General features: G+C 65.6%; 52 protein-coding genes (2 of these 52 running past the window's edge). 18 read left to right on the top strand and 34 right to left on the bottom strand.

Annotation, left to right across the window (positions count from 1 at the left end; genetic code table 11):
- From AC3B6A_RS15775 to AC3B6A_RS15760, 4 genes are all read left to right on the top strand, one after another.
- Positions 1-246: the 3' portion of an SMI1/KNR4 family protein gene (locus AC3B6A_RS15775; RefSeq protein ID WP_488398146.1), read on the top strand. The gene continues 825 nt to the left of window position 1, outside the view; the window shows 246 of its 1071 coding nt (coding positions 826-1071); its start codon lies off the left edge, out of view; the stop codon is at positions 244-246.
- Positions 247-248: 2 nt separating this feature from the next.
- Complete coding sequence (locus tag AC3B6A_RS15770) at positions 249-1439, top strand: DUF4303 domain-containing protein (protein ID WP_488398145.1); 1191 nt, start codon at positions 249-251, stop codon at positions 1437-1439.
- Positions 1440-1497: 58 nt separating this feature from the next.
- Positions 1498-1989, top strand: a complete 492-nt coding sequence (locus tag AC3B6A_RS15765; RefSeq protein ID WP_488398144.1) for a YfbM family protein — start codon at positions 1498-1500, stop codon at positions 1987-1989.
- Positions 1990-2068: 79 nt separating this feature from the next.
- Positions 2069-2800, top strand: a complete 732-nt coding sequence (locus tag AC3B6A_RS15760) for a dienelactone hydrolase family protein (RefSeq protein ID WP_488398143.1) — start codon at positions 2069-2071, stop codon at positions 2798-2800.
- A gap of 165 nt (positions 2801-2965) precedes the next feature.
- Here AC3B6A_RS15760 and AC3B6A_RS15755 read toward each other — a convergent pair whose 3' ends face one another.
- The gene (locus AC3B6A_RS15755) at positions 2966-4225 is read right to left on the bottom strand and encodes a sugar MFS transporter (RefSeq protein ID WP_488398142.1); all 1260 of its coding nucleotides are present in this window, start codon (positions 4223-4225) and stop codon (positions 2966-2968) included.
- A 32-nt stretch (positions 4226-4257) separates the two neighbouring features.
- Positions 4258-5124: a pirin family protein gene (locus tag AC3B6A_RS15750; RefSeq protein WP_488398141.1), complete on the bottom strand. Its 867-nt coding sequence runs from the start codon at positions 5122-5124 to the stop codon at positions 4258-4260.
- A gap of 447 nt (positions 5125-5571) precedes the next feature.
- Here AC3B6A_RS15750 and AC3B6A_RS15745 point away from each other — a divergent pair, with 447 nt between their 5' ends.
- Positions 5572-7521 (top strand): DUF1302 domain-containing protein, encoded by a 1950-nt coding sequence (locus AC3B6A_RS15745; protein ID WP_488403614.1) that lies wholly within the window; start codon positions 5572-5574, stop codon positions 7519-7521.
- Positions 7522-7534: 13 nt separating this feature from the next.
- On the top strand, positions 7535-8905 hold the full coding sequence (locus AC3B6A_RS15740; protein ID WP_488398140.1) for a DUF1329 domain-containing protein: 1371 nt from the start codon (positions 7535-7537) through the stop codon (positions 8903-8905).
- 226 nt (positions 8906-9131) lie between these two features.
- On the opposite strand, the gene queD is transcribed toward AC3B6A_RS15740, so the two are convergent.
- Entirely contained in the window at positions 9132-9488 is a 357-nt protein-coding gene (gene queD, locus AC3B6A_RS15735) for a 6-carboxytetrahydropterin synthase QueD (protein ID WP_275611404.1), read from the bottom strand.
- 107 nt (positions 9489-9595) lie between these two features.
- On the bottom strand, positions 9596-11158 hold the full coding sequence (norR, locus tag AC3B6A_RS15730) for a nitric oxide reductase transcriptional regulator NorR (RefSeq protein ID WP_488398139.1): 1563 nt from the start codon (positions 11156-11158) through the stop codon (positions 9596-9598).
- Between the two features lie 167 nt (positions 11159-11325).
- On the opposite strand from norR, the gene hmpA reads away from it, so the two are divergent.
- From hmpA to AC3B6A_RS15715, 3 genes are read left to right on the top strand one after another with little or no spacing between them, the layout of a single operon-like run.
- A complete protein-coding gene (hmpA, locus tag AC3B6A_RS15725) occupies positions 11326-12507 on the top strand; it encodes an NO-inducible flavohemoprotein (protein WP_488398138.1) in 1182 nt (393 codons plus the stop codon).
- A 51-nt stretch (positions 12508-12558) separates the two neighbouring features.
- Positions 12559-12816, top strand: coding sequence for a transmembrane sensor/regulator PpyR (locus AC3B6A_RS15720; RefSeq protein ID WP_488398137.1), 258 nt, complete (start codon positions 12559-12561; stop codon positions 12814-12816).
- Positions 12803-13993, top strand: a complete 1191-nt coding sequence (locus AC3B6A_RS15715; RefSeq protein WP_488398136.1) for an NnrS family protein — start codon at positions 12803-12805, stop codon at positions 13991-13993. The genes AC3B6A_RS15720 and AC3B6A_RS15715 overlap by 14 nt, the downstream gene beginning before the upstream one ends.
- Positions 13994-14187: 194 nt before the next feature.
- On the opposite strand, the gene AC3B6A_RS15710 is transcribed toward AC3B6A_RS15715, so the two are convergent.
- Positions 14188-15267 (bottom strand): patatin-like phospholipase family protein, encoded by a 1080-nt coding sequence (locus tag AC3B6A_RS15710; protein ID WP_488398135.1) that lies wholly within the window; start codon positions 15265-15267, stop codon positions 14188-14190.
- A 149-nt stretch (positions 15268-15416) separates the two neighbouring features.
- On the opposite strand from AC3B6A_RS15710, the gene AC3B6A_RS15705 reads away from it, so the two are divergent.
- The 5 genes from AC3B6A_RS15705 to AC3B6A_RS15685 all read left to right on the top strand — a co-directional run bounded on the left by AC3B6A_RS15705 (position 15417) and on the right by AC3B6A_RS15685 (position 19495).
- Positions 15417-15725 (top strand): PepSY domain-containing protein, encoded by a 309-nt coding sequence (locus AC3B6A_RS15705; RefSeq protein WP_488398134.1) that lies wholly within the window; start codon positions 15417-15419, stop codon positions 15723-15725.
- A complete protein-coding gene (locus AC3B6A_RS15700) occupies positions 15725-16039 on the top strand; it encodes a PepSY domain-containing protein (protein WP_488398133.1) in 315 nt (104 codons plus the stop codon). Before AC3B6A_RS15705 ends, AC3B6A_RS15700 begins: the two co-directional genes overlap by 1 nt.
- Positions 16039-16719, top strand: coding sequence for a response regulator transcription factor (locus AC3B6A_RS15695; RefSeq protein WP_488398132.1), 681 nt, complete (start codon positions 16039-16041; stop codon positions 16717-16719). Before AC3B6A_RS15700 ends, AC3B6A_RS15695 begins: the two co-directional genes overlap by 1 nt.
- Positions 16716-18038, top strand: a complete 1323-nt coding sequence (locus tag AC3B6A_RS15690) for an ATP-binding protein (RefSeq protein ID WP_488398131.1) — start codon at positions 16716-16718, stop codon at positions 18036-18038. The genes AC3B6A_RS15695 and AC3B6A_RS15690 overlap by 4 nt, the downstream gene beginning before the upstream one ends.
- A 389-nt stretch (positions 18039-18427) precedes the next feature.
- On the top strand, positions 18428-19495 hold the full coding sequence (locus AC3B6A_RS15685) for an AI-2E family transporter (protein ID WP_488398130.1): 1068 nt from the start codon (positions 18428-18430) through the stop codon (positions 19493-19495).
- Between the two features lie 156 nt (positions 19496-19651).
- Here the strand turns inward: AC3B6A_RS15685 and nuoN are convergent, their stop codons facing one another.
- From nuoN to AC3B6A_RS15565, 24 genes are all read right to left on the bottom strand, one after another.
- The gene (gene nuoN, locus AC3B6A_RS15680; RefSeq protein ID WP_488398129.1) at positions 19652-21115 is read right to left on the bottom strand and encodes an NADH-quinone oxidoreductase subunit NuoN; all 1464 of its coding nucleotides are present in this window, start codon (positions 21113-21115) and stop codon (positions 19652-19654) included.
- A gap of 7 nt (positions 21116-21122) precedes the next feature.
- Positions 21123-22652 carry an NADH-quinone oxidoreductase subunit M gene (nuoM, locus tag AC3B6A_RS15675; RefSeq protein ID WP_488398128.1) on the bottom strand — a complete coding sequence of 510 codons (1530 nt, stop codon included), beginning with the start codon at positions 22650-22652 and terminating at the stop codon, positions 21123-21125.
- 27 nt (positions 22653-22679) lie between these two features.
- A complete protein-coding gene (gene nuoL / locus AC3B6A_RS15670; RefSeq protein WP_488398127.1) occupies positions 22680-24527 on the bottom strand; it encodes an NADH-quinone oxidoreductase subunit L in 1848 nt (615 codons plus the stop codon).
- Positions 24524-24832: an NADH-quinone oxidoreductase subunit NuoK gene (gene nuoK / locus AC3B6A_RS15665; RefSeq protein WP_488398126.1), complete on the bottom strand. Its 309-nt coding sequence runs from the start codon at positions 24830-24832 to the stop codon at positions 24524-24526. Before nuoK ends, nuoL begins: the two co-directional genes overlap by 4 nt.
- 4 nt (positions 24833-24836) lie before the next feature.
- Positions 24837-25337 (bottom strand): NADH-quinone oxidoreductase subunit J, encoded by a 501-nt coding sequence (gene nuoJ / locus AC3B6A_RS15660; protein ID WP_488398125.1) that lies wholly within the window; start codon positions 25335-25337, stop codon positions 24837-24839.
- An 11-nt stretch (positions 25338-25348) separates the two neighbouring features.
- Positions 25349-25897, bottom strand: coding sequence for an NADH-quinone oxidoreductase subunit NuoI (gene nuoI, locus AC3B6A_RS15655; protein WP_488398124.1), 549 nt, complete (start codon positions 25895-25897; stop codon positions 25349-25351).
- Between the two features lie 11 nt (positions 25898-25908).
- Positions 25909-26898, bottom strand: a complete 990-nt coding sequence (gene nuoH / locus AC3B6A_RS15650; protein WP_488403612.1) for an NADH-quinone oxidoreductase subunit NuoH — start codon at positions 26896-26898, stop codon at positions 25909-25911.
- 11 nt (positions 26899-26909) lie between these two features.
- Positions 26910-29624 carry an NADH-quinone oxidoreductase subunit NuoG gene (nuoG, locus tag AC3B6A_RS15645; RefSeq protein ID WP_488398123.1) on the bottom strand — a complete coding sequence of 905 codons (2715 nt, stop codon included), beginning with the start codon at positions 29622-29624 and terminating at the stop codon, positions 26910-26912.
- A gap of 128 nt (positions 29625-29752) precedes the next feature.
- On the bottom strand, positions 29753-31102 hold the full coding sequence (gene nuoF, locus AC3B6A_RS15640; RefSeq protein WP_488398122.1) for an NADH-quinone oxidoreductase subunit NuoF: 1350 nt from the start codon (positions 31100-31102) through the stop codon (positions 29753-29755).
- Positions 31099-31599: an NADH-quinone oxidoreductase subunit NuoE gene (gene nuoE, locus AC3B6A_RS15635; protein WP_488403610.1), complete on the bottom strand. Its 501-nt coding sequence runs from the start codon at positions 31597-31599 to the stop codon at positions 31099-31101. Before nuoE ends, nuoF begins: the two co-directional genes overlap by 4 nt.
- Positions 31596-33377 (bottom strand): NADH-quinone oxidoreductase subunit C/D, encoded by a 1782-nt coding sequence (nuoC, locus tag AC3B6A_RS15630; RefSeq protein WP_488398121.1) that lies wholly within the window; start codon positions 33375-33377, stop codon positions 31596-31598. Before nuoC ends, nuoE begins: the two co-directional genes overlap by 4 nt.
- A gap of 59 nt (positions 33378-33436) precedes the next feature.
- Entirely contained in the window at positions 33437-34114 is a 678-nt protein-coding gene (locus AC3B6A_RS15625) for a NuoB/complex I 20 kDa subunit family protein (protein ID WP_015477477.1), read from the bottom strand.
- A 10-nt stretch (positions 34115-34124) separates the two neighbouring features.
- Positions 34125-34538, bottom strand: a complete 414-nt coding sequence (ndhC, locus tag AC3B6A_RS15620; protein ID WP_488398120.1) for an NADH-quinone oxidoreductase subunit A — start codon at positions 34536-34538, stop codon at positions 34125-34127.
- Positions 34539-34977: 439 nt separating this feature from the next.
- Entirely contained in the window at positions 34978-35469 is a 492-nt protein-coding gene (locus AC3B6A_RS15615; protein ID WP_488398119.1) for a DUF4442 domain-containing protein, read from the bottom strand.
- A 175-nt stretch (positions 35470-35644) separates the two neighbouring features.
- A complete protein-coding gene (locus AC3B6A_RS15610; RefSeq protein WP_488398118.1) occupies positions 35645-37240 on the bottom strand; it encodes an isocitrate lyase in 1596 nt (531 codons plus the stop codon).
- Positions 37241-37746: 506 nt separating this feature from the next.
- A complete protein-coding gene (locus AC3B6A_RS15605) occupies positions 37747-38562 on the bottom strand; it encodes a secretin N-terminal domain-containing protein (RefSeq protein WP_488398117.1) in 816 nt (271 codons plus the stop codon).
- Positions 38559-39185, bottom strand: a complete 627-nt coding sequence (locus AC3B6A_RS15600; RefSeq protein ID WP_488398116.1) for a DUF7931 domain-containing protein — start codon at positions 39183-39185, stop codon at positions 38559-38561. The genes AC3B6A_RS15605 and AC3B6A_RS15600 overlap by 4 nt, the downstream gene beginning before the upstream one ends.
- A gap of 8 nt (positions 39186-39193) precedes the next feature.
- Positions 39194-39622: a GNAT family N-acetyltransferase gene (locus AC3B6A_RS15595; protein ID WP_015477471.1), complete on the bottom strand. Its 429-nt coding sequence runs from the start codon at positions 39620-39622 to the stop codon at positions 39194-39196.
- Entirely contained in the window at positions 39615-40790 is a 1176-nt protein-coding gene (locus AC3B6A_RS15590) for a ribosomal protein uL16 3-hydroxylase (RefSeq protein ID WP_488398115.1), read from the bottom strand. Before AC3B6A_RS15590 ends, AC3B6A_RS15595 begins: the two co-directional genes overlap by 8 nt.
- 60 nt (positions 40791-40850) lie before the next feature.
- A complete protein-coding gene (gene purB, locus AC3B6A_RS15585; RefSeq protein ID WP_488398114.1) occupies positions 40851-42221 on the bottom strand; it encodes an adenylosuccinate lyase in 1371 nt (456 codons plus the stop codon).
- 95 nt (positions 42222-42316) lie between these two features.
- Positions 42317-42937, bottom strand: a complete 621-nt coding sequence (hflD, locus tag AC3B6A_RS15580; protein ID WP_488398113.1) for a high frequency lysogenization protein HflD — start codon at positions 42935-42937, stop codon at positions 42317-42319.
- On the bottom strand, positions 42934-44073 hold the full coding sequence (gene mnmA / locus AC3B6A_RS15575) for a tRNA 2-thiouridine(34) synthase MnmA (protein ID WP_488398112.1): 1140 nt from the start codon (positions 44071-44073) through the stop codon (positions 42934-42936). Before mnmA ends, hflD begins: the two co-directional genes overlap by 4 nt.
- 72 nt (positions 44074-44145) lie before the next feature.
- Positions 44146-44589, bottom strand: coding sequence for an NUDIX hydrolase (locus AC3B6A_RS15570; RefSeq protein WP_488398111.1), 444 nt, complete (start codon positions 44587-44589; stop codon positions 44146-44148).
- Between the two features lie 101 nt (positions 44590-44690).
- The gene (locus AC3B6A_RS15565) at positions 44691-46913 is read right to left on the bottom strand and encodes an NADP-dependent isocitrate dehydrogenase (protein WP_488398110.1); all 2223 of its coding nucleotides are present in this window, start codon (positions 46911-46913) and stop codon (positions 44691-44693) included.
- Positions 46914-47270: 357 nt separating this feature from the next.
- Here AC3B6A_RS15565 and icd point away from each other — a divergent pair, with 357 nt between their 5' ends.
- A complete protein-coding gene (gene icd, locus AC3B6A_RS15560) occupies positions 47271-48524 on the top strand; it encodes an NADP-dependent isocitrate dehydrogenase (protein ID WP_488398109.1) in 1254 nt (417 codons plus the stop codon).
- Positions 48525-48593: 69 nt separating this feature from the next.
- Here the strand turns inward: icd and cspD are convergent, their stop codons facing one another.
- Positions 48594-48869, bottom strand: a complete 276-nt coding sequence (gene cspD / locus AC3B6A_RS15555) for a cold shock domain-containing protein CspD (RefSeq protein ID WP_488398108.1) — start codon at positions 48867-48869, stop codon at positions 48594-48596.
- A gap of 227 nt (positions 48870-49096) precedes the next feature.
- Here cspD and clpS point away from each other — a divergent pair, with 227 nt between their 5' ends.
- Entirely contained in the window at positions 49097-49459 is a 363-nt protein-coding gene (gene clpS, locus AC3B6A_RS15550; RefSeq protein WP_488398107.1) for an ATP-dependent Clp protease adapter ClpS, read from the top strand.
- 28 nt (positions 49460-49487) lie between these two features.
- Positions 49488-51761 carry an ATP-dependent Clp protease ATP-binding subunit ClpA gene (gene clpA / locus AC3B6A_RS15545; RefSeq protein ID WP_488398106.1) on the top strand — a complete coding sequence of 758 codons (2274 nt, stop codon included), beginning with the start codon at positions 49488-49490 and terminating at the stop codon, positions 51759-51761.
- Between the two features lie 83 nt (positions 51762-51844).
- On the opposite strand, the gene infA is transcribed toward clpA, so the two are convergent.
- From infA to trxB, 4 genes are all read right to left on the bottom strand, one after another.
- The gene (gene infA / locus AC3B6A_RS15540) at positions 51845-52063 is read right to left on the bottom strand and encodes a translation initiation factor IF-1 (protein ID WP_002553999.1); all 219 of its coding nucleotides are present in this window, start codon (positions 52061-52063) and stop codon (positions 51845-51847) included.
- A 105-nt stretch (positions 52064-52168) separates the two neighbouring features.
- On the bottom strand, positions 52169-52876 hold the full coding sequence (locus AC3B6A_RS15535) for an arginyltransferase (protein ID WP_488398105.1): 708 nt from the start codon (positions 52874-52876) through the stop codon (positions 52169-52171).
- A gap of 31 nt (positions 52877-52907) precedes the next feature.
- Positions 52908-53612: a leucyl/phenylalanyl-tRNA--protein transferase gene (gene aat, locus AC3B6A_RS15530; RefSeq protein WP_488398104.1), complete on the bottom strand. Its 705-nt coding sequence runs from the start codon at positions 53610-53612 to the stop codon at positions 52908-52910.
- Between the two features lie 37 nt (positions 53613-53649).
- A complete protein-coding gene (trxB, locus tag AC3B6A_RS15525) occupies positions 53650-54600 on the bottom strand; it encodes a thioredoxin-disulfide reductase (protein WP_488398103.1) in 951 nt (316 codons plus the stop codon).
- A 221-nt stretch (positions 54601-54821) separates the two neighbouring features.
- Here trxB and ftsK point away from each other — a divergent pair, with 221 nt between their 5' ends.
- On the top strand, positions 54822-56067 hold the 5' portion of the coding sequence (ftsK, locus tag AC3B6A_RS15520) for a DNA translocase FtsK (protein WP_488398102.1). Its footprint extends 1169 nt past the window's final position; only the first 1246 of its 2415 coding nucleotides appear in the window; the start codon lies at positions 54822-54824; its stop codon lies beyond the right edge, outside the window.

Raw genomic sequence — 56067 nt, 5'->3', positions numbered from 1 at the left:
GACTACCGGCGTCCCTGCTACACGCTGATGCTGACCACCCGCTACGTGGCCGATCCCTACGGCTTCTGCACCGGCGGCTATGCCCCTGGCTTCCTGAGTGACTGGTGGGAAGCGCGGCTCGCCGCTGGCAGCATTGTGCACAGCGATGGCGGCTACCGCTTCGCTGCGGACTATGCGGCTGAGTTGGTTCGTACCCTGCTGGCGGTCGACGATCCGTCAGGACAGCTCAGCCATAGCGGAGAGTAGGGATGCCCCCACAGCAGAAATTCGACTGGAAAGCCCTTGAGGACGCCGCCGTGGACCATGTGGTGAGCGCGGTGCGGCGGATCCGTGAAACCTGTCCGGATGAAACCATCTACGGCGCGATGTTCCATGAGTTCTATGGCGATGGCTCGGTCCTCTACTGGCCGATGCTGACGGTCGGCACCGAGCAGGCCCTGGCCCGGATGGCAGCGGACTATGGCGATGACGGCGAGGACCTGCGCTGGTCCGGCCCGGACCTGAGCCAGTACGCCGAGGACCACGGTTTCGAGCCGGGTGAAGCACAGGATCAATGGGCGACGCAGTGCGCCGAATTCGCCCATGCCACGGCCGAGGGCAGCTTCAGCGCCTGGGAAGTGGTCTATGAGCGCTTCCTGCACTGTTTTCCCCGAGCGGCCAAGCGCGCTCGCGCCCAGTTGCTCAAGGACGGCCTGGTCGACAAGCACTTCATCGCCGTGGCCACGGACGAATCCGGCGACCTGATCCCTCTCAGTCTCACCCGTGCGCAGCTGCTGCGACACTTCCCGATGTACGACGAGGCTGAGCGCGAACGGGCCCGTATCGCGGCCTTGCCGTTGGCAGAGCAGGTTGCCGAACTGGTGCCGCACGCCGTGCGCGCCGCTCCAGCTGGCCCGCTGCTCGGGGAGTACGACGCGCTCGTCCGCGCACTGGGCGAGGTCGCCGTGCCGGCGCTGCTCGACGTCGTCGCCGGGCGCAGTGCCGGTGACGTATGGCAGGCGTGCATGCTGCTGGCCGAGATCAACCACTCGACGCCCGACGTCATCAGCGCGCTGGAAACCACCATGGGTAATGCGGCGGGTAACGAAAGCGAGCGCGCCTGGGCCGCGTCGGCACTGGCACGGCTCGACCGCATGGACCTGATTGCAGCGCACCTGAGCGAGTTGCCTGCCGACGTGGCAGCGCGTGGACTCAGTGCTCCCTATCGCTCCTTCCGAGACCGTGGCAAGCACCGTCCGCTCGACTACCGCCCGCTCGAAGCGGTGCTGGCGCAGTACCCGGATATCGAGCCCGCTGTCGCTGAGGCGCTCGCGCCGGGCTGTGGCTTCTGCACCCTGGACGCCAGCGAAGTGGCGGCGGCCCGGGAGGGCCTGAACTCGAAGTGGGCCTTTATCCGTGAACATGCCCGCGATGTGCTGGAAGAGTTCAAGCAGCAGTGATGCTCGGCCTTCCGCACGTACAAGCCATACGACCTCAACACACTCGGGAAGAGTCATCATGAGAATCCAGGCCGTCTACCTGAGCGTGGATGACGCCACGCTCAAGCGCCTCAGCGAAGCACCTGCCGAAGAGCTGCTCGATGCGGTGGAGGAACTTGAAGAAGCGGGCTGCCCGCGGGTTGGGCTGGACAAGATGTGGGATGGCCTGCACTTCCTGCTCAGCGGTGTGTCCGCCAGCTCGCCAATCGAAGGCAACCCGCTGAGCGAGGCGGTGGTCGGCGTGCAGGTCTTCGACTGCGAAGACTTCATCGCCTGCACAGGGCGCGATGAACTACCGGCCATCATCGCTGCGCTCGATGCTGTGTCGATCGATGAAGCGCTGGCCACCGTCGATTTCGCCAGGCTCCGCAAGGCCAAACTCTATCCGAAGATCTGGACGGACGATCCGGCGCAGCTCAAGGCTGAACTGGGCGACGCCTTCCGGGAACTGCGCGACTTCTATCAGGTCTGCGCCAGTACACAGCGGCACGTGCTGGTCAGCATCTGCTGATGGTGCGCCTCCCGCCCTGAATGGAACACCTGTCGAACCCCGAGTATGCTTCCCCGGCATTAATCAGAGGACTACCCCAATGAGTCAGATCAGTGTGCAACCCGTGGCCTACAGCGTCGATGGCCAGGCTTTCGAAGGCCAGCTGGTGCTCGATGCGTCCACCACCGCGCCGCGCCCCGGCCTGCTGATGGCGCCGAACTGGATGGGCGTCAGCCAGGGTGCCCTGGACATCGCCCGCCAGGTCGCCGAGCGCGGCTATGTGGTGCTGGTGGCCGACCTCTACGGCAAGGACGTGCGGCCCAACGGCCCGGAGCAGGCCGGTGCCGCTATGATGCCGCTGAAGAACGACCGCGCGCTGCTGCGCAAGCGCATGCAGGCCTCGCTCAAGGCGCTGCTGGAACAGTCCGCCAAGGCGCCGCTGGATGCCGCCAAGGTAGCCACCTTCGGCTTCTGCTTCGGCGGCTGCTGCGCCCTGGAGCTGGCCCGCGACGGCGCGGCGCTGGCGGCGGCGGTGTCCTTCCACGGCACCCTGGACACGCCGAATCCGGCCGATGCGAAGAACATCAAGGGCTCGGTGCTGGTGCTCGACGGCGCCATCGACCCGCTGGTGCCGCGCGAGCAGCTCGGCGCCTTCGCCAAGGAAATGACCGACGCCAACGTCGACTGGGCGCTGACCAGCTACGGCGGCGCCGCGCATTCCTTCACCGACCCGCACGCCCAGGTGCCGGGCACCATGCAGTACGACGCCAAGGTGTCGCGCCGGGCGTTCGCCGCGATGTTCGACCTGTTGGACGAACGCTTCGGCGGCTGATGCCCCGCGTGAATGAAAACGCCGCGCCCCCATTGGGGCGCGGCGTTTTTGTCTGCTTTTCGTAGGAGCGAGCTTGCTCGCGAACGACCTCCGCTACGAGGCTGGATTCGCGAGCAAGCTCGCTCCTACAACAATCCTTGCAGATCGTTCATCCCCGGCCCTTGCTCAGGGTGCGCCGGCCGGGCGCTGCGCCACGCGTTCGTCGGCGCGATAGCCGCGGGCGCCGAACCAGGCGATGTACAGGTAGCACAGCAGCGGGATGGCGAAGGAGTGCAGCAGTCCGATGCGGTCGGCGAAGAACGCCTGGATCAGCGGCATCACCGCGCCGCCGACGATCGCCATGCAGAGCAGCCCCGAGCCCTTGCTGGTCAGGTTGCCCAACCCTTCCAGGGCGAGGGAGAAGATGGTCGGGAACATGATCGAGTTGAACAGGCCGATGAGGATCAGCGCCCACATCGCCACATGCCCGCCGACGCCCAGGGCCACGGCGATCAGCAGGGTGTTGAGCAGGGCGTTGCAGGCCAGCATGCGGTTGGCCGGGATGGCGCGCATCAGCACGCTGCCGATGAAGCGGCCGATCATCGCGCCGCCCCAGTACAGCGACAGGTACCTGCCGGCGTGCTCGGCGGGCAGGCCGGCGATCTCCGGCTGGCCCATCAGGCTGACCAGGTAGCTGCCGATCGACACCTCGGCGCCCACGTAGGTGAAGATGCCGATCACGCCGTAGATCAGGTGGCGGTGGGCGAACAGCGAATGGCGCCCGGCCGCGGCGCCGTCGCTGGGCTCGCCGTGGTGGATCTTCGGCAGGCGGAACAGGGCGATCAGCACGGCGATGGCGAACAGCAGCCCGGCGAGCACCAGGTAGGGCGTCTGCACCGAACCCGCCTCGCTGGCGGCGGAGCCGCCGATCTGCGAGGCGGCGCCGGCGCCGATGGCGAGGATGGTCACCGAGCCCACCAGGGGCCCGACCGTGGTGCCCAGGGAGTTGAAGGCCTGGGTCAGGTTGAGGCGGCTGGCGGCGGTTTCCGGCCGGCCGAGGATGTTCACGTAGGGGTTGGCCGCCACCTGCAGCAGGGTGATGCCGGAGGCGAGGATGAACAGCGCGGCGAGGAAGAACGGATAGGACTGCGCCCCCGCCGCCGGGTAGAACAGCAGGCAGCCGACCCCGGCGGTGGCCAGGCCGACGATGATCCCGCTCTTGTAGCCGACCCGCTCCACCAGCCGCCCGGAGGGGAAGGACATGACGAAGTAGGCGGTGAAGAAGCAGAACTGGATCAGCGAGGCTTCCACGTAGGAGAGCGTGAACACCGCCTTGAGGTGCGGCACGAGGATGTCGTTCAGCGAGGTGATCAGGCCCCACATGAAGAACAGCAGGGTGAGCACCGTCAGGGCGCTGGTGTGGCGGTTGGCGTGCGGTTGGTCCATCGCGGACTCCTGTGGCCGGGGAGGGGCCGCGCTCAGCGCGGCAGTTCGATGCGTTCGCGCTCGCCCGGCACCGTCGGCCAGTCGCGGGCGGACCAGCGGGCGCGGGCGCTGTCGATCAGCGCCGGGTCGCTGGCGACGAAGTTCCAGCTCATCCGCCGGGGGCCGTCCAGCGGCGCGCCGCCGATGATCACCGCGTGGCAGTCGGTGCAGGCGGAGAGGGTGAAGGTGGCGCCCGCGGGCAGCACCAGCAGTTCGTGCGCAGCCACCGCTTCGTCGTCGAGCAGGGCTTCGCCCGCGATCAGGTACAGCGCGCGTTCCGGGTGTTCGTCGGGAATCGCCAGGGTGGCGCCGGCGGCGAGTTTCAGCTCGGCGTAGAGGGTCGGCGAGCGCACCGGCACCGGCGATTCGAGGCAGAAGCCGGCGCCCGCGATCATGCGGATGCGCACGCCCAGGGCCTCGCTTTCCGGCAGGCTGGCGGCGCGGTGGTGGCTGTAGCCGGGTTCGCAGCCTTCCTGCTCCCGCGGCAATGCCAGCCACACCTGCAGCCCGTGCAGGCGCGAGCCCTCCTGGCGCAGCGTCTGCGGGGTGCGCTCGACGTGGGCGACGCCGCGCCCGGCGGTCATCCAGCTGACGTCGCCGGCCTCCACGAGCTGGTCGGAACCGAGGCTGTCCTTGTGCTGCACCTGGCCTTCGAACAGGTAGGTGAGGGTGGACAGGCCGATATGCGGGTGCTGGCGGATGTCCATGCCGTGCTCGGGGGCGAAGGTGTTTTCGAGCATGTGATCGAAGAACACGAAGGGGCCGACGCTGCGGCATTGCGCGGACGGCAGCGGGCGGAGAATGGGCACGCCCTCGACGTCTTCGGTGCGCGGGCGGATGGTCAGCAGGGCGTCGCTCATGGCGGTATCCAACAGGTCTGTTCTGGGCATGATAGCCGCTCGCGGCCGCCCGGACCCGATTCGCGCGGGGCAGTGGCGCCCTGTGCCGGATCGCCGGCAGGCGGAAAAGACCCTCGCCGTCGAGTGAATCACCTTGTGCGAAAAGCCTGGCTGCATGCCGGGCTTTTCTTTCTTCCGCGAAAAGAGGCGGATTTCATCCTTCGGATTGGCAGGCGGGACACAGTTTGTTACTTTGCCTGCACGATAGTGCCAACTTAGAGCGTGCAAGCAGAATCGACAGGGGTATTCCGAGCGCCCGCAAGCGCTCCAGCAGGCGAGTTACTGCGTGATGGTCCGGCAGGAGCCGGGCGGTCAGCAGCCGAGAGACGAATAAAAACAGCACTGGCCGCAAGGGCCGGGCAATAAATCTTGGCCGTCAAGGAGGTAATGCTGTCTATGAACAGTCAGATGGGGGGACGTTCGTCCATTTTCTGGGCGCCCCGGCGAGCGGGCATCGTGATGGGGCTTCTGCCGCTGCTGGTCGCGGGGTCGGCGCAGGCCCTGGAGTTCAAGCTGGCCGACAACGAGATCACCGGCTCCCTGGACAGCACCCTGTCCTATGGTGCGATGTGGCGCGTGCAGGGGCGCGACAAGGACAACATTTCGGACATCAACGCCGACGACGGCAACCGCAACTTCGACACCGGACTGGTTTCCGAGGTGTTCAAGCTCACCTCGGAGCTGTCGGCGCAGTACCAGAACTACGGCCTGTTCATGCGGGGTACCGCGTACTACGACACGCAGATCATGGACAAGCGCAACGACTACTACGACACCACCAATGGCGTGGTGCGGCCCAGCCAGTCGTTCCCCAATGACGATCACTTCACCGACGACACCCGGCACATCGCCGGCCGCAAGGCCGAGTTGCTGGACGCCTACCTGTCCGGCAACTGGGACATCGCCGAACACCCGCTCACCGGCCGCGTCGGCCGCCAGGTGCTGAACTGGGGCGAGGGCGTGTTCTACCGGGGCGGGGTCAACACCATCAACCCGGTGGACGCCGCGCGCTTCCACCTGCCGGGCTCGGAACTCAAGGAAGTGCTGGTGCCGGTGGAGGCGCTGAGCTTCAACTTCGGCCTGACCGACGACCTGTCGATGGAGGCCTACTATCAGTGGAAGTGGAAGGAAACCCGCCTGGACTCGGTGGGCACCTACTTCTCCGACACCGACCTGTTCAGCGACGGCGGCAACACCGCCTACACCACCGAAACCGATCCGCTGATCAAGCAACTGCTGGCCGGCTACCCGACCGTGGCCTCCCTCGGCCTGGTGGGCAATGGCCCGCACGGCCCGAACGCCTTCCTCGACCCGAACACCGGCACCTTCAAGGTCGCCAACATCGGCAAGGACCTGGATGCCCGCGACGATGGCCAGTTCGGCGTGGCTTTCCGCTACATCGCCGAGGAACTGAACTCCACCGAGTTCGGCTTCTACTTCGTCAACTACCACGCCAAGGAGCCGCAGATCGCCGTCGACCTGCGCGGCTACCAGGGTGTCGACGTGGACACGCTGAACGCGCTGCTCGGGCCGCTGGGCCTGGGCGAGGCCGTGCCGGGCCTGGCGACGCTGGACATGGCCAGCAACGCCGAGGCGCGCCGCGACTATGTGGAAGACATCCGCATGTACGGCTTCAGCTTCAACACCACCCTGGGCGATGCCTCGGTGTCCGGCGAGATCGCCTACCGGCCGAACATGCCGATCAGCATCTCCGCCACCGACGACCTCCTCGGCGACCTGCTGACCCAGGGCGTGCTCGGCCAGACCAACCTGTTCGACGCCAACGTCCCCGCCGACCAGGCCTGCGCGCCGGTGGCCGGCAAGCAGCTGTGCCGCGGCAGCCTGTTCGAGAACTACGAGCGCGCCGAGACCTACAACATCTCGCTGTCGACCATCTACAACTTCGGCCCGCACCTGTCCTTCGACTCCATGACCGGCGTGGCGGAGATCGCCTCCCAGCACATCCGCGGCAGCAGCCTGAAGTACACCGCCTGGGACGGCAGCGAGCGCAAGTTCGTCGGCGCCCAGGACAAGGCCTACGTCGGCGGCAACGACGACGACGTGCAGATCAGCCGCGACAGCTACGGCTACACGCTGCTGCTCACCGGCAGCTGGAACGATGTCTACGCTGGGGTGAAGCTGTCGCCCTACGTGGTCTACCAGGACGACTTCAGCGGCAACTCCGATCGCACCGGCAACTTCATCGAGGGACGCAAGGCCTACACCCTCGGCATCGACGCCAGCTACCTGAACACCTTCGAGGTCGGCACCCAGTACACCAGCTACTACGGCGCCGGCTCCAGCAACTCCATGCGTGACCGGGACAACGTCTCGGTCACCGCGAAATACTCGTTCTGATCCGGAGAGAACCATGTACAAGAAGAGTTCCCTGATCGTCCTTGCGGCCATTGCGGCCCTGACCGTCACCGATGGGCGTGCGGCGGTGACGGCTGACCAGGCGGCCAAGCTCAAGAGCAGTCTCACCCCGATGGGCGCGGAGAAGGCCGGCAACGCCGCCGGCAGCATCCCGGCCTGGACCGGCGGCCTGACTTCCGCGCCGGCCGGCTACAAGGGGCCGGGCTCGCACCACGTCGATCCGTTCGCCGGGGAGAAGCCGCAGTTCACCATCACCAAGGCCAACCTGGAGCAGTACAAGGCCAACCTCACGCCGGGGCAGATCGCGCTGTTCAACTCCTACCCGGACAGCTTCCAGATGCCGGTCTACCCGACCCACCGCAGCGGCTCGGCGCCGCAGTGGATCTACGACAACATCTTCAAGAACGCCACCAGCGCCAAGCTGGTGGAGGGCGGCAACGGCTTCTCCGACGCCTACGGCGGCGTGCCGTTCCCCATCCCGCAGAGCGGCGTGGAAGCGGTGTGGAACCACATCGCCCGCTATCGCGGCCACTACATCGTGCGGCGCTCCTCCCAGGCCGGCGTGCAGCGCAACGGCGCCTATGCGCTGGTGACGTCCCAGGACGAGGCGCTGTTCCGCTTCTACGATCCCCAGGGCAGCTACGACAAGCTGGGCAACACGCTGTTCTACTACATGACCTTCACCACCGCGCCGGCGCGCCTGGCCGGTAACGGCGCGCTGGTGCAGGAGACCCTCGACCAGGTCAGGGAGCCGCGCCAGGCCTGGGGCTACAACCCCGGCCAGCGCCGCGTGCGGCGTGCGCCCACGCTGGCCTACGACACCCCGATCGAAGACTCCGACGGCCTGCGCACCGCCGACGACACCGACATGTACAACGGCGCGCCGGACCGCTACGACTGGACCCTGGTGGGCAAGAAGGAAATCTACATTCCCTACAACAACTACCAGGTCACCAGCCCGGAGGTTAAGTACAAGGACCTGCTCACCCCCGGCCACATCAATCCCAAGTACACCCGCTACGAGCTGCACCGGGTCTGGGTGGTGGACGGCAAGCTCAAGCCCGGCGCGCGGCACATCTACTCGCGGCGCACCCTCTACCTCGACGAGGACAGCTGGGGCGCCGCCGTGGTGGACCAGTACGACGGCCGCGGCGAGCTGTGGCGCGTGTCCCAGGCCTACCTGAAGAGCTTCTACGAGCAGCCGATGGTGTGGACGGCGCTGGACACCTTCCACGACCTCCAGGCCCATCGCTACAGCATCCAGTGGCTGGACAACGAGGAGTCCGGCACCGCCGACTTCAGCCAGCCGGCCCCGGACGACGCCAACTTCAGCCCCTCGGCGCTGCGCCGCAAGGCCTCGCGCTAAGCCCGGAAACGACAAAGGCCCCGCAAGGGGCCTTTTGTTTTCCGGTTATCGCGCTGGAGGTGGGCGGTTTTCGTAGGAGCGGGCTCCGTCCGCGATTTCCCAGGCCAGGATGGACGGGCTTTCGCCCGTGATCGCGGAGAAGCTCCGCTCCTACAAAAGCGGCGCCGCGCCATCCGGTCACTGTAGGAGCGGACCTTGTCCGCGAATCGCGCGATGCAATGCCGGATCAGTCCCCGCGATACTCGCAACCGCTGGTGCAGGTCTCGTGCACGCGCACCTTGGACAGTTCCGGCAGCAGCGGCTTGAGCTGTTGCCAGATCCAGCGGCAGAGGTTTTCGCTGGTGGGGTTTTCCAGCCCCGGGATCTCGTTCAGGTAGTTGTGGTCGAGCTGGTCGTAGATCGGCTTGAAGATCTGCTTGATCTCGGCGAAGTCGCGAATCCAGCCGGTATACGGGTCGACCTCGCCCTCGATGTAGATGGCGGCCCGGAACGAGTGGCCATGCAGGCGGCCGCACTGGTGCCCGGCGGGGACATGGGGCAGGCGGTGGGCGGCTTCGAATGTAAATTCCTTGAACAATTCCACGGTGGTGCGCTCTAGGACATCGCCGGCCCCGGAGAGGGGCCGGCCGGAAAATGGGTGCGTAGTTTATCACCATCGCCCGGGCGGGGCCGGCCGTTCCGGCCAGTGGCTCACTTGATCGCCAGGCGTCGCGCCAGGCGGTTGAGGTTGGCCCGGTCCAGTCCCAGTTCGCGGGCGACCGCCGCCCAGTTGCCGTCGTGACGCTCCAGGCTGTGGCTGATCATGTGGCGCTGGAAGGCATCGACCGCCGGGCGCAGCTCGCCTTCGAAACCGGCTTCAGGGGCGTCGTCCGCATTGGCGGCGGCGCCGGCGCCTGTGGCCGGGTGTTGGCGCTGCTCCAGGCCGAGATCGCCCAGGCCCAGGCTGAGGATGCGCGAGCGCTGCGGGTGGTTCGCCAGGGCCTTGAGCGAGGCGCGCCCGATCAGGTGTTCCAGCTCGCGCACATTGCCCGGCCAGCTGTAGTCGAGCAGCGCGGCCTGGGCCTCGCGGGCCAGGCGCAGGCTGCGCAGGCCCAGGCGCGGGCGGTTTTCTTCGAGGAAGTAGCCGGCCAGCAGCAGGACGTCGTTGCCGCGCTCGCGCAGCGGCGGCACCCGCAGCGGGTAGACGCTCAGGCGGTGGTAGAGGTCGGCGCGGAAGCGCCCGGCGCGCACCTCTTCGGCGAGGTCGCGGTTGGTGGCGGCGATCAGGCGCACGTCGACGCGGTGCTCGCGGTCCGAGCCGACCCGCTGCAGCTGGCCGCTCTGCAGCACGCGCAGCAGCTTGGCCTGGATCGCCAGCGGCAGCTCGCCGACCTCGTCGAGGAACAAGGTGCCGCCGTCGGCCAGCTCGAACTTGCCGCGCCGCTCGCCGACCGCGCCGGAGAAGGCGCCGCGCACGTGGCCGAACAGTTCGCTCTCCACCAGGGTTTCCGGCAGCGCTGCGCAGTTGAGGCTGATCAGCGGCTGCTCGCGGCGCAGCGAGTTGGCGTGGATCGACTGCGCCACCAGTTCCTTGCCGACGCCGGTCTCGCCGGTGATCAGCACGCTCAGGTCGCTGCCGGCCACCAGCTGGATTTCGTTCATCAGCGCCTGGTGCGCCTTGCTCTGGCCGATCAGCTCCCGCGGCTGGTCGCCGGAGGCGCGCTGGTAGGCGTCGGCGCGCTGCTGCTCGTGTTCGGCGCGCAGGGCGAGGTCGAGCATGCGCTGGCTGGCCTTCACCGTGGCGGCGGCGAGGCTGGCGAAGGCCTGCAGGTTGTCCAGGTCGCCGGTGGAGAAGCGCTCCGGGTCGAGGGCGTCGAGGGTCAGCAGGCCCCAGGGCTGCTCGTCGAGATACAGCGGGCAGCCCAGGCAGTCGTGTACCTCCAGGTGGCCGCTGAGGCCTTCCACCAGGCCGTCGTACGGGTCCGCCAGGCCGCAGTCGGCGGCGAAGTGGGTCGGCCCGGGGTGTTCGAGGAGGGCGCGCAGGCGCGGGTGTTCGGTGATCCTGAAACGGCGGCCGAGGGTGTCGGGGCTGAGTCCGTCGACGGCCAGCGGCACCAGTTGGTCGCCTTCCAGGCGCAGCAGGGCGGTGGCGTCGCAGGGCAGCAGCTGGCGCAGCGCTTCCAGCAGGCGCCGGTAGCGTTCGCTGTCGGGCAGCTCGCGGGAGAGATCGGCGACCAGGGGGAGCAGGGTGGCAAGCAAGGGGTTTTGGGTCATTTTGACCTCGTGAGTCATTATGACTAATGAGAACTCTGGTCATTATGACTTTTCGAGTTCAAAAAGTCCCGAAAATACAGGGCTGCAGGGTTGGCGCGCTTCTTGAATCACTCCTGACAGAAAGCACAGGCAGACCACTCTCTGCCTGGCTAACCCGAGGAGATACCATGCTGTCCAATGAACACCGTACCCTGGTCAAGGCCACGGTTCCGCTGCTGGAGACCGGCGGTGAGGCACTGACCCAGCACTTCTACAAGCTGATGCTGAACGAATATCCGGAGGTACGCCCGCTGTTCAACCAGGCTCACCAGGCCTCCGGCGACCAGCCGCGTGCCCTGGCCAACGGTGTCCTGATGTACGCGCGCCACATCGACGAGCTGGAGCAGCTCGGCCCGCTGGTGGCGAAGATCGTCAACAAGCACGTTGCCCTGCAGATCCAGCCGGAGCATTACCCGATCGTCGGCACCTGCCTGCTGCGCGCGATCCGAGAGGTGCTGGGCGAGGAAATCGCCACCCAGGCGGTGATCGATGCCTGGGCTGCGGCCTACGGCCAGCTGGCCGAAATCCTCATCGGCGCCGAGGAGTCGGTGTACCAGCAGAACGCCGAGCAGAACGGCGGCTGGCGCGGCGCGCGGCGCTTCCGCATTGCCCGCAAGGACGTCGAGAGCGAGGAGATCACCTCCTTCTACTTCCAGCCGGTGGACGGCGGCGCGCTGCTGGACTTCCAGCCCGGCCAGTACATCGGCCTGCGCCTGGAGCTGGACGGCGAGGAAGTGCGCCGCACCTATTCGCTCTCCGATACCCCCAACGGCCGCGAGTACCGCATCAGCGTGAAGCGCGAGGCGGAGGGCCGGGTGTCCAACCATCTGCACTACCAGATGCAGGTCGGCGACGAGCTCGACCTGTTCCCGCCGGCGGGCGACTTCGTCCTGCGCGAGGGTGACAAGCCGCTGGCGCTGATCACCGCCGGCGTGGGCATCACCCCGGCGCTGGCGATGCTCAAGCAGGCGCTGGGCCGTGGCCGCGAGGTGCATTTCATCCATTGCGCGCGCCACGGCGGCGTGCACGCCTTCCGCGACTGGATCGAGGCGCAGGCCGAGGCCCATCCGCAGCTGGCGCACTACTTCTGCTACAGCGAGCCGCGCGAGCAGGACGAGGTGCACGCCGAGGGCTTCCTCAGCCGCGACCTGCTGGCCGAGTGGCTGCCGGCCGACCGCGACCTGGATGCCTATTTCCTCGGGCCCAAGCCCTTCATGGCCCAGGTGAAGCGTCATCTGCGCGAGCTCGGCGTGCCCGAGCGGCAGTCCCACTATGAGTTCTTCGGCCCGGCCAGCGCGCTGGAGGCCTGAAGCTGAAATGCCCGGCCCGCCCGCGGGCCGGTTCAACCGAGGAGGTGTGTGATGGAAGGTCTTTTCGCTTGCCCCAGACGTAACCTGGCGATGTCGTCGACGCTGCTCTGCAGCGGGCTTGCGCTGTTGCTGGTGGGTATCGCCGGAGCCTACGTGGTCGACACCCTGCTGGCGTTGCCGGCGATCGTCGCGTCTCACGCACTCACCATCCTCGGACCTACACTGCTGAAGCTGGGCTATGTGCTGCGACTCATCGCCCAGCGTCAGATGCGCAAGGACGGCTGGGAGGAATGCTGTGTTGCTGGTTGATCGAAAAGCTCTGTTGGCCATTCCGCCGCTGTGGCGCCTGGGCTTCCGCCCATTCTTCCTCGGTGGCGCGCTGTTCGCGTTGATCGGCATCGCCGCCTGGGCGGCGGTGCTGTTGGGGGTACTGCCGGCATGGCAGCCGCTGGGCGGCTGGCTGGCCTGGCACCGTCATGAAATGCTCTTCGGCTTCGCCAGCGCCATCGTCGCCGGCTTCCTGCTGACCGCCGTGCAGACCTGGACCGGCCGGCCCGGCATCAGCGGGCGGCCGCTGATGATTCTCTCCGTGATCTGGCTGGCGGCGCGGCTCGGCTGGCTCGGCGGCGCGCCGCTGTGGCTGGTCGCGCCGCTGGAGCTAGCGTTCCTGCCGGCGCTGGCGTTCTTCGTCGGGCGCAGCCTGGTGCAGGTGCGGCAGGTGCGCAACTACCCGGTGATCGCGGTGCTGACCCTGCTGACCCTGGCCGATGTGCTGGTGATGCTGGGCATCCAGGCCGGCAACGAGGCGTGGCAGCGCAGCGGCGTACTGGCCGCGCTGTGGCTGGTGGCGGCGCTGATGGGGCTGATCGGCGGACGGGTCATTCCCTTCTTCACCCAGCGTGGCGTGGGCCGCACCGTGCAGGTGCCGGCCTGGCCCTGGCTGGATAACCTGCTGCTGGGCGGCACGATGCTGGTAGCCGTGCTGACGGCGGCCGGTTTCGGCCTGACGCCGCGGCCGCTGGTGGGCGTGCTGTTCGCGGTGCTCGCCGTGGGCCACCTGATCCGCCTGTGGCGCTGGCGCGACAAGGGGATCTGGAGCGTGCCGCTGCTCTGGTCGCTGCACCTGGCCTATCTGTGGATGATGCTGGCGCCGGCGGGCATGGCGGCGTGGAACTTCGGCGCGCCGATCGCCGTCAGCCTGCCGATCCATGCGCTCACCGTCGGTGGCGTGGGCGGCCTGATCCTGGCGATGATCGCCCGCGTCAGCCTCGGCCATACCGGTCGCGCGCTGCAGCCGCCGAAAGTCATGGCCCTGGCCTTCGCGCTGCTGAACCTGGGCGTGCTCTGCCGGGTGCTGCTGGTGGTGTGGCTGCCGCTGCCGGGCCTGAGCCTGGCGGCCGCCTGCTGGGTGGTGGCCTTCCTGCTGTTCGCCTGGCACTACGGGCCGATGTTCTGGCGTCCGCGGGTGGACGGGCAGCCGGGCTGATTTCCCTTCGCAGGAGCGAGCCTGCTCGCGAACCCGCCTGGCGCCGGCCCTGCCGGCGAATCGCGGACGGAGTCCGCTCCTGCAAGAGCCGCACCCTTGCGTAGGAGCGGACTCCGTCCGCGATGCCCGGCGTTCGGCACCTGATCGCGGATGAATCCGCTCCTGCGAAGGGCCTTCTGCGGGAGCGGATGCTGCTACAGCGGCAACAGGCGCTCGCCCAGCTTGCCGCTGTCCGCCAGTTCGAGGAACTCGTCGCCCATACGCCGGCTTTCGTCCATCGCCTTGCGCCAGTAGCGTTCGCGGCCGGCGTCGTCGCCCAGGTAGCGGTGGAAGTCCTTGCGGTCCGGCAGCTTGCCGTGCGGCAGGCGCGCCAGGTAGTCCTTCGACGGTGCGAGCAGCAGCACGTCCTGCAGGCGGCCGGCGTTGCCGCGGCGCCAGGGCAGGCCCTTGTCGAACCAGCCGGGGATCACCTTGTCGGTGAAGTGCGGGTAGAGCACCACGCCCTTGGGCAGGTAGGGCAGGTCGAGGTGGTAGTCGAGCAGGCCGCCGTCGCGGTAGGTGCCGGGGCCGGCGCCAGGAATGTCGCGCACGCCCTCCATCACCATCGGGATCGAGCCGGAGGCGAGCAGGGCGTGGCGCAGGTTCGCCAGGTCCAGGTGGAGGAAGCGCGAGGGGAAGTCCGCGAGCGGTTCCAGCGGCGGCGCGCGGCGCGCGTCGTGGATGATCAGCCGTTCGAAGTGCCGGTGCAGGTGGCGGCGGCCCACCAGGTTGTCGCGGATCACCGCGCCCAGCCCCAGGCCGAGCCCGGCCTTGCCGTCCTGCGCCAGGCGGCCGTGGCTCTTCACCACCACCACGTTGAGGCGGTACCAGGGGTTGTCCAGCAGGCTGGCATCGTGGCCGTCGAGCAGGTCGTCGAGCATCTTCGCGCAGCTTTTCGAGACGTCGGCGATGCTCGCGTTGCGGGCGAAACGCTGCTGGGTGTAGAGCTCGCCGAGGCGGCGGATAGCGTCGGCCGGGTCGGGCAGGCAGGCGCTGGCGAAGCGCCAGGAGCCGATGGAGGCGCCGATCAGCGAACGCTCGCGCGGCGCGCGCGGCAGCCATTCGCCGAACAGCGCCAGGTCCAGGCCCTGGATGCCCAGCGCCTTCGGGCCGCCGGCGGCGCCGGGCAGGATGCCGACGTCGGCGGGGGCCAGCCCCTGTTCGCGGATGCGCGCGAGGGCGCGGGTGCCGGCCTTGAGGGTGAGGGCGGGGGTCTTGATCTGGATGGCGGTCATGCGGGCCTCGCTGCTGAGGCCCGCGATTATAGAGCCTGTACAGGGCATGCAAGGATACTTCACGGGGTGAATGAGCCTTGCCGATTCAGCTTGGGTTAAGTCCTTCGCCCTAGTCTGGGGAGGCTGCCACTCGGAGGAGGTGCCCATCCATGAAGCTGCTGATCATCCTGACCGCCGCCACCGCGCTGATGCTCGGGGCCGTCGCCGCGAAGGCCCGCGACCTCGGCCCGGACGAGGCGCTGCGCCTGCGCGATGCCGGCACCATCCGCGACTTCGAGGCGCTCAACCAGGCCGCGCTGGGCAAGCATCCGGGCGGAAGGGTGTACGATAGCGAGCTTGAGCTGGAACATGGCCGCTACCTCTACAAGGTCGATATCGAGGACGCCCAGGGCGTGAAATGGGATGTCGAACTCGATGCGGTGAGCGGCGCAATCGTCAAGGATCGCCAGGACGACTGATGAAGATCGACTTTCCACGCGCGGCCCTGCTGGCCGTTGCACTCGCCTTGTCGGCCGGCGCCGCGCAGGCCCATGACCTGGGCCAGGACGAGGCCCTGCGGCTGAGCCGCGAAGGGGTTATCCGCCCGTTCGAGGAAATCCTGCCCATCGCCCAGGCCCGCTACCCCGATTCCAAGCTGCTGGAAGCGGAGCTGGAGCAGGAACATGGCAGCTATATCTACGAGGTGGAGCTGCTCACCGTCGATGGCGTGGTGCGCGAACTGGAGCTGGATGCCCGCGACGGCCGCATCCTCAAGGACAAGGAGGACGACTGATGCGCCTGCTGCTGGTGGAAGACCATGTGCCCCTGGCCGACGAACTGCTGGCCAGCCTGACGCGCCAGGGCTACGCCGTCGACTGGCTGGCCGACGGCCGCGATGCCGCCGTGCAGGGCGCCAGCGAACCCTATGACCTGATCATCCTCGACCTCGGCCTGCCCGGGCGCCCCGGGCTGGACGTGCTGCGCGAGTGGCGCGGCATGGGGCTGGCGACGCCGGTGCTGATCCTCACCGCGCGCGGCTCCTGGGCCGAGCGCATCGACGGCCTGAAGGCCGGCGCCGACGATTACCTGACCAAGCCTTTCCACCCCGAGGAACTGCTGCTGCGCATCCAGGCGCTGCTGCGCCGCGCCCGCGGGCTGGCCAACCAGAACCAGCTGGAAGTCGCGGGGTTGAGCCTGGACGAGGCGCGGCAGTGCGTGCAGCAAGGCGGCAAGGACGTCGACCTGACCTCCGCCGAATTCCGCCTGCTGCGTTATTTCATGCTGCACTCCGGCCAGTTGCTGTCGAAATCCCACCTTGCCGAGCACCTTTATGACGGTGAGACCGAGCGCGATTCCAACGTGATCGAAGTGCACGTCAACCACCTGCGCCGCAAGCTCGGCCGCGAGATCATCGAGACCCGTCGGGGCCAGGGCTACCGCTTCGCCGGCAATGTCGGCGGGGCCGCGCGATGATGTCGATCCAGCGCCGGCTCGGCCTCGGGCTCGGCGTGGTGCTGCTGGTGATCGGCCTGGCGCTGGCGCAGACCGGGCTCTGGCTGTTCGACCAGGGCCTGCGCCGCTATCTGGCCGACGGCCTGCAGAACGAGGCGGAAAGCCTGCTGGTGGGCGTCATCCGTGGCCCGGCCGGCCTGCAGCTGGATGACCAGCGGGTGGACACCGTCTATGACCGGCTGTTTTCCGGGCGCTATTTCGTCGTCCGCTTCGATGACGTCACCTGGCGCTCCCGTTCGCTGTGGGACCGCGAGCTGGAGCTGCCCGCGCACAAGGGCCTGGCGCGGCAGCTGGTAGAGGGGCCGGAGGAGCAGCGCCTGCTGGTCTATCGCGGCGATTACAAGCGCTATGGCAAGCAGCTGAAGATCGTCGTCGCGCAGGATTACACGCCGATCCTCAAGCGCTTCAGCCGCCTGCGCAATATCGGCCTGGGGGCCGGGGGCGTGGCGCTGCTGCTGATCCTGATCTTCCAGGGCTTCACCGTGCGTCGCGCGCTGCGCCCGCTGGAGCGGGTGCGCCAGCAGATCGCACAACTGCAGGAAGGCCGGCGCAGCCAGCTGGACCGGCAGGTGCCGCAGGAGCTGGAACCGCTGGTGGAGCAGGTCAACCACCTGCTGCAGCACACCGAGGACACCCTGCGCCGGTCGCGCAACGCGCTGGGCAACCTCGGCCATGCGCTGAAGACGCCGCTGGCGGTGCTGATCAGCCTTGCCGAGCGCGACGAGCTGCTCGCGCATCCGGAACTGCGCCGCGTGCTGCAGGAGCAACTGGAGCAGATCGAGCAGCGCCTGGCCCGCGAACTGGGCCGCGCGCGGTTGGCGGGCGAAGCGCTGCCCGGCGCGTATTTCGACTGCGCCGCGGAACTGCCGAGCCTGTGCGAGATGCTGCGGCTGATCCATGGCGAACACCTGGAGATCGACTGGAAGGCCGAGCCCGGCCTGCGGCTGCCGTTCGACCGCGAGGACCTGCTGGAGATGCTCGGCAACCTGCTGGACAACGCCTGCAAATGGGCGGACGCCCAGGTGCGGCTGACGGTGGAGAAGGGCGCCGAAAGTTATCTCCTGAGCGTGGACGATGACGGCCCCGGGATTGCCGAGGAACAGCGCGAAAGCGTGCTGGAGCGCGGCACGCGGCTGGACGAGCAGGTCGCGGGGCATGGCCTGGGGCTGGGCATCGCGCGGGATATCGCGGCGGCGTGCGGCGGCAGCCTGTGGCTGGAAGGCAGCGAGCTGGGCGGGTTGCGCGTGCGGGTGGAGCTGCCGCGGCGCGCGGCGGGTTGATTCCGGCGGAGCCTGTCATCGATATCGATTGACGCTGTGCCGTGCGGTTCGCGAGCAAGCTCGCTCCTACGAAGAACGCGCAGGTGCAAACCTGTAGGAGCGAGCTTGCTCGCGAACCCGATGCAGCGCCGGCCTTGCCGATGGGGCGCGGACTGTGGGGCTTTCGTAGGAGCGGATCCATCGACCCGGCTGGTGGTTCGCCAGCTGGTTCGGTGATCCGAACTCCGGGTGTGCCTGGCCAGGTCGCGCACCCCGTCGGCGACTGCCGCAAACCCGCGCCCGGCCTTGCTGGTGCTGGCGGCTTCGCTGGGCGGCCCACCGCGAAAGTTGCACTCGGCAGGCGAACTGCTGACTAATGGGCGGGTTTTCCCAATTCCCCGGACCTGCTCATGCTCGAATCGAAACTGGAATACCGGACGTTCCTGCTCCTCCTGGTGGTGGTCACCATCGCCTTCGCCTGGTTGCTGCTGCCGTTCTACGGCGCGGTGTTCTGGGGCACCATCCTGGCGATCATCTTCGCCCCGCTGCAGCGCCGCCTGCGCGTGCGCCTGAACGGGCGCAACAACCTCGCGGCGCTGATCTCGCTGACGATCTGCCTGCTGATCGTGATCCTGCCGATGACCTTCATCGCCGGTGCGCTGGTGCAGGAAGGCGCGCAGGTGTACCAGCGCCTGAAGTCCGGCGAACTGAACTTCGTCACCTACTTCCAGCAGGCGATCGCCGCGCTGCCGGGCTGGGCGCACCCGTGGCTGGAGCGTTTCGACCTGACGGACCTGTCGAGCCTGCAGGAGAGGCTTTCCTCGGGGGCGATGCAGGCGAGCCAGCTGGTCGCCACCAAGGCGTTCAGCATCGGCCAGAACACCTTCGAGTTCGTCATCAGCTTCGGCATCATGCTCTACCTGCTGTTCTTCCTCCTGCGCGACGGCCCGGCCCTGGGGCGCCGCATCAAGCAGGCGGTGCCACTGAGCGGCGAGCACAAGCAGCACCTGTTCACCAAGTTCACCACGGTGATCCGCGCCACGGTGAAGGGCAACATCGCCGTGGCCGCCACCCAGGGCGCGCTGGGTGGGCTGATCTTCTGGTTCCTCGGCATCCAGGGCTCGCTGCTCTGGGGCACGCTGATGGCTTTCCTGTCGCTGCTGCCGGCCATCGGCGCGGGGCTGATCTGGGTGCCGGTGGCCGCCTACTTCCTGCTCACCGGGGCGATCTGGCAGGGCGTGGTGCTGACCCTGTTCTGCGTGGTGGTGATCGGTCTGGTGGACAACATCCTGCGCCCGATCCTGGTTGGCAAGGACACCAAGATGCCGGACTACGTGGTGCTGATCTCGACCCTTGGCGGCATGTCGCTGTTCGGTCTCAACGGCTTCGTCATCGGCCCGCTGATCGCCGCGCTGTTCATTGCCTCGTGGGACCTGTTCACCGGGCGGGAAGGGGATGAGCCCAAGGCGGCAGAGTAGGGCAGAGCACCTTGTAGGACGGCGTGGAGCGAAGCGGTACCCATCAATTCCAGACACGGACCGCATGGGTATCGCTGCGCTCCACCCATCCTACGAAAGCGTTTCTGTAGCCAATAAAAAACCCCGCCGAAGCGGGGTTTTTCATGCCTGTCGATCTCAGCCGGCGACGGCCGCCAGGCCGCTGTGCTGGAGGATATCCAGCAGCGGTTGCGGGTAGACGCCAAGGAGGAAGGCGAGCAGGGCGATGGCCACCAGCATGATGCCGCCGGCGCGCTGGGCCCAGTCCAGGGGCGCGTCGTGGCGCTTCATGTTCGGCTCGACCAGGAACATGGTCACCATCACGCGCAGGTAGTAGTACAGGCCGATGGCGCTGCCCAGCACCAGGGTGCCGACCAGCCACCAGAGCTGGGACTCGACGCCGGTGGCGATGACGTAGAACTTGCCGATGAAGCCGGCGGTCAGCGGGATGCCGGCCAGGGACAGCATCATCACGGTCATCACCGCGGTCAGCGCCGGACGGCGCCAGAACAGGCCGCGGTACTCGAACAGCGCGTCGGCGTCGCGGCCGCCGTACGGGGTGGACATCAGGGTGACCACGCCGAAGGCGCCCAGGGTGGTGACCACGTAGGTGGTCAGGTAGACACCGACGGTTTCCACGGCCAGGCCCTTGCTCGCCACCAGCGCGATCAGCAGGTAGCCGAAGTGGGCGATGGAGGAGTAGCCGAGCAGGCGCTTGATGTTGCTCTGGGTCAGCGCCAGCAGGTTGCCGACCAGGATCGAGGCGATGGCGATGGCCGCGATGGCGTCATGCAGCAGGCCATTGTTCAGGGCCGCCGGGGCGATCTGGAACAGGCGCAGCAGCACGGCGAACACGGCGACCTTGCTGGTGGTGGCGAGGAACGCGGAGACCGGGGCCGGGGCGCCTTCGTAGACGTCCGGGGTCCACAGGTGGAAGGGCGCCAGGGACAGCTTGAAGCCCAGGCCGACCACCATCATGCCGACGCCGATGGACAGCAACGGGCTGTGGCTGGTGCCTTCGGCCAGCGATGCGCCGATGGCAGCGAAGCCCAGGTTGCCGGACTCGGTGTAGAGCAGGGCCATGCCGAACAGCAGGAAGGCCGAACCGGCGGCGGACAGTACGGTGTACTTGATGCCCGCTTCCAGGGTGCGCTTGTTGAAGAAGGCGTAGGCCACCATGCCGTAGACCGGCACCGACAGCAGCTCCAGGCCGATGAACAGGCCGGCCAGGTTCTGCGCGCTGGCCAGCACCAGGCCGCCGGCGGTGGACAGCAGCAGGAGCAGGTAGAGCTCTTCGCGGTTGCCCGGGTAGCTCTCCATGTAGGCGTGGGCCAGGGTGGTGCAGGCCAGGGCGCCGACCAGGACCAGGGCCATGTAGAAGCAGGCGAAGTTGTCCACCATCAGCAGCGGGGTGACTTCCACCGGGGTGACTTTGAGCACCGGGAAGATCGACAGCAACGCCAGGTTCAGACCGATCACCGAGAGGGTGGCGGTCAACGAGTGGTTACGCTTCCAGGCCACCGCCAGCATCACCACCACCAGGGTGGCGCTGGTGATGATCAGCGGCAGGAGCGCGATGAAGTGTTGGATCGTGAAGGTCATGTCGCGCTTACCGTGCTGCCAGGGTGGAGAGGGCGGAACCCAGCCACTGCTGGATGCCGTGCATGGTTGCCGCGGAGGTGTCGAGGACCGGCTGCGGGTAGATGCCCAGCAGGACCAGCAGCACCACCAGGCCGAGCCCCATGCTCAGTTCGCGGAAGTTCAGGCCGGCGATCGCGGTCTCGGACTTGGACGGGCCGAAGTACGCGCGGTGGATCATGATCAGCGAGTAGACCGAACCGAACACCAGGCCGAAGGTGGCGATCACGGTGATCACCGGAACGCTCTTGAAGCTGCCCAGCAGGATCAGGAACTCGCCGACGAAGTTGCCGGTGCCCGGCAGGCCCAGCGAGGCGATGGCGAAGAACAGCGCCACGGCCGGCAGGTACGGGATGCGCGACCACAGGCCGCCCATCTTGCGCATGTCACGGGTGTGCAGGCGCTCGTACAGCTGGCCGCAGAGGATGAAGAGCGCGGCGGCGGAGAGGCCGTGGGCGATCATCTGGATCACCACGCCCTGCAGCGCTTGCGGGTTGCCGGAGTAGATGCCGATGATGACGAAGCCCATGTGCGACACGGAGGAGTAGGCCACCAGGCGCTTGATGTCGGTCTGCGCGAACGACAGGAAGGCGCCGTAGAAGATGCCGACGATGCCCAGCCACATGGCCACCGGCGCGAACTCGGCGGAGGCGTTGGGGAACAGCGGCAGGGCGAAGCGGATCAGGCCGTAGGCGGCGGTCTTCAGCAGGATGCCCGCCAGGTCCACGGAACCGGCGGTCGGCGCCTGGGCGTGGGCGTCAGGCAGCCAGGAGTGTACCGGCACCACCGGCATCTTCACCGCGAAGGCGGCGAAGAAGCCGAGCATCAGCAGCCATTCGGTGTGCGGCGGCAGCTGGGTCTTGAGCAGGTCGGCGTAGTTGAAGGTCAGCACGCCGGTGCTGTTGTAGTGCACGAACACCAGGCCCAGGATCGCCACCAGCATGATCAGGCCGCTGGCCTGGGTGAAGATGAAGAACTTGGTGGCGGCGTAGATGCGGGTCTTCTTGCCGTCTTCCGAGCTGTGACCCCAGAGCGCGATGAGGAAGTACATCGGCACCAGCATCATTTCCCAGAAGAAGAAGAACAGGAACAGGTCGACGGCGAGGAACACGCCGATCACACCGCCCAGGATCCACAGCAGGTTCAGGTGGAAGAAGCCGATGCGGCGCTGGATCTCGTTCCAGGAGCAGAGCACGGACAGCACGCCGAGCAGGCCGGTCAGGGCGACCATCAGCAGGGACAGGCCGTCCATTGCCAGGTGCACGCTGATGCCGAAGCGCTCGATCCAGGACACCTTGAATTCCAGGGTCCATTGCGGATCGCCACCCGGCGCGGGCGCCAGCTGGAAGTTGCCGGTGTGCCACACCCACAGGCTGAGGGCGAGGGTCAGGGTCATCGACCCCAGCGCGACCCAGCGGGGCAGGGTCTTGCTGGTGTACTCGGCGATCCAGCAAAGGAAGCCGCCGATGAAGGGGATCAGGATTAGCCAGGGCAGAATCATGTCGGGCTCAATCTCTTTCGTGAAGTTTTAAGCCAGCAGCATCGCGCCGAGAAGCAGCGCGGCACCGCCCACCAGGGAAGCGGCGTACCAACGCAGGCGGCCGTTCTGGGTGAGGCTGAGGAGTTTGTGACCACCACGTGCGGTGAGCGGAACCAGGACCAGGGTGCGGTCGACCGGATCGGCGCTGAGCAGACGGCAGATCAGCAGATAGGGTTTCACGAACAGCTTGTCGTACAGCCAGTCGAAGCCCCAGGCATGGAACCACCAGGTACCGAAGAAGCGGCCCGGCGCGCTCTGGGCGACGGCGCTGATGAAGCGACGCTTGCCGAGGAACAGCAGGCCCGCCAGCAGGATACCGGCGATGGCGATGGCACCCGAGGCGATCTCCAGGCTGTGCTTGGCCTCGCCACCGGCGTGGCCGGCGCTTTCCGGCAGGACGCTGGCCAGCGGCGGGGTGATCAGCGCGCCGATGAAGGTGGACAGCACGATCAGCACGCCCAGCGGCAGCCAGTGGCTGATGCCGTGGCCGGCGTGTGCCTCGGTCTTCGCTTCGCCGTGGAAGGCGATGAAGATCAGACGGAAGGTGTAGATCGAGGTCAGGAAGGCACCCAGCAGGCCGGCGATCAGCAGGTTCTGGTGACCGCTGGCGAAGGCTTCCCAGAGGATCTCGTCCTTGGAGTAGAAGCCGGCGGTCAGGAAGGGCAGGGCGGCCAGGGCCGAACCACCGACCACGAAGCTCGCATAGGCCAGCGGCAGCTTCTTCCACAGACCACCCATCTTGAAGATGTTCTGCTCGTGGTGGCAGGCGACGATCACCGCACCCGAGGCAAGGAACAGCAGGGCCTTGAAGAAGGCATGGGTCATCAGGTGGAAGATCGCGCCACCCCAGGCGCCGACGCCCAGGGCCAGGAACATGTAGCCGATCTGGCTCATGGTCGAGTAGGCGAGGATGCGCTTGATGTCGGTCTGCACCAGGGCGGCGAAGCCGGCCAGCACCAGGGTCACGGCGCCGACGATGCCGACCAGCTCCAGGACGTTCGGGGCCAGCTCGAACAGGCCGTGGCAGCGGGCGATCAGGTAGACGCCTGCGGTCACCATGGTGGCGGCGTGGATCAGCGCGGAGACCGGAGTCGGGCCGGCCATCGCGTCGGCCAGCCAGGTCTGCAGCGGCAGCTGCGCGGACTTGCCGACGGCGCCGCCGAGCAGCATCAGGGCCGCGACGTTGATCCACAGGTCGCCCTTGGCGAAGTGCTGCGGAGCCAGGGTCAGCAGTTCCTGGATGTTCAGCGTGCCCAGGTGCTGGAACAGGATGAACATGCCGATGGCGAAGAACACGTCACCGACGCGGGTCACGATGAACGCCTTGAGCGCCGCGTTGCCGTTCGGAACATGGCTGAAGTAGAAGCCGATCAGCAGGTAGGAGCACAGGCCCACGCCTTCCCAGCCGAAGTACACGAACAGCAGGTTATCGCCCAGCACGAGGAACAGCATGCTGGCGATGAACAGGTTGGTGTAGGCGAAGAAGCGCGAATAGCCGGCCTCGCCACGCATGTACCAGGAGGCGAACAGGTGGATCAGGAAGCCGACGCCGGTGACCACGCCGAGCATGGTGACCGACAGGCCGTCCAGGTACAGGGTGAAGTTGGAGTGGAAGTCACCAACGTTCATCCATTGCCACAGCACCACGCTGTAGGCACCGCCTTCCGGCGGCGCACTGTGAAAGCTCCAGATCGCCCAGAAGGCGGAGAGGGCAGCCAGGCCCACGGAGCCGACACCGACCAGTGCCGAGAGGTTTTCCGACCATCTGCCGCGCGAGAACGAGAGCAGCAGGAAGCCGACCAGGGGGAACAGGAATGTAAGGGGCAGCAGGTTCATCCGCGCATCTCGCTGGCAGCGTCGATATCGAGGGTATGGAAGCGGCGATACAGCTGGAGCAGGATCGCCAGGCCGATGCTCGCCTCGGCCGCGGCCAGGCTGATCACCAGGATGAACATCACCTGGCCGTCGGGCTGGGCCCAGCGGCTACCGGCGACCACGAAGGCCAGCGCGGCGGCGTTCATCATCACTTCCAGGCTCATCAGTACGAACAGGATGTTGCGTCGTACCATCAGGCCAACCAGTCCGAAGCAGAACAGCACACCGGCGAGCGCCAGTCCGTGTTCGAGAGGGATTGCGTTCATGGTGTTATTCCTTCGCTTCGTGGCGGCCGAGGTGGTAGGCGGCGACCAGTGCCGCCAGCAGCAGCATCGAGGCCAGTTCGACGACCAGCAGGTAGGAGCCGAACAGGCTGATGCCGACGGTCTTGGCGTCCACGATGGTATGGCCGATGCCGACGCCGCTCGGGGTGCGCGAGAGCATCCACAGCAGTTCGACCATCAGCACCAGCGACAGCGCGCCGGGGCCGATCCAGACGCCGGGCTTGAGCCATTTGCGCTCCTGTTCGGCGATGGCCGGCCCGAGGTTGAGCATCATCACCACGAAGACGAACAGCACCATGATCGCGCCGGCGTAGACGATGATCTCCAGGGCGCCGGCGAACGGGGCGCCGAGGCTGAAGAAGGTCATCGACACGGCGAGCAGCGAAACGATGAGGTAGAGCAGGGCATGCACCGGGTTGCTGTTGGTGATGACCCGCAGGGTTGCCAGCACGGCGACGCCGGCGGCGAAGTAGAAAGCGAATTCCACGCGACGTCTCCTTACGGCAGCAGGCTCTTGACGTTGATCGGTTCGGCCTCGTTCTGCGCGGCGCCTTTCGGCTTGCCGGCGATGGCCATGCCGGCAACGCGGTAGAAGTTGTAGTCCGGGTTCTTGCCGGGACCGGAGATCAGCAGGTCTTCCTTCTCGTAGACCAGGTCCTGGCGCTTGAACTCGCCCATCTCGAAATCCGGGGTCAGCTGGATCGCGGTGGTCGGGCAGGCTTCCTCGCACAGGCCGCAGAAGATGCAGCGGGAGAAGTTGATGCGGAAGAACTCGGGGTACCAGCGGCCGTCCTCGGTCTCGGCCTTCTGCAGGGAGATGCAGCCGACCGGGCAGGCCACGGCGCACAGGTTGCACGCCACGCAGCGTTCCTCGCCGTCGGGGTCGCGGGTGAGGACGATGCGGCCGCGGTAGCGCGGCGGCAGGTACACGGGTTCTTCCGGGTATTGCAGGGTGTCACGCTTGCGGAAGGCATGGCCGAAGATCATCACCAGGCTGCGCAGCTGGGTGAAGGTGCCATGCACGACTTCCAGAATGTACTTGATCATTGTCTTGCTCCTTACTGGGCCGCCAGCACGACTGCGCCGGTCACCAGCAGGTTGATCAGGGTCAGCGGGAGGCAGAACTTCCAGCTGAAGGCCATCACCTGGTCATAGCGCGGGCGTGGGATCGAGGCCCGCAGCAGGATGAACATCATGATGAAGAAGCCGGTCTTCAGGGCGAACCAGATGAACGGGATCTGCGGCAGGATGCCGAAGGGACCGTGCCAGCCGCCGAAGAACAGGGTCGCCAGCAGCGCGGACACCAGCACGATGCCGATGTACTCGCCGACGAAGAACATGCCCCACTTCATGCCGGCGTACTCGATGTGGTAACCGTCGGCCAGTTCCTGCTCGGCTTCGGGCTGGTCGAACGGGTGACGGTGAGTCACCGCGACGCCGGCGATGAAGAAGGTCATGAAGCCGAAGAACTGCGGGATGATGAACCACACGTGCTCGGCCTGGTATTCGACGATGTCGCGCAGGCTGAAGGAGCCGACCTGAGCCACGATGCCCATCAGCGACAGGGCCAGGAACACCTCGTAGGAGATGGTCTGGGCCGAGGCGCGCAGGCTGCCGAGGAGGGCGAACTTGTTGTTGCTCGACCAGCCGGCGAACAGCACCGCGTACACGGTCAGGCCGGCCATGGCGAAGAAGAACAGGACGCCGATGTTCAGGTCCGCCACGCCCCAGGTCGGGGTGATCGGGATGACGACGAAGGCCACCAGCAGCGCACCCATGGCGATCATGGGCGCGAGGGTGAAGATCAGCTTGTCGGCGAACGGCGGGGTCCAGTCTTCCTTGAAGAACATCTTCAGCATGTCGGCGCCGAGCTGGAAGGCCCCGAAGGGGCCGACCCGGTTCGGACCGTAGCGGTCCTGCCAGAGGCCGAGCAGACGGCGCTCGACCCAGCTCAGCAGCGCGCCGCAGACGACCACGGCGAGCAGGATGACGATGGCCTTGATGATCTCGATGATGATGTCGACGACGGTGGGTGTCAGCCAGCTCACGCTCAATAAACTCATTGGGCAGCCTCCTGCAGACCTTCAGCGACAGCGCCGATGACACCGGCGGGAATGCCTTGCAGACCGATCGGCAGGGCGACCAGACCGGCGCCCAGCTCTTCGCTCACGCGCAGCGGCAGGCGCAGTTCCTGGCCCTTGACGGTCAGGCGGATGATCGCGCCTTCGTTGACGCCCAGGCGGTCAGCCTCGGACTTGGCCAGGGTGGCGTAGGTCTGCGGGATGCGCTCCTGCACCGGTGCGGCCTTGGCAGTGTTCTCCTCGCTGCCGAACAGGTGGTAGAAGGGCACCACCTTGAACTGGCTGGCGGCGGTGTGGAACGGCGCGGGAATCTCGCTGAACCACAGCGCCTGGCCCTTGGCCTGGATCAGGCGCACGCCCGGGTCGCCGGCGCGCAGGTGGCCGCCGACTTCGTCCTGGAACTTGTTCCAGGCCTGCGGGGAGTTCCAGCCCGGGGACCAGGCGAACGGAATCTGCTGACGCGGTTCGGCGCTGCCGGCGTAGCCTTCCATGGAGAAGGCGAACGGCGAGTCGATGTCCTGCGAAGCGCGCGGCTCGCTGACACTGATGTTGGCGCGCATGGCGGTGCGGCCGGAGTAGCGGTGCGGTTCGCGCGCCAGTTTCAGGCCCTTGATGCGGAACGCGGCGTTCGGCGCGGCGTCGCGGATGCCGGCCAGTTGCGGCTTGGCGGCGACGACGGCGTCGATCACGTGATCCAGCTGGGTCCAGTCGACGCGCTTGCCTTCGAGGGTGCTGTGCAGGGCATGCAACCAGCGCCAGCCTTCGCGGACCAGGTTGTCGGCGTTGTAGTAGGTCGGGTCAAAGACCTGGAAGAAGCGCTGGGCGCGGCCTTCCTGGCTGACCAGGGTGCCGTCGCCTTCGGCGAAGCTGGCGGCCGGCAGCAGGACGGTGGCCTTGGCGCTGGTGGCGGTCTGCTGGTGGTCGGCGACGATGACGATCTTCGCGGCGGCCAGGGCGGCATCGACAACGGCGGCGTCGGCGCGGCGGTACAGGTCGTTCTCCAGGATCACCACGGCATCGGCGGCGCCGGAGGTCAGCTGCTGCAGGGCGCTTTCGACGGACTCGCCGCCGAAGAGGGCCAGGCCCAGGCTGTTGGCTTCCGGAACCACCAGGCTCAGGGAGCCGTGCTTTTCGCGGTTCTTCAGCGCGCTGGCGATGTTCGCGGCGGCTTCGATCAGGGCGTTGCTGCCCAGCGAGGTGCCGGAGATGACCAGCGGACGCTTGGCGGCGACCAGGGCGTCGGCGATGCGCTGGGCCAGGGCGGCGGCTTCGGCGTCGAGGCCGGCCACGGCCGGGGCGCTCGGGTCGATCGCGTGGGCCACGGCGAAGCCCAGGCGGGCGAGGTCTTCAGTGGCGGCGTGCACGCACTCGGCGGCGACGTCGTCCAGGCGGGTTTCATCCAGGCTTGCGATGAACAGCGGGTTCATCTCGTGCTGGGCGATGGTCTTCACCGCGGCGTCGAGCCACGGCTGGATCTTCATCGAGGCGGCCATGTCCTCGCCCTTGCCCTTCACCGACTGGCGCAGGGCCAGGGCGATGCGGGCGGCGGTCTGGGTGAGGTCCTCGCCGAGCACGAACACTGCGTCGTGGTCTTCGATGTCACGGATGGTCGGTGTCGGCAGCGGGCCGTCCTGCATGACTTTCAGCACCAGTTGCAGGCGCTGCAGTTCGTCGGCGGAGATACCGCTGTAGAAGTTCTGCGCGCCGACCAGTTCGGACAGGGCGTAGTTGCTTTCCAGGCTGGCGCGCGGCGAACCGATGCCGATCACCTTGCGGCCCTTGAGCAGGGCAGCGGTCTGGTCCAGGGCGCCGTCCAGCGAGAGCTTCTGCTTGCTCAGCATCAGCTGCGGCTGGCGCGGACGGTCTTCGCGGTTGACGTAGCCGTAGCCGAAACGGCCACGGTCGCACAGGAAGTAGTGGTTCACCGAGCCGTTGTAGCGGTTCTCGATGCGGCGGATTTCACCGTAACGCTCGCCGGGGCTGATGTTGCATCCGCTGGAGCAGCCATGGCAGATGCTCGGGGCGAACTGCATGTCCCACTTGCGGTTGTAGCGCTCGGAGTGGGTCTTGTCGGTGAACACGCCGGTCGGGCAGACCTCGGTGAGGTTGCCGGAGAACTCGCTCTCCAGCACGCCGTCCTCGATGCGGCCGAAATAGACGTTGTCGTGCGCGCCATAGACGCCCAGGTCGGTGCCGCCGGCGTAGTCCTTGTAGTAACGGACGCAGCGGTAGCAGGCGATGCAGCGGTTCATCTCGTGGGCGATGAACGGGCCGAGCTCCTGGTTCTGGTGGGTGCGCTTGGTGAAGCGGTACCGGCGCTGGTTGTGGCCGGTCATCACCGTCATGTCCTGCAGGTGGCAGTGACCGCCTTCCTCGCAGACCGGGCAGTCGTGCGGGTGGTTGGTCATCAGCCATTCGACGACGCTGGCGCGGAACTGCTTGGCCTCTTCGTCTTCGATGGAAATCCAGGTGTTGTCGGTGGCGGGAGTCATGCAGGACATGACGAGGCGACCGCGTTTGTCGTTCTCGTCGGTGTACTGCTTGACCGCGCACTGGCGGCATGCGCCGACGCTACCGAGCGCCGGGTGCCAGCAGAAGTAGGGGATGTCGAGACCGAGGGAGAGACAGGCCTGCAACAGGTTGTCCGCTCCGTCGACTTCTAACGTCTTGCCGTCTACGTGGATCGTGGCCATGGGTCTAAGTCTTCGTTGGCCCGTTGTCAGCGGGCGTGGCTAATAGAAATCACGGTTTCATCGGGCCGGCGGCATGCCGCGGCGCTACAACGAAACAACGCCGGGCGCATTGCCCGGCGAACAAAGCATCAAGCGCCGACGGTCTGCGGTGCTTGTACGGCCTGAGCCTGGCGGGAAACGCCCGCTTCGAACTCGGGACGGAAATACTTCAGTGCGCTGCCCAGCGGCTCGACGGCACCCGGCGCGTGGGCGCAGAAGGTCTTGCCTGGGCCGAGGAAGTTGACGAGCTGCTCGAGGGTCTCCAGGTCGCCCTGGGCGCCTTGGCCTTTCTCCAGTGCGCGCAGGATCTTCACGCTCCACGGCAGGCCGTCGCGGCACGGCGTGCACCAGCCGCACGATTCGCGGGCGAAGAACTCTTCCATGTTGCGCAGCAGCGAGACCATGTTGACGCTGTCGTCCACCGCCATGGCCAGGCCGGTGCCCATGCGGGTGCCGACCTTGGCGATGCCGGCCGCGAACAGCGGGGCGTCCAGGTGTTCCGGCAGGAGGAAGCCGGTACCGGCGCCGCCCGGCTGCCAGGCCTTGAGCTTGTAGCCGTCGCGCATGCCGCCGGCGTAGTCCTCGAAGACTTCGCGGGCCTGGATGCCGAAGGGCAGTTCCCAGATACCGGGGTTCTTCACCTTGCCGGAGAAGCCGATGAGCTTGGTGCCCATGTCTTCGCTGCCCGGACGGGCGAGGCCCTTGTACCAGTCCACGCCGTTCTGCACGATCGCCGGCACGTTGCACAGGGTCTCGACGTTGTTCACGCAGGTCGGCTTGCCCCAGACGCCGACGGCGGCGGGGAAGGGCGGCTTGGAGCGCGGGTTGGCGCGGCGGCCTTCCAGCGAGTTGATCAGCGCGGTCTCTTCGCCACAGATGTAGCGGCCGGCGCCGGTGTGCACGAACAGTTCGAAGTCGAAGCCGCTGCCGAGGATGTTCTTGCCCAGCAGGCCGGCGGCCTTGGCTTCATCGATGGCGCGGTTCAGGTTGCGCGCGGCGTCGACGTACTCGCCGCGCAGGAAGATGTAGCCGCGGTAGGCCTTCAGCGCCCGCGCGGAGATCAGCATGCCTTCCACCAGCAGGTGCGGCATCTGCTCCATGAGCATGCGGTCCTTCCAGGTGTTGGGTTCCATCTCGTCCGCGTTGCACAGCAGGTAGCGGATGTTGAGGGATTCGTCCTTGGGCATCAGACCCCACTTCACGCCGGTGGGGAAGCCCGCACCGCCGCGGCCCTTGAGGCCGGAGTCCTTGACGGTCTGGACGATGTCGTCGGTGGCCATCTCGGCCAGCGCCTTGCGCGCGGCGGCGTAGCCGTTCTTCGACTGGTATTCCTCGAGCCACACCGGGGCCCCGTCGTCACGCAGGCGCCAGGTCAGCGGGTGGGTTTCGGCCGTGCGCGCGGTGCGGTTGGGCGTGCCGTAGGAGGTGAGGCGGGTCATGCGTAGGCCTCCAGCAGTTTGGCGACACCGTCCGGACGCAGATCGCCGAAGGTGTCGTCGTCGATCATCATCGCCGGAGCCTTGTCGCAGTTGCCCAGGCAGCACACCGGCAGCAGGGTGAAGCGGCCGTCGGCGGTGGTCTGGCCGAGGCCGATGCCCAGCTGCTTCTGCAGCTCGCCGACCACGGATTCGTGGCCGCCGATGTAGCAGACCATGCTGTCGCAGACGCGGATGATGTGGCGGCCGACCGGCTGGCGGAAGATCTGGCTATAGAAGGTGGCCACGCCTTCGACGTCGCTGTCCGGGATGCCGAGGATCTCGGCGATGGCGCCGATGGCGCCGTCCGGCACCCAGCCGCGCTGCTTCTGGACGATCTTCAGGGCTTCGATGGACGCCGCGCGGGAGTCCTCGTAGTGGTGCAACTCGTGCTCGATGGCCGAGCGCTCGGTTTCGCTGAGTTCGAAACGGTCAGTCTGGATAAGGGTACTCATGATCAGCGGTCCACGTCGGCCATAACGAAGTCGATACTGCCCAGATAGGCGATCAGGTCAGCGATCATGCTGCCGTTGATCACCGACGGAATCTGCTGCAGGTGCGCGAAGCTGGGCGTCCGGATGCGGGTCCGGTAGCTCATGGTGCTGCCATCGCTCGTCAGGTAGTAGCTGTTGATGCCCTTGGTCGCTTCCACCATCTGGAAGGCTTCGTTGGCCGGCATGACCGGGCCCCAGGAAACCTGCAGGAAGTGGGTGATCAGGGTTTCGATGTGCTGCAGCGTGCGCTCTTTGGGCGGCGGCGTGGTCAGCGGGTGGTCGGCCTTGTACGGGCCTTCGGGCATGTTCTTCAGGCACTGCTCGATGATGCGCAGGCTCTGGCGCATTTCGCCCATCTTGACCATGCAGCGGTCGTAGGCGTCGCCGTTGGCCGCCAGCGGCACTTCGAACTCGAAGTTCTCGTAGCCGGAGTAGGGGCGGGCCTTGCGCAGGTCGAAGTCGCAGCCAGTGGCGCGCAGTCCGGCGCCGGTGGTGCCCCATTCCAGCGCTTCCTTGGTGTTGTACTGGGCAACGCCGATGGTACGGCCACGCAGGATGCTGTTCTTCAGGGCGGCGGTTTCGTACTCGTCCAGGCGCTTGGGCATCCAGTCGAGGAATTCGCGGACCAGCTTGTCCCAGCCGCGCGGCAGATCGTGGGCGACGCCGCCGATGCGGTACCAGGCCGGGTGCAGGCGGAAGCCGGTGATGGCTTCGACGACCTTGTAGGCGCGCTGGCGGTCGGTGAAGGTGAAGAACACCGGGGTCATCGCGCCCACGTCCTGGATGTAGGTGCCCAGGTAGAGGAGGTGGTTCAGGATGCGGAAGAACTCCGACATCATGATGCGGATGACGTCGACGCGCTGCGGCACCTTGATGCCGGCGAGCTTCTCGACCGAGAGCACGTACGGCAGGTTGTTCATCACCCCGCCGAGGTAGTCGATACGGTCGGTGTAGGGGATGAAGCTGTGCCAGGACTGACGCTCGGCCATCTTCTCGGCGCCACGGTGGTGGTAGCCGATCTCCGGAACGCAGTCGAGGATCTCTTCACCGTCCAGCTGCAGGATGATGCGGAACGCACCGTGGGCGGACGGGTGGTTCGGGCCGAGGTTGAGGAACATGAAGTCCTCGTTCTCGCCGTGGCGCTTCATGCCCCAGTCTTCGGGCTTGAAGCGCAGGGCTTCCTGCTCCAGCTCCTGCTTGGCGACGGAGAGGGAGTAGGGATCGAACTCGGTGGCGCGCGCCGGGTAGTCCTTGCGCAGCGGATGGCCTTCCCAGGTCGGCGGCATCAGCATGCGGGTCAGGTGCGGGTGGCCGGTGAAGGTGATGCCGTACATGTCCCAGACTTCACGCTCGTACCAGTTGGCGTTCGGCCAGATACGGGTGGCGGTGGGCAGGTTGAGGTCGCCTTCGGACAGGGCAACCTTGATCATCACGTCGCTGTTACGCTCAAGCGACATCAGGTGGTAGAACACGCTGAAGTCGGCGTTCGGCAGGCCGCGGCGGTGGGTGCGCAGGCGCTCGTCGACCCCGTGGAGGTCGTAGAGCATGACGTACGGCTTGGGCACGTTGCGCAGGAAGGTGAGGACGTCGATCAGGCGCTCACGGGGCACCCAGAGTACCGGCATGCCGGTGCGGGTGGCCTGGACGGTGAAGGTCTCGGCGCCAAAGCGGGAGTTCAGTTCGACGACGATGTCTTGGTCGTCTGCCTTGTAAGGCGGGATGTACAGAGCGGAGTCTGCAGTCATAGTCTCGGTCACTATCGGTCAACGGTGGAGTGAAAACGGGCCTCTCGTGGAGGGCCGGATCACACTTCGTCGGGGCTGCGCAGGTTGGTGACCGCAATACGCTGTTCGCGCTTGAGATCCTTCTGGGCAGGCATGTCGGCACGGTAGATGCCTTGATCGCCAACCACCCAGGACAACGGGCGACGCTCCTGGCCGATGGATTCCTGCAGCAGCATCAGGCCTTGCAGGAACGCCTCCGGACGGGGCGGGCAGCCGGGGATGTAAACGTCCACGGGGAGGAACTTGTCGACCCCCTGAACGACCGAGTAGATGTCGTACATGCCGCCGGAGTTGGCGCACGAACCCATCGAGATCACCCACTTGGGTTCCAGCATCTGCTCGTACAGGCGCTGGATGACCGGAGCCATCTTGATGAAGCAGGTGCCGGCGATGACCATGAAGTCGGCCTGGCGCGGTGATGCACGGATCACTTCGGCGCCGAAACGGGCGATGTCGTGCGGCGCGGTGAACGCCGTGGTCATCTCCACGTAGCAGCAGGACAGGCCGAAGTTGTACGGCCACAGGGAGTTCTTGCGACCCCAGTTCACCGCACCGTTGAGAACATCCTCCAGCTTGCCCATGAAGATGTTCTTGTGGACCTGCCCCTCGATGAGCGGGTCTTCTACCGTTTCGCGCTGGCCGATCGGGTACTGATCATTGGGCGCATCCGGATCGATCCGGGTAAGTTTGTATTGCATCGCCAAAGCCTCATTGTTTTAGCTTCGCCTGCCGTGCACGACGTGCCGCCGGCGCCCAGTCGAGCGCGCCGATACGCCAGAGGTAGACAAGACCTGCCAACAGAATTGCTATGAAAATGGTTGCCTCGATCAGACCGGACCAGCCGCTTTCACGGACGGACACGCTCCAGGCGAAGAGGAAGAGGGCTTCGACGTCGAAGATCACGAAGAGCATCGCGACCAGATAGAATTTTGCCGACAGGCGCAGGCGTGCGCTGCCGGTAGGAACGATCCCGGATTCGAACGGTTCGTTCTTGCTGCGACCAAATGCCTTACTGCCAAGCAGGCTGGAAACCCCTAGCATGAAGCCGAGCAGGCCCAGCACCCCTAAAAGGAAAGCGGCGAGTCCCCAGTGTTGAGCTGCAAGTTCAGCTGGATTGGGCATGCCGATACTCCTTCCTACAAATAACGATTGTCTTGGGTTTCGGGCGATGGCCCGACTGCGCGAACCCGACAACTCAAGGATAGCGAGCTAAGGGTTCAGGTCATCTTTCCAATTTTATGCCCAAAGCCTTCAGCAAGTAAATTTTTCCAACACAAACAGACGCTTCTAAAACGGGCAAAAGGCTTTTGCATTTCCGTGATCCCCCTGCCTGCGCGGTCCGTGGCGCCTAGTGTGCCGGTACTTCGGCTTTGGTCGAATAGTACTTTCGAGGTATTTGGCCGCAATTAATCGCCAATCTTCAAATGATAAGAATTATCATTTGCTGTGTCGTATGTCCGTAACTTTACTACATATAAGCGGCGAGCCTGCCGGTTCACCGCTTCTTCGACATTCGATCATCCCTTTCCAGCTTTGTTGAACGCCCCTTCTTCGGGGTGGTTCATTTTTCCTTGCTGATCCAGGCCCAGTGCATTTCGCAGCGGATCGGTTCGCTGCCGGCATCGTCCAGCACGACCACCTGGATTCGCGCATCGCCCCTGTCTAGCTCCAGCATCGCGCGGTGCTGCTCCGATGTCAGTGTGGCAATGGCGCGCAGTCCTCCGCGGGCTCGATGCAGGTAGTCGACCTTGAGGCTCTTGATCAACGGCAGTTTGTGATCGGGCAGGTTCATTCCAACCATGCAGCCGCTGGCGGATTCGGCGAGCAGCGCCATTGCGGCCGCGTGCACGCCGCCGATGTGATTGCGCGCCCGGCGGTGGTTGGCGAGGCTCATCCGCACTTCATTGCTGGACAGCTTCTGGATGCGTACGCCGGCTGTGCCGGCGAAGCGCACCTGGGAGCAGAACAGGCGACTCAGCAGCGGCTCGTGGAGTCGGCGTGGCAGGTGCTGGATGAGATGGGCGGCGAGGGCGAGACGGTTGCGCCTGGGCATGGGCCTTCCAGTGCTGATCAAGGAAGCCCGAGGCTGACATGACTGCGCGGGTGTGCCTTTAGTAGGCGAGAGGAGGGTGGCTGGCAATCAGGCCAAGCCCAAAAAGCAAGACCCCGGCAGATACCGGGGTCTCGCGGTGCCTCCCGGCCCCGAGGGGCCGGTCGAACCGGGTTCCTTAGTGGAACTGGTTCATGGTGTTGTCTTTACCCGAGGCTTTCAGAGCGGCTTCGCCAGCGAAGTACTCTTTGTGGTTGTCGCCGATGTCCGAGCCAGCCATGTTCTGGTGCTTGACGCAGGCGATGCCCTGACGCAGTTCCTGACGCTGCACGCCCTTCACGTAGGCCAGCATGCCCTGGTCGGCGAAGTAGCCCTTGGCCAGGTTGTCGGTGGACAGCGCGGCGGTGTGGTAGGTCGGCAGGGTGATCAGGTGGTGGAAGATGCCGGCGTGGGCCGAGCCGTCGCGCTGGAAGGTGCGGATCTTCTCGTCGGCGATCTGGGCCAGTTCGGTCTCGTCGTACTCGACGCTCATCAGCTGGGCGCGGTCGTAGGCGGAAACGTCCTTGCCTTCGGCGACGAACGCATCGAACACCTGCTGGCGGAAGTTCAGGGTCCAGTTGAACGACGGGCTGTTGTTGTACACCAGCTTGGCGTTCGGGATGGCCTGGCGGATGCGGTCAACCATGCTCTTGATCTGGCCAACGTGCGGCTTCTCGGTTTCGATCCACAGCAGGTCTGCGCCGTTCTGCAGCGAGGTGATGCAGTCCAGGACGCAGCGGTCTTCGCCGGTGCCCTTGCGGAACTGGAACAGGTTGGAAGCCAGGCGCTTCGGACGCAGCAGCTTGCCGCCGCGGTTGATCACCACGTCGCCGTTCTGCAGCTCGGCAGCGGAGATTTCTTCGCAGTCCAGGAAGGCGTTGTACTGGTCGCCCAGGTCGCCCGGCTCGCGGGTAACGGCGATCTGCTTGGTCAGGCCGGCGCCCAGGGAGTCGGTACGGGCGACGATCACGCCGTCGTCGATGCCCAGTTCGAGGAATGCGTAGCGAACGGCGTTGATCTTGGCGAGGAAGTCTTCGTGCGGAACGGTCACTTTACCGTCCTGGTGGCCGCACTGCTTCTCGTCGGAAACCTGGTTCTCGATCTGGATGCAGCAGGCGCCGGCTTCGATCATCTTCTTGGCCAGCAGGTAGGTGGCCTCGGCGTTGCCGAAACCGGCGTCGATGTCGGCGATGATCGGTACGACGTGGGTTTCGAAGCTGTCGATCTGAGCCTGTACTTCGGCTTCCTTGGCCTTGTCGCCGGCGGCGCGAGCGGAGTCCAGGGCGGTGAACAGCTGGTCCAGTTCGCGGGCGTCAGCCTGGCGCAGGAAGGTGTAGAGCTCTTCGATCAGGCCGGAGACGGCGGTCTTCTCGTGCATCGATTGGTCCGGCAGCGGGCCGAAGTCGGAGCGCAGGGCAGCGACCATCCAGCCGGACAGGTAGAGGTAGCGCTTGTTGGTGGTCTTCAGGTGCTTCTTGATGGAGATCATCTTCTGCTGGCCGATGAAGCCGTGCCAGCAACCCAGGGACTGGGTGTAGACGGAAGCGTCCGCATCGTACTCAGCCATGTCCTTGCGCATGATGGCTGCGGTGTACTTGGCGATATCCAGACCGGTCTTGAAGCGGTTCTGGACGCGCATGCGGGCAGCGTATTCGGGGTTGATCGCGCTCCAGCTGTTGCCGTTCTTCTCTTTCAGCGCGGCGACTGCTTTGATCTCGTTCTGATATGCGGACATGGCCAATCCTTCAAAAGAATGTGTTTGGTTGAGCACCGACTACCCACATAAAACCGCACCTGAACGGTAATGACTGCGGGTTGCTCGCCGCGGGATGGCGAAGGCGCGACCGAAAGAAGGAGTGACGCTGTGAGGATGGGGTGGCGCGGCGTACAGACAGATGACTGCAGCGGTGACATCCAGAATCGCTTGCCGGCTCGTGGTTGCCGTTGGGCGATGGTGGACGGCTGAATCCGTCATTCGTGCTGTTGCGTTGGTTGCTTCCCCGTCCCTCAGGACAACTTCTTGCCAGTCGCAACCTCGTCGATCCGCCTTGTGGGCTTAACAACACGGACCGGCACGGCAGGTATGCCGCTGGCGCGATCCGGAGGGCTTCAGGCCCTCTGGTTAGCGGGAGCGAGGCCATCATGCACGTTCAAACGAGCGTTCGTCAAACGTTTTGTAGTGTTTTTTTTGGACTACTACACGAAGGTCTAAAGAGAACCGGAGAGTCATCTTCGGAGGGGTTAGTCGAGGACTTCGACTTTCACCCGCAGGCTGCTGTCGTTGCGGCCCTGGGTGCTGTACTGGCGGGCGAAGCCGCTCTGGGTGCTCTGGTTGCTTTCGCTGACGCCACCGATCTCGATCCACTGACCGAGCGGGCCGCTGACGCTGGTTTCGGTCGCGCTGGTGTTCATCGAGCCCTGGTAGTTGCCGTTGAAGCGGTCGTTGCGGGTGCTGAGGGTGATGTGCACCAGGTTGCCGGTGAGGCTGGCGGTCACGTACATGCCCTGGTTGGCGTCGCGGTACTCGGTCTGGCTGTAGACCTGGCCGTAAGGCCCGATGCCGGCATTGGTGACCGGCATGCTCTGGCCCACCTGGATGAACGCCGGCGAGCCTTCGGTGGTGCGCACCTGCTGGGTGCCGCCGCCGCGGCTGTTGGTGGAGCGGTTGATGATGCGCACCTGGTCGCGGCCGTTCACTTCGCCGCGGCCACTCTGGATTTCCACGTTGCCGGCGCTGACCGAGCCGTTCACCGAGTAGCCGCTCTGGCTGGTCTGGCTGCCGTCGCTGGTGTCGACGCTGATGAGCAACTGGTGGGGGCGGGTATCCAGTTGGTTGAGTACCTGCTGCAGTTCGCGGATCTTCTCCTGCTCGGCATTCACTATCAGTTGGTTGCCGTGGGCGGTGACGCGGCCCTCGTTGCCCAGCACCGACTGCGCCACCGGCAGCACGTCTGCAGCGGTGCGGTAGTTGAGCGGAATGACTTCGGTGCGCGGCGCCGCGATGGCCGCCAGGCTGAATCCGCAGGCGAGGAGCAGGGCGATGGGCTGTCGGGTCAAATCAGGAAGCTCCGCAGGTTCGGGTCGAGGAGGCTGGTGTTCCAGGTCTGTTCGAACTGCGCCAGCAACTGGCGGGCGCGGCCCGGATTGTTGTAGTACACGTAGCCGGCATAGTCGCCCGGCTCGGGGCGCAGCAGCAGGCCGCAGTCATCGGCCAGCAGGAAGGCGTGCTCTTCGCTCGGGTAGTCCGGGTTGATCCGGCGGATCTGGCAGTAGCTGGACAGGCGCCGGCTGAGATTGAGCAGGCGATGGCCTTCCTTCACCGCGCGGGAGCTGTCGCGCACCAGGATCATCAGGCGATTGCGTGGGTTGTCCAGCAGCAGTCGGGTGCAGGCGTCCTGGAAGCTGCTGTGGTGGTACAGCCAGGGTTCCAGGTCGGGGGTGTAGAGGTGGAGCGTGCGCTGCGCCTGCTGCATCAGCGCCAGGGCGTGGGCGCGGGCCTCTTCGGGCTTGCTGAATCGGTGCAACTGGTCGTTCCCGCCGAGGCGGAACGGCGCGGGCTCCAGGGCCTCGGGCGGCAGTGCTTCGCTGGGCGGGTTGTGGATGGTGAAACGTCCCGGGGACTGAAACTCGATGTCCGGCAGTTCCACCGGGAGGTCGTCTTGTTCCGGGACGTTTTCCATCTCAAGCCTCAGTCGCTTTCGCGCACCATGTCCACGTGGGGGAGGCCGGCGTCGAGGAATTCGCCACTGGCCACCTTGAAGCCTAGCCGTTCGTAGAAGGGAATGGCGTAGACCTGGGCGGTCAGCAACTGGCGCTTCAGCCCCTGGCGTTCGGCTTCCTCGATGGCGGCGCGCATGAGTTGGTCACCGACCTTCAGGCCGCGCCAGTCCTTGAGGACCGACACCCGGCCGATATGCCCGTCCGGCAGGAGGCGGGCGGTGCCGATGGCGTAGTCGCCTTCGAAGGCCAGGAAGTGCACGGCCTCGACATCCTCGGCGTCCCATTCGAGTTCCGGCGGGACCGATTGCTCGGCGATGAACACGGCCTCGCGAATGCGCCGCAGATCGGCATTATCCTTCTGCCAGTCCGCCACGCGAACCCTGATCTTGCTACTCATCGGCGAACTCCAGGCTGCCCTGTTTGATCAGTTCTCCGACGAGCTTACGCCCATCCTCATCGGCCAGCCATTGACCGAGATTGCCGTCGTGCAGCGATTCCGCCGAGCAGATCAGCTTGAGCATCTCGCGCAGCTTTTCCGGCAGCACCACGGTCTGGCCGCTGGCGAACAGCAGCAGGCCGACGTCCACTTCGCTCCAGGCCATGCGCGCGCTGGGGTTGCGGATCAGCACCGCGCCGCCTTCGATGGCGCCGGCCAGTTCGGCGTCGTCGATTTCCTCGCCGACGACCAGTTCCGGGTAGCGCGGCTCGGTCATGAACTGGCCGAACCAGGTGAGCAGCAGGCGTTCGTCGCTCATGTGTTCCTGCAGCAGGCCCTTCAGGCGGTCGAGGGCGTCGCGCTGGATCTTGTGCTGGTCTTCGTCGCCTTTCACGGCGCTCATGCCGGCGTCGCTGTAGCGCTCCTCGTCGGAGAGGAACTGGGCGAGGAAGTCGGTGAAGTGGGTCAGCACTTCGGCGGCGCTGGGGGCGCGGAAGCCGACCGAGTAGGTCATGCAGTCGTCCTCGGCGATGCCGAAGTGGGCGACGCGCGGCGGCAGGTAGAGCATGTCGCCGGGCTCCAGCACCCATTCGGCGCTCTCTTCGAATTCGGCGAGGATGCGCAGGTCGGCGTGAGGCAGCATCGGGCTGCTGGCGTCGCAGGTCTGGCCGACCTTCCAGCGGCGGTGGCCATGACCCTGGAGGAGGAACACGTCGTAGTTGTCGAAGTGCGGGCCTACGCCGCCGCCGGGCGCGGCGTAGCTGATCATCACGTCATCGATGCGCCAGCTGGGCAGGAACTTGAAGTGCTCCAGCAGTTCGGCGACTTCCGGGATGAACTGGTCGACGGCCTGCACCAGCAGGGTCCAGTCGCGCTCGGGCAGCTCCTTGAAGGTTTCTTCCTTGAACGGGCCGCGGCGCAGCTCCCAGGGGCTGTTGCCGTGTTCGACGACGATGCGCGACTCGATCATCTCTTCCAGGGCCAGGCCGGCCAGTTCGTCAGGCTCCAGCGGGCTCTTGAAGCCCGGGATGGCCTGGCGCACCAGCAGCGGTTTCTTCTGCCAGTAGTCGCGGAGGAATTCTTCGGCGCTGATGCCGCCCAAAAGCTGAAGAGGAATAGCAGGATTCATGGTTAAGTCCTTGAAATAAAAACGCCCGGCACAGCCGGGCGTGCAAGGTCGGGGCGATTCTCAGATGCGCTTGGCCTGGGCGGCGGCGTTACCGATGTAGTTCGCGGGAGTCAGTTTCTTCAGCTCGGCCTTGGCTTCGGCGGGCATGTCGAGGCCGTCGATGAACACCTGCAGGGCTTCGGCGCTGATGCCTTTGCCGCGGGTCAGCTCCTTGAGCTTCTCGTAGGGGTTCTCGATGCCGTAGCGGCGCATGACGGTCTGCACCGGCTCGGCCAGGACTTCCCAGCAGGCGTCCAGGTCATCGGCGATGCGCGCGGCGTTCAGTTCCAGCTTGCTGATGCCCTTGAGGCTGGCCTCGTAGGCGATGACGCTGTGGGCGAAGCCGACGCCCAGGTTGCGCAGCACGGTGGAGTCGGTCAGGTCACGCTGCCAGCGGGAGATCGGCAGCTTGCTGGCCAGGTGCTGGAACAGCGCGTTGGCGATGCCGAGGTTGCCTTCGGAGTTCTCGAAGTCGATCGGGTTGACCTTGTGCGGCATGGTCGAGGAGCCGATCTCGCCGGCGATGGTCTTCTGCTTGAAGTAGCCCAGGGAGATGTAGCCCCAGACGTCGCGGTCGAAGTCGATGAGGATGGTGTTGAAGCGCGCGATGGCGTCGAACAGCTCGGCGATGTAGTCGTGCGGCTCGATCTGGGTGGTGTAGGGGTTCCAGTTCAGGCCCAGGTCGCCTTCGATGAATTCGCGGGCGTTGGCTTCCCAGTCGACCTGCGGGTAGGCGGACAGGTGGGCGTTGTAGTTGCCCACGGCGCCGTTGATCTTGCCGAGCAGCTCGACCGAGGCGACCTGCTTGATCTGGCGCTCCAGGCGGTAGACGACGTTGGCCAGTTCCTTGCCCAGGGTGGTCGGGGAGGCCGGCTGGCCGTGGGTGCGCGAGAGCATCGGCACGTCGGCGAATTTCACCGCCAGCTCGCGGATCGACTCGGCGATCCGGCGCATCAGCGGCAGCAGCACGGTGTCGCGGCCTTCGCGCAGCATCAGGGCGTGGGACAGGTTGTTGATGTCCTCGGAGGTGCAGGCGAAGTGGATGAATTCGCTGACCTTGGCCAGTTCCGGCAGCTTGGCGGCCTGTTCCTTGAGCAGGTACTCCACGGCTTTCACGTCGTGGTTGGTGGTGCGCTCGATGTCCTTGATGCGCTGCGCGTGCTCGAGCTGGAAGTCATCGGCCAGCTGGTTGAGCAGGGCGTTGGCCTCGGCGGAGAAGGGCGCCACTTCGGGGATGCCGTCGTGGGCGGCGAGGCGCTGCAACCAGCGAACCTCCACCAGGACGCGGAAACGGATCAGGCCGTATTCGCTGAAGATCGGACGCAGGGCGCTGGTTCTGCTGCCGTAACGGCCGTCAACGGGGGAAACCGCGGTAAGGGAGGAAAGCTGCATGGGGCGTTCTCGTGGCTGGGGGTCAACGAAAAGGGCGCACATCATACACGAAAGCGGCGCTCAGGTCGCCTTTGCGGCGACCGGCAGAGCGTGTTTCAGCCGCGCAGCAGGGGGCGCAGTTCGTTGAGCATTTTCCGTCGGGCGAACAGCATCTGCCAGCGGTTGCCGCCGAGCTGCCGCCACAGGCGCGCGGAGCGGATGCCGGCCAGCAGCAGGGCGCGGATGCGCGCGGCGTTGGCGTTGATCTGCAGGTAGCGCATGTCGCCGTGCACCTGGATGCGCTGGCGGAAGGTGCTCAGGGTGTCCTGGTAGAGGCCGGCGCAGGAGGCGATGACGTTCTCGTGGACCAGGCCGAAGTGCTGCACCTGCTGCTGGATCTGGTCCAGGCGGCTGCCCATCAGGTCGAGCATGTCGTCGCGCTTGTTCAGCTGACGCTCCAGGCCGATCAGCGACAGGGCATAGCGCAGCGGCTCGCGCTGCAGGCTGTTGGGGTCGCGTTCAAGCGCGCTGAGCAGGGCGCGGAAGCCTTCGCGCAGGTTGCCGGTGTCGCCGCCGTAGACGTCGAGGGTGGTCTTCGGGTCACGCACCAGCAGGCTGCCGAGCATGCAGCCCAGCGGCGCCTCGGGGATCTGCCCGGTGCGGGCGAGGCGGTCTACCAGGGCGGCGGATTCGAAGACGCCGGAAAGGGCGATGATCTGGTCGTGCAGATCGCTCATGCGGATTCCTTAGCGAACGCGGGTTCGGCGGATTCGATGACGCCGCCGCCGAGGCAGATTTCACCGTCGTAGAAGACCACGGACTGGCCAGGGGTGACGGCGCGCTGCGGCTGGTCGAACACGGCGCGGTAGCCGTTCTCGGTGCGTTCCAGCACACAGTCCTGGTCGGCCTGGCGGTAGCGCACCTTGGCGCGCAGGGCGCGGGGCCGGGCGAGGTCGACGGGGTTGACCCAGTAGATGCGCGAGGCGTGCAGGGCGCGGGAGAACAGCCACGGGTGGTCGTTGCCCTGGCCGACGATCAGGACGTTGCGCGCCAGGTCCTTCTCCAGCACGTACCAAGGGCTGTCGTCGGCGTTCTTCAGGCCGCCGATGCCCAGGCCCTGGCGCTGGCCGATGGTGTGGTACATCAGGCCGACATGCTTGCCGATGACCTTGCCGTCGGTGGTCTCGATGTCGCCCGGCTGGGCCGGCAGGTACTGCTTGAGGAAGTCGCTGAAGCGGCGCTCGCCGATGAAGCAGATGCCGGTGGAATCCTTCTTCTTCGCCGTGGCCAGACCGTATTTCTCGGCGATGGCGCGGACTTCGGGCTTTTCCAGTTCGCCCACCGGGAACAGGGTCTTGCCGATCTGCTCGCCGCCCACGGCGTGGAGGAAGTAGCTCTGGTCCTTGTTCGGGTCCAGGCCCTTGAGCAGTTCGCTGCGGCCGTCGATGTCGCGGCGGCGCACGTAGTGGCCGGTGGCGATCAGGTCGGCGCCCAGGGCGATGGCATAGTCGAGGAAGGCTTTGAACTTGATCTCGCGGTTGCAGAGGATGTCCGGGTTCGGCGTGCGGCCGGCCTTGTATTCGGCGAGGAAGTGCTCGAAGACGTTGTCCCAGTATTCCGCGGCGAAGTTGGCGGTGTGCAGCTTGATGCCGATGCGCTCGCAGACGGCCTGGGCGTCCGCCAGGTCGGTCATGGCGGTGCAGTACTCGGTGCCGTCGTCCTCTTCCCAGTTCTTCATGAACAGGCCTTCCACCTGGTAGCCCTGTTCCTTGAGCAGCAGGGCGGAGACGGAAGAGTCCACGCCGCCGGACATGCCGACGATGACGCGGGTGTTCTGGGGGCTTTTCAGCGAAGAAGGGGACGAATCAGACATGGTGGCGCATCACGGGTACAGGTAAAGGCGGGGATTCTACCAGAGCCGGGCGGTTCGGGCGCGGGTGACGGCTCAGGTGCGAATCAGGCCGAGCGGGAAGCGTTCGCCTTCCAGGTAGTCGTCGATGCAGCGCAGCACCAGGTGGCTGCGCCAGCGTTCCGGCTGCGCGGCCAGTTCGTCGCGGGTCATCCAGCGGGCGCCGAGGATGCCGTCGTCCAGCGCGCGCTCGGGGTGGTGGCGCAGGGGGCGGGCTGCGAAGCACACGCGCTGGTAGGTCACACCGTTGCTGGGGGCGGTGTAGAGGTAGATGCCGGTGACGGCGGTCAGCTCCACGTCCCAGCCGGTTTCTTCCAGGGTTTCGCGCAGGGCGGCCTCGAGCAGGCTTTCGTTGGCCTCCAGGTGGCCAGCGGGCTGGTTGAAGACCTGCTTCCTGTCGGCGGACAGTTCTTCCACCAGCAGGAAGCGGCCCTGGTCTTCGACGATGGTGGCGACGGTGACGTGTGCTAGCCAGCGCATGCTTGTTGTCCCTTGAGTGAAAGGCGCGAGTTTAACGTCGCGGGGCGCAGAAAGCAGAACCCCCGGGAGGGCCCGGGGGTTCTGGTCTTGCCTGGAGTGGCTTACGCCAGTGCGTCGATCGCGGCGTTGAAGGTCGCGCTCGGGCGCATGACCTGGGCGGTCAGCTCCTGGTTGGAACGGTAGTAGCCGCCGATGTCGGCCGGCTTGCCCTGGACGCCGTTCAGTTCGGCGATGATGGTCGCTTCCTGCTCGGTCAGGGTCTTGGCCAGCGGAGCGAAGTGGGCCTTCAGCTCGGCATCGTCGTTCTGCGCGGCCAGGGCCTGGGCCCAGTACATGGCCAGGTAGAAGTGGCTGCCGCGGTTGTCGATCTCGCCGACCTTGCGCGACGGCGACTTGTTGTTGTCCAGCAGCTTGCCGGTGGCTTCGTCGAGGGTCTTGCTCAGGACCTTGGCCTTGGCGTTGTCGGTCTTGATGCCTTCATCCTCGAAGGAGACGGCCAGGGCCAGGAACTCGCCCAGGGAATCCCAGCGCAGGTAGTTCTCTTCCAGCAGTTGCTGCACGTGCTTGGGAGCCGAACCGCCGGCGCCGGTTTCGTACATGCCGCCGCCGGCCATCAGCGGAACGATGGAGAGCATCTTGGCCGAGGTGCCCAGTTCCATGATCGGGAACAGGTCGGTCAGGTAGTCGCGCAGGATGTTGCCGGTCACCGAGATGGTGTCCAGGCCGCGGATCTGGCGCTCCATGCTGGTGCGGATGGCTTCGTTGTAGCCCTGCATGCTGATGTCCAGGCCGGTCAGGTCGTAGTCCTTCAGGTACAGCTCGACCTTCTTGCGCAGCTCGTTGTCGTGGGCGCGCTCCGGGTCCAGCCAGAAGATGGCCGGGGTGTTGGACTGGCGGGCGCGGGTGACGGCCAGCTTGACCCAGTCGCGGATCGGGGCGTCCTTGGTCTGGCAGGCGCGCCAGATGTCGCCGGCCTGCACTTCGTGCTGCATCAGTACCTTGCCGTCGGCGTCGACCACGCGCATGGTGCCGTCGGCATCCATCTCGAAGGTCTTGTCGTGGGAGCCGTATTCCTCGGCCTTCTGCGCCATCAGGCCGACGTTCGGCACGCTGCCCATGGTGGTCGGGTCGAAGGCGCCGTTGGTCTTGCAGAAGTTGATCATCTCCTGGTACATGCGGGCGTAGGTGCTTTCCGGCATCACGGCCTTGGTGTCTTTCTGCTTGCCGTCCTTGCCCCACATCTGGCCGGAGTTGCGGATCATGGCCGGCATGGAGGCGTCGACGATCACGTCGCTGGGGATGTGCAGGTTGGTGATGCCCTTGACCGAGTCGACCATCGCCATTTCCGGACGGTGGCTGTACACCTCGTGGATGTCGTGGAGGATTTCTTCCTGCTGCGAGGCCGGCAGCGACTTGATCTTGTCGTAGACGCTGGAGATGCCGTTGTTCGGGTTCACGCCCAGCTCGTCGAACAGCTTGCCGTACTTCTCGAAGACGTCCTTGTAGTAGACGGTCACGGCATGGCCGAAGACGATCGGGTGGGAGATCTTCATCATGGTGGCCTTGACGTGCAGGGACCACATGACGCCGGTTTCCTTGCAGTCCTGCAGGGTCTTCTCGAAGAAGGCGCGCAGCTTGCTGCAGCTCATGAACATGCTGTCGAGGACTTCGCCTTCCTGCATCTTCAGGGTCTTCTTGACCTCGACCTTGCCGTCCTTGCCGACGAACTCGAGACGTACGTCACCGGCTTTCGGAAGGGTGACCGACTGCTCGCTGGAGAAGAAGTCGCCGCCGCGCATGTAGTCGGCGTGGGAGCGCGAAGCCATGCTCCACTTGCCCATGCTGTGCGGGTGCTTGCGGGCGTAGGCCTTGACCGCGGCCGGGGCGCGGCGGTCGGAGTTGCCTTCGCGCAGGACCGGGTTCACGGCGCTGCCCAGGACCTTGGCGTAGCGGGCACGGGTGTCGTTCTCTTCGTCGCTCTGCGGGTCTTCCGGGAAGTCGGGAATGGCGTAGCCCAGTTTCTGCAGTTCGGCGATGGCGCCCTTGAGCTGCGGTACCGACGCGGAGATGTTCGGCAGCTTGATGATGTTGGCTTCGGGAGCGGTGGCCAACTGGGCCAGGTAGGTCAGGTCGTCTGCGATGGACTTGTCGCCGAGCTTGTCGGCGAAGGTTGCCAGGATGCGGCCGGCAAGAGAGATGTCGCGGGTTTCTACGTCGATGCCGGCGGAGGCGGCGAACGCTTTTACGATGGGAAGAAGCGAATAGGTGGCAAGGGCGGGTGCTTCGTCGGTGAAGGTGTAGGTGATCTTCGAGCGGATGGACATCTCGTTTTAACTCTCTTCTTTGCTGGGCGCGCACAGAGTCTCGAAATGCGTTGGTATACGCTCGCGTTCAACAGCCGTTGAGACGACTTTCGAGAATTGCCGCGGGGATATTGGGGCGCCAGTAGAGCGTTGTACGGCGGGATCCTGGTGAGGACGTGCGCCGCTGCGAGGGGGGAGAGCCTGGTCCCAGACTGCTCGGACCTCGATGACCATTAAGTCATGCGGCGCAGTATACCACCCTAAAGGCGGGGTGATGCGCGCGCCGTTTTTAGACTAAGGAAGATGTAGTTCGATCACCGTCTTGTGGGCTACCCTAATGGGCTGCAAGAGGGTTTCAACCACAACGCGGAGTTCAGCATGGGATACCAAAAGATCCAGGTGCCGGCCGGTGACAAAATCACCGTCAACGCCGACATGTCCTTGAATGTACCGAAGAACCCGATCATCCCGTTCATCGAGGGTGATGGCATTGGCGTCGACATCAGCCCTGTCATGATCAAGGTCGTCGACGCGGCCGTTGAGAAGGCCTACAAGGGCGAGCGCAAGATCGCCTGGATGGAAGTCTATGCCGGCGAGAAGGCCACCCAGGTCTACGACCAGGACACCTGGCTGCCCCAGGAGACCCTGGATGCCGTTCGCGACTATGTCGTCTCCATCAAGGGCCCGCTGACCACCCCGGTCGGTGGTGGTATCCGTTCGCTGAACGTGGCGATGCGCCAGCAGCTCGATCTCTATGTCTGCCTGCGACCGGTGCGCTGGTTCGAAGGCGTGCCCAGCCCGGTGAAGAAGCCTGGCGACGTGGACATGGTGATCTTCCGCGAGAACTCCGAAGACATCTACGCCGGCGTCGAGTGGAAGGCCGGCACCCCCGAGGCCCAGAAGATCATCAAGTTCCTCACCGAGGAAATGGGCGTCAAGAAGATCCGCTTCACCGAAAACTGCGGCATCGGCATCAAGCCGGTTTCCCAGGAAGGTACCAAGCGCCTGGTGCGCAAGGCCCTGCAATACGCCGTGGACAATGATCGCAGCTCCGTGACCATCGTCCACAAAGGCAACATCATGAAATTCACCGAGGGCGCGTTCAAGGACTGGGGCTACGAAATCGCCCGCGACGAGTTCGGCGCCCAGCTGCTCGACGGCGGCCCGTGGATGCAGTTCAAGAACCCCGTCACCGGCAAGAACATCGTGGTGAAGGACGTGATCGCCGACGCCATGCTGCAGCAGATCCTGCTGCGCCCGGCCGAATACGACGTGATCGCCACCCTGAACCTGAACGGCGATTACCTCTCCGACGCCCTGGCGGCGGAGGTGGGTGGCATCGGCATCGCGCCGGGGGCTAACCTGTCGGACTCGGTCGCCATGTTCGAGGCGACCCACGGCACCGCGCCCAAGTATGCGGGGCTGGACAAGGTGAACCCGGGGTCGGTGATCCTGTCGGCCGAGATGATGCTGCGCCACCTGGGCTGGCCGGAAGCGGCCGATCTGATCATCAAGGGCGTGAACGGCGCCATCGCGGCCAAGACTGTCACCTACGACTTCGAGCGTCTGATGGATGGCGCCCGGCTGCTGTCCTGTTCGGAGTTCGGCGACGCGATCATCGCCAAGATGTAATCCGGGTGAAGCGCCCATGAAAAAAGGCCGGCTGATGCCGGCCTTCTTCATTCTGCTGATCCGGGAGGATCAGGCCTCTGCCGTGATGTTCTGGAGCTCGCTGCTCGGGGCAGTCTGGGCGGAGGAGGTGGATGCGCTGGCGTTGATGGGTTGAATGTTAACCGCATGCAACCCCTTCGGACCTTGCAGGATCTCGAAGCTGACGGGTTGGCCGGCCTTGAGTGTCTTGTAGCCATCCATCTGGATAGCCGAGTAATGAGCGAACAGGTCCTCATCTCGGCCTTCAGCCAGGATGAATCCATAGCCCTTGGCGTTGTTGAACCACTTGACCTTACCGCTGAGCATGCTGATATCCCTCTGCAAAGGACTCCATCGCTGGAGTATCATCCACTACTATTCCGCTGCAGCCTTTATGGAGGCTGGCGTCCGGAACTCCTGATACCCTCCGGGGGGTATCCTTTGGTTGTAACACCCTTTTGCCGTTAGTCAAGGCGGCGCCGCCTGGGCCTGGGAGGCGATTCAAACTCCGCTCGGCCCCCTCATTCACTCACTCGCAAAGCTTTCATTCCAGCATGCATGCAAGTAGCCAGATTCGACTAACATTCAATCAGGACCGCCCGGATCCATTGGAAGACGAAGGGACGGGGCTCGCGGTCGAGGAATCCAAGCCCGCACTGAAGCCGCCGCCCATGTATCGGGTCATCATGTTCAACGATGATTACACCCCGATGGATTTCGTGGTCGAGGTGCTCGAGTTGTACTTCAGCATGAACCGCGAACAGGCAACCAAGGTCATGTTGACCGTGCATACTCAAGGCAAGGCGAATTGCGGGAGCTTTACCCGTGATGTCGCTGAAACCAAAGCCATGCAGGTCAATCAATATGCGAGGGAGAGCCAACATCCACTGTTGTGCGAAATAGAGAAAGAAGGTTGATGCGGATGTTTGGGAGCGAGGTGAAGTCATGTTGAATCGAGAGCTCGAAGTCACCCTCAATCTCGCCTTCAAGGAGGCGCGGGCGAAGCGGCATGAGTTCATGACCGTTGAGCACTTGCTGTTGGCGCTTCTGGACAACGAAGCCGCCGCGACGGTCCTCAGGGCGTGCGGAGCCAATCTGGACAAGCTGCGGCGCGACCTGCAGGAGTTCATCGACTCCACCACGCCGTTGATCCCCCAGCATGACGAGGACCGCGAGACCCAGCCGACCCTGGGCTTCCAGCGCGTGCTGCAGCGTGCGGTGTTCCACGTGCAGAGCTCCGGCAAGCGCGAAGTGACCGGCGCCAACGTGCTGGTGGCGATCTTCAGCGAGCAGGAAAGCCAGGCGGTGTTCCTGCTCAAGCAGCAGAGCGTCGCGCGCATCGATGTGGTCAACTACATCGCCCATGGCATCTCCAAGGTACCGGGCCATGCCGAGCATCAGGACAGCGAACAGGACATGCAGGACGAAGAGGGCGGCGAGTCCTCGACCTCCAGCCATCCGCTGGATGCCTACGCCAGCAACCTGAACGATCTGGCGCGCCAGGGGCGCATCGATCCGCTGGTCGGTCGCGAATCGGAAGTCGAGCGCGTCGCGCAGATTCTCGCCCGGCGCCGCAAGAACAACCCGCTGCTGGTCGGCGAGGCCGGTGTCGGCAAGACCGCCATCGCCGAGGGGCTGGCCAAGCGCATCGTCGACGGCCAGGTGCCGGACCTGCTGTCCGACAGCGTCGTCTACTCCCTGGACCTGGGCGCGCTGCTGGCGGGCACCAAGTACCGCGGCGACTTCGAGAAGCGCTTCAAGGCGCTGCTCAACGAACTGCGCAAGCGCCCGCATGCCGTGCTGTTCATCGACGAGATCCACACCATCATCGGCGCCGGCGCGGCGTCCGGCGGGGTGATGGATGCGTCCAACCTGCTCAAGCCGCTGCTGTCGTCCGGCGAGATCCGCTGCATCGGCTCCACCACCTTCCAGGAATTCCGCGGCATCTTCGAGAAGGATCGCGCGCTGGCCCGGCGCTTCCAGAAGGTCGACGTCACCGAGCCATCCATCGAGGATACCTACGGCATCCTCAAGGGGCTGAAACCGCGCTTCGAGCAGCACCACCACGTCGAGTACAGCGATGAGGCGCTGCGCGCCGCCGCCGAGCTGGCCGCGCGCTACATCAACGACCGGCACATGCCGGACAAGGCCATCGACGTGATCGACGAGGCCGGCGCCTATCAGCGCCTGCAGCCGGAAGAGAAGCGCGTGAAGCGCATCGAAGTGCCGCAGGTCGAGGATATCGTCGCGAAGATCGCGCGCATTCCTCCCAAGCATGTCTCCAGTTCCGACAAGGAGCTGCTGCGCAACCTCGAGCGCGACCTGAAGCTGACGGTGTTCGGCCAGGCCGCCGCCATCGAGTCGCTGTCCACCGCGATCAAACTGTCCCGCGCGGGCCTGAAGTCGCCGGACAAGCCGGTCGGCTCCTTCCTGTTCTCCGGTCCGACCGGGGTGGGCAAGACCGAGGTGGCTCGCCAGCTGGCCAAGGCGCTGGGGGTGGAGCTGGTACGCTTCGACATGTCCGAGTACATGGAGCGGCATACCGTGTCCCGCCTGATCGGCGCGCCTCCGGGCTACGTCGGTTTCGACCAGGGCGGCCTGCTCACCGAGGCGATCACCAAGACGCCGCACTGCGTGCTGTTGCTGGACGAGATCGAGAAGGCGCACCCGGAAGTCTTCAACCTGCTGCTGCAGGTGATGGATCACGGCACCCTGACCGACAACAACGGGCGCAAGGCGGATTTCCGCAACGTCATCCTGATCATGACCACCAACGCCGGCGCGGAAACCGCGGCGCGGGCCTCCATCGGCTTCACGCTGCAGGATCACTCGACCGACGCCATGGAAGTGATCAAGAAGAGCTTCACGCCCGAGTTCCGCAACCGCCTGGATACCATCATCCAGTTCGGCCGCCTCAGTCACGAGACGATCAAGAACATCGTCGACAAGTTCCTCACCGAGCTGCAAGCGCAGCTGGAGGACAAGCACGTGCAGATCGAGGTCAGCGACGCCGCGCGCGGCTGGCTGGCGGACAAGGGTTACGATCCGCAGATGGGCGCCCGCCCGATGGCGCGGCTGATCCAGGACAAGATCAAGCGGCCATTGGCCGAGGAGATCCTGTTCGGCGAGCTGGCCGAACACGGCGGCGTGGCCCATGTGGACCTGAAGGATGGCGAGCTGGCCTTCGAATTCGAAGTGATCGCCGCGGAACCGGCCTGACGAGTGTCAGGCTGAAACGAAAACGCCCGGCAATGCCGGGCGTTTTTCTGTGTGCCGGATTCGACTGCCGGCGCTACCGTCCGTCAGCGGGCGCGGTAGGTGATACGACCCTTGGACAGGTCGTAGGGAGTCAGTTCCACGCGAACCTTGTCGCCGGTCAGGATGCGGATGTAGTTCTTGCGCATCTTGCCGGAGATGTGCGCGGTAACGACGTGCCCGTTCTCCAACTCCACGCGGAACATGGTGTTGGGCAGGGTGTCGACGACAGTGCCTTCCATTTCGAAGCTGTCTTCTTTCGACATGCAGTAGAACCCTCGGTATCTATGGTTGCCTGAAGTTTCAGGGCATTAAAAAAGGCACACATTGTGCCTGAAATTGCCCCACAACGCCAAGGGGCGTGTGATGGGTCAGTTCAGCGCAACCCAGCGCTGATTCACGAACAGCTCGATCGGCCGGTACTGGGTCTTGTAGTTCATCTTCCGGCAATTCTTGATCCAGTAGCCGAGGTAGACCGCGTGCAGGCCCAGGCGGTGGGTCTCGGCGATCTGCCAGAGAATGGCGAAGCGGCCCAGGCTGCGGCGTTCTTCGTCGGGGTCGTAGAAGGTGTAGACCGCCGAGAGTCCGTTGGGCAGCACGTCGGTGACCGCGACGGCCAGCAGGCGGCCCTGCAGGCGGAACTCGAAGAAGCAGCTGAACGGCAGATCGCGGACCAGGAAGGTGGCGAACTGGTCGCGGCTGGGCGGGTACATGTCGCCGTCGGCGTGGCGCTGTTCGATGTAGCGCATGTACAGCGCGTAGTACTCCTCGGTGAAGGTCGGCCGCTTGCGCAGCACCTCCAGGTCGGCGTTGCGCTTGAGGATGCGCTTCTGCTGGCGGTTGGGCTGGAAGCTGGCCGCCGGGATGCGTGCCGGGATGCAGGCCGTGCAGTGCTGGCAGTGGGGGCGGTAGAGGTGTTCGCCGCTGCGCCGGAAACCGACCTCCGACAGCGAGGCGTACAACTGCGCGTCCATGGGCTGGCTGGGGTCGAGGAACAGGGTTGTGGCCTGCTCCTCGGGCAGATAGCTGCACGGATGCGGTTGTGTGGCGTAAAACTTCAGGCGGGCGAGCTCGGTCATCTTCAACCCCTGCGAGGACCCTCTGGCAAGTTTATGTCAGGCTGGGCTGGTCCGCTTGGGAAGTCCAGTCCTGCAGTGGCGATTGGTCGAGATGGCGGCGCAGATAGGCGGCGAATTCGCGCCGGGAGATGGCGCGTGCGCCGAAGCTGTGCAGGTGCTGGGTCGGCATCTGGCAGTCGATCAGCTCGAAACCCGCGGCCTTCAGGCGCTGCACCAGGGTGACGAACGCCACCTTGGAGGCGTTGTCCGCTCGGCTGAACATGGACTCGCCGAAGAACAGCCGACCGATGGCCAGCCCGTACAGACCGCCAACCAGCTCATCGCTGTCCCAGGCTTCCACCGAATGTGCGATGCCCATGCGGTGCAGCTCCCGGTAGGCCTGCTGCATCGGCGTGGTGATCCAGGTGCCGTCGGCGTAGTCGCGCGGACCGGCGCAGCCGTGGATGACCTGTTCGAAGGCCTGGTCGATGGTGACCTGGTAGCGCTGCTGGCGCAGGCACTTGGCCAGGCTGCGGGAAACGTGCAGTTCGTCGGGGAACAGCACGGTGCGCGGGTCGGGCGACCACCAGAGGATCGGCTGGCCGTCCTGGTACCAGGGGAAGCAGCCATGACGGTACGCCTGGATCAGGCGGTGCGGGTCGAGGTCGCCGCCGGCCGCGAGCAGGCCGTTGGGCTCGTGCAGGGCCTTGTCCAGGGGTGGAAAGTCGAAGTTGTCGCGGGAAAGCCAGTTGAGCATGGCGGAGGAGGGGAGGGCGGGCCTCCCCTTGGGTCGGTCAGTTGTCGTCGAGGAACTTTTCGGCATCCAGCGCGGCCATGCAGCCGGCGCCGGCGGAGGTGATCGCCTGGCGGTAGACGTGGTCGGCCACGTCGCCGGCGGCGAACACGCCTTCGATGCTGGTCTGCGTGGCATTGCCTTCGGCGCCGCCCTTGATCGTCAGGTAGCCGTCATGCATGGCCAGCTGGCCGGCGAACAGCTCGGTGTTGGGCTTGTGGCCGATGGCGATGAACACGCCGGTCAGGTCCAGCTGGCGGGCCTTGCCGCTTTCGGTGTCCTTCAGGCGCACGCCGATGACGCCCATGTCGTCGCCCAGGACCTCGTCCAGGGTGGTGTTCCAGTGCAGGCGCACGTTGCCGTTCCGGGCCTTCTCCAGCAGCTTGTCCTGCAGGATCTTCTCCGAGCGCAGCTTGTCGCGGCGGTGGATCAGGTGGACTTCCCGGGCGATGTTGGACAGGTACAGCGCTTCTTCCACGGCCGTGTTGCCGCCGCCGACCACGCAGACCACCTGGTTGCGGTAGAAGAAGCCGTCGCAGGTGGCGCAGGCGGATACGCCCTTGCCCATGAAGGCCTGTTCGGAGGACATGCCCAGGTACTGCGCGGAGGCGCCGGTGGCGATGATCAGCGCGTCGCAGGTGTAGGTGCCGCTGTCACCCCGGAGGGTGAAGGGTTTCTGCTGCAACTCGGCGGTGTGGATATGGTCGTAGACAATCTCGGTATCGAAACGCTGGGCGTGCTGCTGCATGCGCTCCATCAGCGCGGGGCCGGTCAGGCCTTCGACGTCGCCCGGCCAGTTGTCGACCTCGGTGGTGGTGGTGAGCTGGCCGCCGGGCTGGATGCCGGTGATGACAACAGGCTTGAGGTTGGCCCGGGCGGCGTACACGGCTGCGGTGTAGCCTGCGGGGCCGGAGCCCAGGATGATCAGGCGCGAATGCTTGGCTTCACTCATAAAAAGACTCCATAAGCCTTTGTCACGTAAGAGAATGCATGCTCCAATTGAGCAGCCGAAAAGCGGTGATGGGCTATGCTACACCGAACCTCGGAAAGCCGGCAAAAGCGCTGTCGGACGCTTCCGGGCTCGCTGGCATCGGCCGGACAAAGCCGTACAATAGGCCCGTTTTGAGGCTCAACGACTCTCGGACGCGCGTATAGCGCAGGAATAGACGCGTTTTGAAGGACACCACCACAGCAAGCCATGCCGCCGCCTGGCGTCAGCAACTGCACTATCGCCTGAAGGAAGGGGCGTTGATCGCGCTGGGCGCGCTCTGCCTTTACCTGTGGATGGCGCTGCTCACCTATGATCCGTCCGATCCGGGCTGGAGCCATTCCAGCCACATCGAGCAGGTGCAGAACGCCGCCGGCCGTCTGGGCGCCCTGAGCGCCGACATCCTGTTCATGGTGCTGGGCTATTTCGCCTACCTGTTCCCGCTGCTGCTGGCGGTGAAGACCTGGCAGGTCTTCCGCAAGCGCCACCTGCCCTGGGAGTGGAGCGGCTGGCTGTTCTCCTGGCGCCTGATCGGCCTGATCTTCCTGGTGCTGGCCGGCTCCGCGCTGGCCTACATCCATTTCCACACCAGCGGCAGCCACATGCCGGCCAGTGCCGGCGGCGCCCTGGGCGAGAGCCTGGGGCAACTGGGCATCAATGCGTTGAACGTGCAGGGCAGCACCCTGTTGTTCCTGGCCCTGTTCCTGTTCGGCATGACCGTGTTCGCCGACCTGTCCTGGTTCAAGGTCATGGACGTTACCGGCAAGATCACCCTCGATCTCTTCGAACTGATCCACAACGCCGCCAACCGCTGGTGGAGCGCCCGCAGCGAGCACAAGCAGCTGGTCGCCCAACTGCGCGAGGTGGATGAGCGCGTGGCCGAGGTCGCCGCGCCCATCGTCGCCGACCGCCGCGAGCAGGCCAAGGTCAAGGAGCGCCTGATCGAGCGCGAGGAAGCCCTGGTCAAGAGCGTGCAGGAGCGCGAGAAGCGCGTGGCGCCGAAGATCGACGTACCGCCGCCAGCCGCCAAGCCGGCCGAGCCGAGCAAGCGCGTGCAGAAGGAAAAACAGGCGCCGCTGTTCGTCGACACCGCCGTGGAAGGCACCCTGCCGCCGCTGTCGCTGCTCGATCCGGCCGCCGAAAAGAAGCAGAGCTACTCGCCGGAATCCCTGGAGGCCATGTCGCGCCTGCTGGAGATCAAGCTCAAGGAATTCGGTGTCGAAGTCATAGTCGAGTCCGTGCATCCGGGCCCGGTGATCACCCGTTTCGAAATCCAGCCGGCCGCCGGCGTGAAGGTCAGTCGCATCTCCAACCTGGCCAAGGACCTCGCGCGTTCGCTGGCGGTGATCAGCGTGCGGGTGGTTGAAGTCATTCCCGGCAAGACCACCGTGGGAATCGAGATTCCCAACGAAGACCGGCAGATGGTGCGCT

The sequence above is a fragment of the Pseudomonas sp. B12(2026) genome, assembly GCF_057767015.1.
Note: the sequence above shows the minus strand (reverse complement) of the source record. Positions and strands in the feature narration are given on the sequence as shown.

Bases quoted from the DNA above. Each gene is read 5' to 3' on its own strand.
- AC3B6A_RS15770 (WP_488398145.1), top strand. From the start codon at position 249: ATGCCCCCACAGCAGAAATTCGACTGGAAAGCCCTTGAGGACGCCGCC.
- AC3B6A_RS15765 (WP_488398144.1), top strand. From the start codon at position 1,498: ATGAGAATCCAGGCCGTCTACCTGAGCGTGGATGACGCCACGCTCAAG.
- AC3B6A_RS15760 (WP_488398143.1), top strand. From the start codon at position 2,069: ATGAGTCAGATCAGTGTGCAACCCGTGGCCTACAGCGTCGATGGCCAG.
- AC3B6A_RS15755 (WP_488398142.1), bottom strand. From the start codon at position 4,225: ATGGACCAACCGCACGCCAACCGCCACACCAGCGCCCTGACGGTGCTC.
- AC3B6A_RS15750 (WP_488398141.1), bottom strand. From the start codon at position 5,124: ATGAGCGACGCCCTGCTGACCATCCGCCCGCGCACCGAAGACGTCGAG.
- AC3B6A_RS15745 (WP_488403614.1), top strand. From the start codon at position 5,572: ATGGGGGGACGTTCGTCCATTTTCTGGGCGCCCCGGCGAGCGGGCATC.
- AC3B6A_RS15740 (WP_488398140.1), top strand. From the start codon at position 7,535: ATGTACAAGAAGAGTTCCCTGATCGTCCTTGCGGCCATTGCGGCCCTG.
- norR (WP_488398139.1), bottom strand. From the start codon at position 11,158: ATGACCCAAAACCCCTTGCTTGCCACCCTGCTCCCCCTGGTCGCCGAT.
- hmpA (WP_488398138.1), top strand. From the start codon at position 11,326: ATGCTGTCCAATGAACACCGTACCCTGGTCAAGGCCACGGTTCCGCTG.
- AC3B6A_RS15720 (WP_488398137.1), top strand. From the start codon at position 12,559: ATGGAAGGTCTTTTCGCTTGCCCCAGACGTAACCTGGCGATGTCGTCG.
- AC3B6A_RS15710 (WP_488398135.1), bottom strand. From the start codon at position 15,267: ATGACCGCCATCCAGATCAAGACCCCCGCCCTCACCCTCAAGGCCGGC.
- AC3B6A_RS15705 (WP_488398134.1), top strand. From the start codon at position 15,417: ATGAAGCTGCTGATCATCCTGACCGCCGCCACCGCGCTGATGCTCGGG.
- AC3B6A_RS15700 (WP_488398133.1), top strand. From the start codon at position 15,725: ATGAAGATCGACTTTCCACGCGCGGCCCTGCTGGCCGTTGCACTCGCC.
- AC3B6A_RS15695 (WP_488398132.1), top strand. From the start codon at position 16,039: ATGCGCCTGCTGCTGGTGGAAGACCATGTGCCCCTGGCCGACGAACTG.
- AC3B6A_RS15690 (WP_488398131.1), top strand. From the start codon at position 16,716: ATGATGTCGATCCAGCGCCGGCTCGGCCTCGGGCTCGGCGTGGTGCTG.
- AC3B6A_RS15685 (WP_488398130.1), top strand. From the start codon at position 18,428: ATGCTCGAATCGAAACTGGAATACCGGACGTTCCTGCTCCTCCTGGTG.
- nuoN (WP_488398129.1), bottom strand. From the start codon at position 21,115: ATGACCTTCACGATCCAACACTTCATCGCGCTCCTGCCGCTGATCATC.
- nuoM (WP_488398128.1), bottom strand. From the start codon at position 22,652: ATGATTCTGCCCTGGCTAATCCTGATCCCCTTCATCGGCGGCTTCCTT.
- nuoL (WP_488398127.1), bottom strand. From the start codon at position 24,527: ATGAACCTGCTGCCCCTTACATTCCTGTTCCCCCTGGTCGGCTTCCTG.
- nuoK (WP_488398126.1), bottom strand. From the start codon at position 24,832: ATGAACGCAATCCCTCTCGAACACGGACTGGCGCTCGCCGGTGTGCTG.
- nuoI (WP_488398124.1), bottom strand. From the start codon at position 25,897: ATGATCAAGTACATTCTGGAAGTCGTGCATGGCACCTTCACCCAGCTG.
- nuoG (WP_488398123.1), bottom strand. From the start codon at position 29,624: ATGGCCACGATCCACGTAGACGGCAAGACGTTAGAAGTCGACGGAGCG.
- nuoF (WP_488398122.1), bottom strand. From the start codon at position 31,102: ATGACCCGCCTCACCTCCTACGGCACGCCCAACCGCACCGCGCGCACG.
- nuoC (WP_488398121.1), bottom strand. From the start codon at position 33,377: ATGACTGCAGACTCCGCTCTGTACATCCCGCCTTACAAGGCAGACGAC.
- AC3B6A_RS15625 (WP_015477477.1), bottom strand. From the start codon at position 34,114: ATGCAATACAAACTTACCCGGATCGATCCGGATGCGCCCAATGATCAG.
- ndhC (WP_488398120.1), bottom strand. From the start codon at position 34,538: ATGCCCAATCCAGCTGAACTTGCAGCTCAACACTGGGGACTCGCCGCT.
- AC3B6A_RS15615 (WP_488398119.1), bottom strand. From the start codon at position 35,469: ATGCCCAGGCGCAACCGTCTCGCCCTCGCCGCCCATCTCATCCAGCAC.
- AC3B6A_RS15610 (WP_488398118.1), bottom strand. From the start codon at position 37,240: ATGTCCGCATATCAGAACGAGATCAAAGCAGTCGCCGCGCTGAAAGAG.
- AC3B6A_RS15600 (WP_488398116.1), bottom strand. From the start codon at position 39,185: ATGGAAAACGTCCCGGAACAAGACGACCTCCCGGTGGAACTGCCGGAC.
- AC3B6A_RS15595 (WP_015477471.1), bottom strand. From the start codon at position 39,622: ATGAGTAGCAAGATCAGGGTTCGCGTGGCGGACTGGCAGAAGGATAAT.
- AC3B6A_RS15590 (WP_488398115.1), bottom strand. From the start codon at position 40,790: ATGAATCCTGCTATTCCTCTTCAGCTTTTGGGCGGCATCAGCGCCGAA.
- purB (WP_488398114.1), bottom strand. From the start codon at position 42,221: ATGCAGCTTTCCTCCCTTACCGCGGTTTCCCCCGTTGACGGCCGTTAC.
- hflD (WP_488398113.1), bottom strand. From the start codon at position 42,937: ATGAGCGATCTGCACGACCAGATCATCGCCCTTTCCGGCGTCTTCGAA.
- mnmA (WP_488398112.1), bottom strand. From the start codon at position 44,073: ATGTCTGATTCGTCCCCTTCTTCGCTGAAAAGCCCCCAGAACACCCGC.
- AC3B6A_RS15570 (WP_488398111.1), bottom strand. From the start codon at position 44,589: ATGCGCTGGCTAGCACACGTCACCGTCGCCACCATCGTCGAAGACCAG.
- AC3B6A_RS15565 (WP_488398110.1), bottom strand. From the start codon at position 46,913: ATGTCCATCCGCTCGAAGATCACCTACACCTTCACCGACGAAGCACCC.
- icd (WP_488398109.1), top strand. From the start codon at position 47,271: ATGGGATACCAAAAGATCCAGGTGCCGGCCGGTGACAAAATCACCGTC.
- cspD (WP_488398108.1), bottom strand. From the start codon at position 48,869: ATGCTCAGCGGTAAGGTCAAGTGGTTCAACAACGCCAAGGGCTATGGA.
- clpS (WP_488398107.1), top strand. From the start codon at position 49,097: ATGCATGCAAGTAGCCAGATTCGACTAACATTCAATCAGGACCGCCCG.
- clpA (WP_488398106.1), top strand. From the start codon at position 49,488: ATGTTGAATCGAGAGCTCGAAGTCACCCTCAATCTCGCCTTCAAGGAG.
- infA (WP_002553999.1), bottom strand. From the start codon at position 52,063: ATGTCGAAAGAAGACAGCTTCGAAATGGAAGGCACTGTCGTCGACACC.
- AC3B6A_RS15535 (WP_488398105.1), bottom strand. From the start codon at position 52,876: ATGACCGAGCTCGCCCGCCTGAAGTTTTACGCCACACAACCGCATCCG.
- aat (WP_488398104.1), bottom strand. From the start codon at position 53,612: ATGCTCAACTGGCTTTCCCGCGACAACTTCGACTTTCCACCCCTGGAC.
- trxB (WP_488398103.1), bottom strand. From the start codon at position 54,600: ATGAGTGAAGCCAAGCATTCGCGCCTGATCATCCTGGGCTCCGGCCCC.